The 56,384-nt window shown below is 64.8% G+C and carries 54 protein-coding genes (2 of these 54 running past the window's edge); 36 read left to right on the forward strand and 18 right to left on the reverse strand.

Features of this window, described 5'->3' with window-relative positions:
- The 4 genes in view from OC450_RS19375 to OC450_RS19390 are tightly spaced (at most 9 nt apart) and all read left to right on the forward strand, a layout consistent with a single transcriptional unit that may run on beyond the window.
- Positions 1-246, forward strand: partial view of a Fe2+-dependent dioxygenase gene (locus OC450_RS19375; protein ID WP_262048479.1) — the 3' end only. The gene continues 444 nt to the left of window position 1, outside the view; 246 of the gene's 690 nt are visible here — the last part of the coding sequence; the start codon falls outside the window, past its left edge; its stop codon occupies positions 244-246.
- A complete protein-coding gene (gene exbB, locus OC450_RS19380) occupies positions 243-1,172 on the forward strand; it encodes a tonB-system energizer ExbB (RefSeq protein WP_211383420.1) in 930 nt (309 codons plus the stop codon). Before OC450_RS19375 ends, exbB begins: the two co-directional genes overlap by 4 nt.
- A 3-nt stretch (positions 1,173-1,175) precedes the next feature.
- Complete coding sequence (gene exbD, locus OC450_RS19385) at positions 1,176-1,631, forward strand: TonB system transport protein ExbD (RefSeq protein ID WP_211383421.1); 456 nt, start codon at positions 1,176-1,178, stop codon at positions 1,629-1,631.
- Between the two features lie 9 nt (positions 1,632-1,640).
- Positions 1,641-2,456 carry an energy transducer TonB gene (locus tag OC450_RS19390; protein WP_262048480.1) on the forward strand — a complete coding sequence of 272 codons (816 nt, stop codon included), beginning with the start codon at positions 1,641-1,643 and terminating at the stop codon, positions 2,454-2,456.
- Here OC450_RS19390 and OC450_RS19395 read toward each other — a convergent pair.
- The 8 genes from OC450_RS19395 to OC450_RS19430 all read right to left on the reverse strand — a co-directional run bounded on the left by OC450_RS19395 (position 2,444) and on the right by OC450_RS19430 (position 10,035).
- Complete coding sequence (locus tag OC450_RS19395; protein WP_211383561.1) at positions 2,444-2,866, reverse strand: hypothetical protein; 423 nt, start codon at positions 2,864-2,866, stop codon at positions 2,444-2,446. The two genes, OC450_RS19390 and OC450_RS19395, sit on opposite strands and share 13 nt — an antisense overlap.
- A gap of 63 nt (positions 2,867-2,929) precedes the next feature.
- Positions 2,930-3,610: a site-2 protease family protein gene (locus tag OC450_RS19400; protein WP_211383423.1), complete on the reverse strand. Its 681-nt coding sequence runs from the start codon at positions 3,608-3,610 to the stop codon at positions 2,930-2,932.
- A gap of 149 nt (positions 3,611-3,759) precedes the next feature.
- Positions 3,760-4,152, reverse strand: coding sequence for a GFA family protein (locus tag OC450_RS19405; RefSeq protein WP_211383424.1), 393 nt, complete (start codon positions 4,150-4,152; stop codon positions 3,760-3,762).
- Complete coding sequence (locus OC450_RS19410) at positions 4,149-5,306, reverse strand: serine hydrolase domain-containing protein (protein ID WP_256806780.1); 1,158 nt, start codon at positions 5,304-5,306, stop codon at positions 4,149-4,151. The genes OC450_RS19405 and OC450_RS19410 overlap by 4 nt, the downstream gene beginning before the upstream one ends.
- A 26-nt stretch (positions 5,307-5,332) precedes the next feature.
- Positions 5,333-6,079, reverse strand: coding sequence for an SDR family NAD(P)-dependent oxidoreductase (locus OC450_RS19415; RefSeq protein WP_211383426.1), 747 nt, complete (start codon positions 6,077-6,079; stop codon positions 5,333-5,335).
- 18 nt (positions 6,080-6,097) lie between these two features.
- A complete protein-coding gene (locus OC450_RS19420; RefSeq protein WP_256806779.1) occupies positions 6,098-6,829 on the reverse strand; it encodes an SDR family oxidoreductase in 732 nt (243 codons plus the stop codon).
- A 138-nt stretch (positions 6,830-6,967) separates the two neighbouring features.
- On the reverse strand, positions 6,968-8,797 hold the full coding sequence (locus OC450_RS19425) for an IlvD/Edd family dehydratase (protein WP_211383428.1): 1,830 nt from the start codon (positions 8,795-8,797) through the stop codon (positions 6,968-6,970).
- A 137-nt stretch (positions 8,798-8,934) separates the two neighbouring features.
- A complete protein-coding gene (locus OC450_RS19430; protein WP_211383429.1) occupies positions 8,935-10,035 on the reverse strand; it encodes a LacI family DNA-binding transcriptional regulator in 1,101 nt (366 codons plus the stop codon).
- Positions 10,036-10,237: 202 nt separating this feature from the next.
- Here OC450_RS19430 and OC450_RS19435 point away from each other — a divergent pair, with 202 nt between their 5' ends.
- From OC450_RS19435 to OC450_RS19490, 12 genes are all read left to right on the forward strand, one after another.
- On the forward strand, positions 10,238-11,299 hold the full coding sequence (locus OC450_RS19435) for an ABC transporter ATP-binding protein (protein WP_211383430.1): 1,062 nt from the start codon (positions 10,238-10,240) through the stop codon (positions 11,297-11,299).
- Between the two features lie 60 nt (positions 11,300-11,359).
- Positions 11,360-12,673, forward strand: a complete 1,314-nt coding sequence (locus OC450_RS19440; protein WP_211383431.1) for an ABC transporter substrate-binding protein — start codon at positions 11,360-11,362, stop codon at positions 12,671-12,673.
- A gap of 67 nt (positions 12,674-12,740) precedes the next feature.
- Positions 12,741-13,688, forward strand: a complete 948-nt coding sequence (locus tag OC450_RS19445; protein WP_211383432.1) for a carbohydrate ABC transporter permease — start codon at positions 12,741-12,743, stop codon at positions 13,686-13,688.
- A gap of 2 nt (positions 13,689-13,690) precedes the next feature.
- The gene (locus OC450_RS19450; RefSeq protein ID WP_211383433.1) at positions 13,691-14,566 is read left to right on the forward strand and encodes a carbohydrate ABC transporter permease; all 876 of its coding nucleotides are present in this window, start codon (positions 13,691-13,693) and stop codon (positions 14,564-14,566) included.
- A gap of 79 nt (positions 14,567-14,645) precedes the next feature.
- Positions 14,646-15,632, forward strand: a complete 987-nt coding sequence (gene denD, locus OC450_RS19455; RefSeq protein WP_211383434.1) for a D-erythronate dehydrogenase — start codon at positions 14,646-14,648, stop codon at positions 15,630-15,632.
- Between the two features lie 23 nt (positions 15,633-15,655).
- Positions 15,656-16,642: a sugar kinase gene (locus tag OC450_RS19460; protein ID WP_211383435.1), complete on the forward strand. Its 987-nt coding sequence runs from the start codon at positions 15,656-15,658 to the stop codon at positions 16,640-16,642.
- 13 nt (positions 16,643-16,655) lie between these two features.
- Complete coding sequence (gene eda / locus OC450_RS19465) at positions 16,656-17,306, forward strand: bifunctional 4-hydroxy-2-oxoglutarate aldolase/2-dehydro-3-deoxy-phosphogluconate aldolase (protein ID WP_262048481.1); 651 nt, start codon at positions 16,656-16,658, stop codon at positions 17,304-17,306.
- Positions 17,307-17,379: 73 nt separating this feature from the next.
- Complete coding sequence (locus OC450_RS19470; RefSeq protein WP_211383437.1) at positions 17,380-18,549, forward strand: acetyl-CoA acetyltransferase; 1,170 nt, start codon at positions 17,380-17,382, stop codon at positions 18,547-18,549.
- A 123-nt stretch (positions 18,550-18,672) separates the two neighbouring features.
- Positions 18,673-18,879, forward strand: a complete 207-nt coding sequence (locus OC450_RS19475; RefSeq protein WP_211383438.1) for a hypothetical protein — start codon at positions 18,673-18,675, stop codon at positions 18,877-18,879.
- A 119-nt stretch (positions 18,880-18,998) separates the two neighbouring features.
- The gene (locus OC450_RS19480) at positions 18,999-20,222 is read left to right on the forward strand and encodes a CaiB/BaiF CoA transferase family protein (protein WP_211383439.1); all 1,224 of its coding nucleotides are present in this window, start codon (positions 18,999-19,001) and stop codon (positions 20,220-20,222) included.
- Positions 20,219-21,355 carry a thiolase family protein gene (locus OC450_RS19485; protein ID WP_262048482.1) on the forward strand — a complete coding sequence of 379 codons (1,137 nt, stop codon included), beginning with the start codon at positions 20,219-20,221 and terminating at the stop codon, positions 21,353-21,355. The genes OC450_RS19480 and OC450_RS19485 overlap by 4 nt, the downstream gene beginning before the upstream one ends.
- Positions 21,352-21,711, forward strand: coding sequence for a Zn-ribbon domain-containing OB-fold protein (locus OC450_RS19490; protein ID WP_211383441.1), 360 nt, complete (start codon positions 21,352-21,354; stop codon positions 21,709-21,711). The genes OC450_RS19485 and OC450_RS19490 overlap by 4 nt, the downstream gene beginning before the upstream one ends.
- A 255-nt stretch (positions 21,712-21,966) precedes the next feature.
- On the opposite strand, the gene OC450_RS19495 is transcribed toward OC450_RS19490, so the two are convergent.
- On the reverse strand, positions 21,967-22,197 hold the full coding sequence (locus tag OC450_RS19495; protein WP_211383442.1) for a hypothetical protein: 231 nt from the start codon (positions 22,195-22,197) through the stop codon (positions 21,967-21,969).
- Between OC450_RS19495 and OC450_RS19500 the strand changes: the two genes are divergently transcribed.
- Together OC450_RS19500 and OC450_RS19505 are read left to right on the forward strand one after the other, a co-directional pair.
- Positions 22,196-22,723 (forward strand): carboxymuconolactone decarboxylase family protein, encoded by a 528-nt coding sequence (locus tag OC450_RS19500; protein ID WP_211383443.1) that lies wholly within the window; start codon positions 22,196-22,198, stop codon positions 22,721-22,723. The genes OC450_RS19495 and OC450_RS19500 overlap by 2 nt on opposite strands.
- Positions 22,724-22,748: 25 nt before the next feature.
- Complete coding sequence (locus tag OC450_RS19505; RefSeq protein ID WP_211383444.1) at positions 22,749-23,051, forward strand: nucleoside triphosphate pyrophosphohydrolase family protein; 303 nt, start codon at positions 22,749-22,751, stop codon at positions 23,049-23,051.
- A gap of 162 nt (positions 23,052-23,213) precedes the next feature.
- Here the strand turns inward: OC450_RS19505 and glsA are convergent, their stop codons facing one another.
- From glsA to OC450_RS19525, 4 genes are all read right to left on the reverse strand, one after another.
- The gene (glsA, locus tag OC450_RS19510; RefSeq protein WP_262048483.1) at positions 23,214-25,061 is read right to left on the reverse strand and encodes a glutaminase A; all 1,848 of its coding nucleotides are present in this window, start codon (positions 25,059-25,061) and stop codon (positions 23,214-23,216) included.
- A 22-nt stretch (positions 25,062-25,083) separates the two neighbouring features.
- Positions 25,084-27,159, reverse strand: coding sequence for a TRAP transporter permease (locus tag OC450_RS19515; RefSeq protein WP_262048484.1), 2,076 nt, complete (start codon positions 27,157-27,159; stop codon positions 25,084-25,086).
- A 34-nt stretch (positions 27,160-27,193) separates the two neighbouring features.
- Complete coding sequence (locus OC450_RS19520; protein WP_262048485.1) at positions 27,194-28,360, reverse strand: TAXI family TRAP transporter solute-binding subunit; 1,167 nt, start codon at positions 28,358-28,360, stop codon at positions 27,194-27,196.
- A gap of 166 nt (positions 28,361-28,526) precedes the next feature.
- Positions 28,527-28,748: an acetyl-CoA carboxylase biotin carboxyl carrier protein subunit gene (locus OC450_RS19525; RefSeq protein ID WP_028181345.1), complete on the reverse strand. Its 222-nt coding sequence runs from the start codon at positions 28,746-28,748 to the stop codon at positions 28,527-28,529.
- A gap of 94 nt (positions 28,749-28,842) precedes the next feature.
- Here OC450_RS19525 and OC450_RS19530 point away from each other — a divergent pair, with 94 nt between their 5' ends.
- The 8 genes from OC450_RS19530 to OC450_RS19565 all read left to right on the forward strand — a co-directional run bounded on the left by OC450_RS19530 (position 28,843) and on the right by OC450_RS19565 (position 39,614).
- Positions 28,843-29,817, forward strand: coding sequence for an IclR family transcriptional regulator (locus OC450_RS19530; RefSeq protein WP_211383448.1), 975 nt, complete (start codon positions 28,843-28,845; stop codon positions 29,815-29,817).
- Entirely contained in the window at positions 29,747-31,306 is a 1,560-nt protein-coding gene (locus OC450_RS19535; RefSeq protein ID WP_211383449.1) for an acyl-CoA carboxylase subunit beta, read from the forward strand. Before OC450_RS19530 ends, OC450_RS19535 begins: the two co-directional genes overlap by 71 nt.
- 379 nt (positions 31,307-31,685) lie before the next feature.
- Positions 31,686-33,113, forward strand: coding sequence for a TadE/TadG family type IV pilus assembly protein (locus OC450_RS19540; RefSeq protein ID WP_211383450.1), 1,428 nt, complete (start codon positions 31,686-31,688; stop codon positions 33,111-33,113).
- A 10-nt stretch (positions 33,114-33,123) separates the two neighbouring features.
- Positions 33,124-33,684 (forward strand): TadE/TadG family type IV pilus assembly protein, encoded by a 561-nt coding sequence (locus OC450_RS19545; RefSeq protein ID WP_211383451.1) that lies wholly within the window; start codon positions 33,124-33,126, stop codon positions 33,682-33,684.
- Positions 33,684-34,346, forward strand: coding sequence for a TadE/TadG family type IV pilus assembly protein (locus tag OC450_RS19550; RefSeq protein ID WP_262048486.1), 663 nt, complete (start codon positions 33,684-33,686; stop codon positions 34,344-34,346). Before OC450_RS19545 ends, OC450_RS19550 begins: the two co-directional genes overlap by 1 nt.
- 116 nt (positions 34,347-34,462) lie before the next feature.
- A complete protein-coding gene (locus OC450_RS19555; RefSeq protein ID WP_262048487.1) occupies positions 34,463-36,160 on the forward strand; it encodes a GMC family oxidoreductase in 1,698 nt (565 codons plus the stop codon).
- Between the two features lie 236 nt (positions 36,161-36,396).
- Positions 36,397-37,911 carry an ATPase domain-containing protein gene (locus tag OC450_RS19560; protein ID WP_211383454.1) on the forward strand — a complete coding sequence of 505 codons (1,515 nt, stop codon included), beginning with the start codon at positions 36,397-36,399 and terminating at the stop codon, positions 37,909-37,911.
- Positions 37,908-39,614 carry a response regulator gene (locus OC450_RS19565; RefSeq protein ID WP_256806774.1) on the forward strand — a complete coding sequence of 569 codons (1,707 nt, stop codon included), beginning with the start codon at positions 37,908-37,910 and terminating at the stop codon, positions 39,612-39,614. The genes OC450_RS19560 and OC450_RS19565 overlap by 4 nt, the downstream gene beginning before the upstream one ends.
- 420 nt (positions 39,615-40,034) lie before the next feature.
- On the opposite strand, the gene OC450_RS19570 is transcribed toward OC450_RS19565, so the two are convergent.
- The 3 genes from OC450_RS19570 to OC450_RS19580 form a co-directional block, all read right to left on the reverse strand.
- Positions 40,035-41,330, reverse strand: a complete 1,296-nt coding sequence (locus tag OC450_RS19570) for an MFS transporter (RefSeq protein ID WP_256806773.1) — start codon at positions 41,328-41,330, stop codon at positions 40,035-40,037.
- A 109-nt stretch (positions 41,331-41,439) separates the two neighbouring features.
- The gene (locus OC450_RS19575) at positions 41,440-42,636 is read right to left on the reverse strand and encodes an acetyl-CoA C-acyltransferase (RefSeq protein WP_211383457.1); all 1,197 of its coding nucleotides are present in this window, start codon (positions 42,634-42,636) and stop codon (positions 41,440-41,442) included.
- A 130-nt stretch (positions 42,637-42,766) separates the two neighbouring features.
- Positions 42,767-43,537: an enoyl-CoA hydratase gene (locus OC450_RS19580; RefSeq protein WP_211383458.1), complete on the reverse strand. Its 771-nt coding sequence runs from the start codon at positions 43,535-43,537 to the stop codon at positions 42,767-42,769.
- 153 nt (positions 43,538-43,690) lie between these two features.
- On the opposite strand from OC450_RS19580, the gene OC450_RS19585 reads away from it, so the two are divergent.
- The gene (locus OC450_RS19585) at positions 43,691-44,230 is read left to right on the forward strand and encodes a PaaI family thioesterase (protein WP_211383459.1); all 540 of its coding nucleotides are present in this window, start codon (positions 43,691-43,693) and stop codon (positions 44,228-44,230) included.
- 59 nt (positions 44,231-44,289) lie between these two features.
- The gene (locus OC450_RS19590) at positions 44,290-44,910 is read left to right on the forward strand and encodes a TetR/AcrR family transcriptional regulator (RefSeq protein WP_211383460.1); all 621 of its coding nucleotides are present in this window, start codon (positions 44,290-44,292) and stop codon (positions 44,908-44,910) included.
- A gap of 3 nt (positions 44,911-44,913) precedes the next feature.
- On the opposite strand, the gene OC450_RS19595 is transcribed toward OC450_RS19590, so the two are convergent.
- Positions 44,914-45,822 carry a LysR family transcriptional regulator gene (locus OC450_RS19595; RefSeq protein ID WP_211383461.1) on the reverse strand — a complete coding sequence of 303 codons (909 nt, stop codon included), beginning with the start codon at positions 45,820-45,822 and terminating at the stop codon, positions 44,914-44,916.
- A 101-nt stretch (positions 45,823-45,923) separates the two neighbouring features.
- Between OC450_RS19595 and OC450_RS19600 the strand changes: the two genes are divergently transcribed.
- The 8 genes from OC450_RS19600 to OC450_RS19635 all read left to right on the forward strand — a co-directional run bounded on the left by OC450_RS19600 (position 45,924) and on the right by OC450_RS19635 (position 55,202).
- A complete protein-coding gene (locus OC450_RS19600) occupies positions 45,924-47,420 on the forward strand; it encodes a CoA-acylating methylmalonate-semialdehyde dehydrogenase (protein WP_038946438.1) in 1,497 nt (498 codons plus the stop codon).
- Between the two features lie 117 nt (positions 47,421-47,537).
- Entirely contained in the window at positions 47,538-48,683 is a 1,146-nt protein-coding gene (locus OC450_RS19605; RefSeq protein ID WP_262048488.1) for an isobutyryl-CoA dehydrogenase, read from the forward strand.
- Positions 48,680-49,747: an enoyl-CoA hydratase/isomerase family protein gene (locus OC450_RS19610; protein WP_262048489.1), complete on the forward strand. Its 1,068-nt coding sequence runs from the start codon at positions 48,680-48,682 to the stop codon at positions 49,745-49,747. Before OC450_RS19605 ends, OC450_RS19610 begins: the two co-directional genes overlap by 4 nt.
- A 26-nt stretch (positions 49,748-49,773) precedes the next feature.
- Positions 49,774-50,664 (forward strand): 3-hydroxyisobutyrate dehydrogenase, encoded by an 891-nt coding sequence (gene mmsB / locus OC450_RS19615; RefSeq protein WP_211383464.1) that lies wholly within the window; start codon positions 49,774-49,776, stop codon positions 50,662-50,664.
- A complete protein-coding gene (locus OC450_RS19620; protein ID WP_262048490.1) occupies positions 50,664-52,382 on the forward strand; it encodes an AMP-binding protein in 1,719 nt (572 codons plus the stop codon). Before mmsB ends, OC450_RS19620 begins: the two co-directional genes overlap by 1 nt.
- Positions 52,383-52,862 carry a MaoC family dehydratase gene (locus tag OC450_RS19625; RefSeq protein ID WP_211383466.1) on the forward strand — a complete coding sequence of 160 codons (480 nt, stop codon included), beginning with the start codon at positions 52,383-52,385 and terminating at the stop codon, positions 52,860-52,862. It abuts the gene before it with no gap.
- A gap of 208 nt (positions 52,863-53,070) precedes the next feature.
- Positions 53,071-53,988 carry an SDR family NAD(P)-dependent oxidoreductase gene (locus OC450_RS19630; RefSeq protein WP_262048491.1) on the forward strand — a complete coding sequence of 306 codons (918 nt, stop codon included), beginning with the start codon at positions 53,071-53,073 and terminating at the stop codon, positions 53,986-53,988.
- Positions 53,985-55,202, forward strand: coding sequence for an NAD(P)/FAD-dependent oxidoreductase (locus OC450_RS19635; protein WP_262048525.1), 1,218 nt, complete (start codon positions 53,985-53,987; stop codon positions 55,200-55,202). Before OC450_RS19630 ends, OC450_RS19635 begins: the two co-directional genes overlap by 4 nt.
- Before the next feature lie 106 nt (positions 55,203-55,308).
- Here the strand turns inward: OC450_RS19635 and OC450_RS19640 are convergent, their stop codons facing one another.
- Positions 55,309-56,384, reverse strand: partial view of a D-TA family PLP-dependent enzyme gene (locus tag OC450_RS19640; protein ID WP_262048492.1) — the 3' portion only. The gene runs 4 nt beyond the window's last position; the window shows 1,076 of its 1,080 coding nt (coding positions 5-1,080); its start codon lies beyond the right edge, outside the window; the stop codon is at positions 55,309-55,311.

The raw sequence follows: 56,384 nt of genomic DNA on the forward strand, positions 1-56,384 counted from the left end.
GCCGGGGACTGCGTGCTCTATCCCTCGACCAGTCTGCATCTGGTCACCCCGGTGACGAGGGGAACGCGGGTCGCGTCTTTCTTCTGGCTTCAGAGCATGATACGGGACGATCAAGCCCGGAGCATGATCTTTGACCTCGACACCGCGATTCAGGCGCTGGTGGAACGGCTCGGGCGTGACGATCCCGAAACGGTCAAATTGACGGGTATCTATCACAACCTCATTCGCTACTGGGCCGAAGTATGAAGATCATGTCCTTCCAAGCAAGCCTTGCCGCAGCTCTGATGCTGGCGGCCGCCTGGCTCGCATCCCCCGTTTCTGCCCAGACACAAACAGCGCCCGCGGCACCCGTCCAATCGACGGCTCAGCCGTCTGCGGTCAGCCCGGCCCCGGTTGCCGCTCCAGCCGCGGCGCCTGCGGTTTCCTCGGTCACCGCACCGGCGGCGGCAAAGTCCGATACGGCGGCCGGCGTTGCGCCGGCCATGAAGGAATTGTCGCCCTGGGTGATGTTCCAGTCGGCGGACGTCATCGTGAAGGCGGTGATGATCGGGCTCGCCTTTGCATCGCTGATGACTTGGACGGTGCTGATAGCCAAGTCGATCGAGCTGTCGGTCGCCTCGACCAGGCTTCGTTCGGCGCTGAAGAAGATCGCGGAAGCGCGCTCGCTCGCGGAAGCGCAGATGGCGCTCGGCGCCAAGGAGGGCATCCTGCCGTCCTTTCTGGCGGCGGCGCTGCGCGAGGCGCGGATGTCGGCCGGCCTGTCCAGCGATGCCGGCATCAAGGAGCGCGCCGCTTCGAGCTTTTCCGAGATCGTGCGCGCGGAGGCGCGGCGCATCCGCGTCGGCATGGGCGTGCTCGCGACCATCGGCTCGACCTCGCCCTTCGTCGGCCTGTTCGGCACGGTGTGGGGCATCATGAACAGCTTCATCGGCATCTCGAAGTCGCAGACCACGAACCTCGCCGTCGTCGCGCCCGGTATCGCCGAGGCGCTGCTCGCCACCGCGATCGGTCTGGTCGCCGCCATTCCCGCCGTCATCATCTACAACCACTTCTCGCGGGTGACGAAGAGCTATCTCGAGCTCGTCAGCCGTGCCTCGGGTGCGGCGGGGCGGCTACTCTCGCGCGATCTCGACCGCAGCCACGGCAGCGTGCATTCGCGCGCGGCGGAGTGAACCATGGCCGTTTCGCTCGCAGACAACGACGACGACGACGATTTCTCGGAAACGCATGACATCAACGTCACGCCGTTCATCGACGTCATCCTGGTGCTGCTGATCATCTTCATGGTCGCAGCTCCGCTTTCGACCGTCGATCTGCCGATCGATCTGCCGACATCGAGCGCGACGCCGCAGAAGAAGCCGGACAAGCCGACTTATCTCAGCATCAAGCCCGATTTGACGCTCGCGATCGGGGAAAACCCGGTCCACCGGGCCGAGCTGCTCGGCACCCTCGACGGCCTGTCCGACATGAGCAAGGACAAGTATGTCTTCCTGCGCGCCGACAAGTCGGTGCCGTATGGGGAGTTGATGGGCGTCATGGAGCTGCTGCGCTCGGGCGGCTATACGCGGGTCAAGCTGGTCGCGCTGGAAGGCGCGCCGGGGGCGCCTGCGGCAGGCGCCGCTCAGCCGTAGAGGCCCGCCATGTCTGACGAATCCAGACCATCCCGGAAGCTTTGGATTTTGGCAGCGGTGGCAGCGCTCGCGCTCCATCTGGGCGGTGCCGCGCTCGCGCTGGCGCACCTGAAGACCGATGACGTCGACGATGGCCTGGGCGCGGCCGGCGCGGAGTTCGCCGTCGAGATGGCGTCGCCGAAGGCGCCTGACGCCGACCTTCCGCCGGGACCGGACAGCGAAGCGATGCAGGAGCAGCAGGCGCTTCCCGAGCAGAAGGCCGAGACCAAGGAAACCGAGCTGCCAAAGGATCAGTCGCAGCAGGTCGACGATCCCGATCGGGTCGTCACCGAAAATATCTCGAAGAAGCCGCAGGACGAGGATCCGAAGATCGCGGCGGTCGAAACTCCCGCTGCGGAGGCTTCGCCGCAGTCGGTTGCGACCGCACGGCAGACACTCGATGAGGACGCGCGCGAAGCCGAGAAGGCCCTGGCGCCCGTGCTGGGCATCGGCAAGGACATCTTGAAGATAACGGCCGACTGGAACCGCAAGATCAGCGCGCACCTGGCGGCCCACAAGGTCAATCCGGAAGGCAAGGAGCCCAACAATCAGAAGGTGAAGGTAAGCTTCGCGATCAACCGGCGGGGCAACGTCCTTTCGGTCGACGTCGTGGAATCGTCCGGAGACGCAGCTTACGATGCTGCCGCGGTCTCGATCGTCCGCAAGTCCGATCCGATCCCGCAGCCGCCTGCCGGGCTGACCGAAGATCGGTTCGAGCGCACCGTCGACATCATCTTCACGCCGCCGGACGCAAAGAAAAAGAAGAAGACGGCTCAGCGCCAGTAGAGCCGGATCCCGACATAGACCACGACAAGGCAGGCGAAGATCAGCGCCACCGGGAGCGGCCGTTTCTGGGTTCCACCGGATGCCGTCGCGGCGAAGAAGGCAGCCTTCTTCGGCTTCGGAGCTGGCCGGCGGAAGGCGGTAACATTGTCCGCTGCCGGCTCGGCCGCGCGAATGCGGACGTCGGGCGGGGTTCCGGCGCCGCCCATCTCGGCATAATAGGCCTTGTAGATCGCGCCGATGGTGGCCTCGGTGGCATCACCCTCGTCCATCTGTGCCAGCAGGTTCTTGTAGCTGACGAGAAACTCCTGCGCCTCCGGAGGCAGCGCGGAAGACCCGTTGAGCTTGGCCATCATCCTCCAGGTGGCAAAATCCGCGCGGGCGCGGGTATCGGCGCGTCGCGCGATCAGCATATCGGCAGCTTTGACCAAGTCGGCCTCGGGCCCTTCGGCTTGTGTTCGGGTGGCGCTGTTCAACTACGCATTGCCGGTCAGGAAGAGAACAGCCTGAATCACATAACCGGTCAACGTTCGCAGTATTGCTGAAATAACATCAAGATTTAGACCGAACTGGGAGCCCGCCAGCGGCAGCAGTATCAGGAGACCGATCAGGATCAGCATCCCGAACGGCTCGAGCCGGGCCAGCGGCAAGGCGAGCGGACGAGGCAGCAGCCCGACCGCGACCCGCCCGCCGTCGAGCGGCGGGATTGGCATCATGTTGAACACCGCCAGCACCGCGTTGATCAGCAGCGCGTTCTTGAGGTTGTCGAAAATCCACTGCGCCGAGCCGGCGGGTGCAAAGGGCAGGGCGTGCAGGGCCAGAGCCGCGACGAGCGCCAGCAGGATGTTGGTAACCGGCCCGGCCAGCGCCACCCAGACCATGTCGAGCTTGGGGTTGTTGAGGTTGCGGAAGTTGACCGGCACCGGTTTGGCATAGCCGAACAGGAACGGCGAATGCGCGAACAGCAGCATCGCCGGCAGGATCAGGGTGCCGAACGGGTCGATGTGGCGCAGCGGATTGAAGCTGACGCGGCCGAGCTGCCGGGCCGTGTTGTCACCAAGGCGGTTCGCGACGAAAGCGTGCGCGGCCTCGTGGAAGGTGATGGCGAGCACCAGCGGCAGCACCCACACCGACAGGTCATAAAAAGAGATGTTCACGGCTCGTCCGTCCCGGTTTGCCCGCGGCCTTGTTAGCCGTCCCAGCCAAACCGGTGGTGCAGCAACGCTTCACCTCAAGATAGGGCGGCCAGGTCCGAAATGCCACGCTGCAGATGATCGGTCGGGCCTGCCGATCCCGCCGGGGCGAGCTATGTCGGGATCGTCCCCGGGTATTGCGTCAGGCCGTCGTCGAGCTTCAGCCAGGCGAGCTTTTCCGAGACCCAGATGTGCTCGGTCGGCGCAAAGGCGTTGCGGTCGTCGAAGGTCGTGAGCGCAACGCCCGCCAGCGTGCCGTTGCGCCGCCAGGAGAACAGGCGCGTGCCGCAGCGCTTGCAGAACACGCGGTCGATGTTCTCGGACGACGCATAGCGCCCGGTATCGCCCTCGACCGTCAGCGCGCGCTGGTCGAACTGCGCGCGGGCGAAATAGGGCGATCCCATCGCCTTCTGGCACATGCGGCAATGGCAGATGCGGACGTTGAGCGGCTCGCCCTCCGCTTTGAACCGCACCGCGCCGCACAGGCATCCACCTTCCCGGATCATGCGACCCGCCACTCGGCGACCTGACGCGCCATGCTCCAGTTGAGGTTGTCGAGATCGCCATCCATGTTGGAATTCCCGCGCCTTGTGTTGGTGAGGGCGGCCCAGCAGAAGCCGCCATGGGTGCGCACGGCAATCGTGCTCGTGCCCGGCAGGCTGCCATTGTGCCACCAATTGCCGAATTTGTTGACGCAAAAACCCTTGGCATAGTCCGGGCTGTAGCTGGGCGCGGTGGTCATGACCTCTATGGTGCGCGGCCGCAGGATGTTCGACGGCCGAGAATAGCCGTCCACATGCATCAGGAACTGCACGAGGTCGGTCGGCGTCGCCATCCAGCCGCCATGGGAATCCATCCGCCGGACGTTCATGCCGTAGGGATTTTCGCCCTGACCGTAATAGACGACTTCGCCGGCCTGGCGCTGGTCGCGGGTGTTGCCCGCAATCGTCATGTCGGTGACGCCGCAGCGTGCAAGCACGTCGGTGCGGACATGCTCGGCATAGGGCTGGCCGGTGAGCTTCTCGATCACGCGGCCGAGCACGCAGTAGCCGAAATTGGAATAGGCGTAATGCTGGCCCGGCGTCCGCTCCAGCGGCCGGTTGGCGAGCGTCCAGGCGATCAGCTCGGCATGGTCCATCCGCGGATGGGTGAACATGGGATCACGGTTGTCGTTGCTCCAGCCGCCGGCGGTGTGGGTCAAGAGATGCTCGAGCGTGATCTGGTCGATGCCGGCGGAGTAGGGCGGCTGTCCGCAATCGGTGCCGAGCAGCGCGCCCGGGCCGAACACGCGATCCGTCAGCTTGAGGCGGTTCTCCTCGATCAGGCGGAAGATCGTGACCGAGGTGATCATCTTGCTGACGCTGGCGATCCGGAACAGCTGCCGCGGCGTCACGGCCTCGTTCCGCTCGGTATCTGCAAGACCGAAGGCGTCCTCATGGACAACAGTGCCGGCATAGCCGATCGCAACGGACAGCGCCGGCACGCCGTATCTGTCCATGAAGCTGTGCGCGAGCCGAGCCATGGCGCCGCGCTCGGCCGGCGAGGGCGGACGGATGCTCGGCGGGGTGGGCGTCAGTTGCGCGAGCGTCGTCGACGACAGCAGCGGCAGCGCGGCTGCGCCCGCTGCGAGCTTCACGAAATCCCGACGCTCAAGCCGCATGGTCCGCCCCTGCGGGCGGTACTGCCTCAGTACGTCGCCCGTCCCCCGGAAATATCAAACACCGCGCCGGTGGAGAAGGCACAATCTTCGGATGCGAGCCAGGCCGCCATCGCGGCGAGCTCTTCCACCAGAACAAAGCGGCCTTTGGGAATCTTCGACAGCATGAAGTCGATGTGCTGCTGCGTCATCTGGTCGAAGATCGCGGTCTTTGCCGCCGCCGGCGTCACCGCATTCACCAGAATGTCATGTGCAGCGAGCTCCTTGCCGAGCGATTTCGTCAGCGCGATCAGGCCGGCCTTGGACGCCGAATAGTGCGAGGCGTTCGGATTGCCCTCCTTGCCGGCGATCGAGGCGATGTTCACGATGCGCCCGTATTTCTGCTTGAGCATTGTGGGCACGATCGCCTTGCAGCAGATGAAGGGGCCGTCGAGGTTGATGCGCAGGACTTTCCGCCACTCCTCGAGATCGGTCTCCCAGACCGGCTTGTTGACGCCGGCGATGCCGGCATTGTTGACCAGTATGTCGATCTTGCCGAAGGCGGCCAGCGTCGCATCGCGGGCCTGCTCGACGGCTGCGGTGTCGGTGACGTCGACCTTGAAGACGCGGACATTGTCGCCGATCTCCTTGGCGGTCTTCTCGGCGAGAGCAGAGTCGAAGTCCCAGATCGCGACCTTGGCGCCTGAGGCGACGAAGCGCTGGGTGATGGCGCGACCAAAGCCCTGCGCGCCGCCGGTGACGATGGCGACGCGGCCGTCGAGATCGATCTTGTTCATGCGATGAGCCCTTGACCGTCAGAGCATGTAGCCGCCGTCGACGACGAGGTCGACGCCGGTGGTGAAGGCGCTTTCGTCACTGCCGAGATAGACCGCCATGGACGCGATCTCGTCGGCGGTGCCGAGCCGGCCCATCTTCTGGCGGGAGACGAACATCTCCTTGCCTTGCGGCCCCTGCGCGGCGGCGCGGTCGAGCATCGAGGGCGTCTCGACGGTGCCCGGGCAGATGCTGTTGCAGCGGATGCCCTTGGTGATGAAGTCGAGCGCGACCGCGCGCGTCAGCAGTGACACCGCGGCCTTGGACGCGCTGTAGACGTAACGGTTGGCCGGCGGCCGCAGCGCGGCGCAGGACGAGATGTTGACGATGCTGCCGCCGCCGCCCGCGAGCATGTCCGGCAGGAATGCCCGGATGGTCCGGTGCATCGACTTGACGTTGAGGTCGAACGAGAAATCAAAATCCTCTTCCGAGCACTCCAGGATCGTGCCGTGATGCACGAAGCCTGCCGCGTTGAGCAGGATGTCGACCTTGCCGATGCGCTTGGCGAAGGCGTTGACGTCGGCGGTGTTGCGGACGTCGAGTTTTGCCGTCTCGGCGATGCCTTCCCTGGCAAGGCTCGCGATGCCGCTCTCGTTGATGTCGGTGGCGATGACGGTGGCGCCTTCACGCGCGAATGCGATCGCGCATGCGCGCCCGATGCCGGCGGCTGCAGCCGTGACGACGGCGCGTTTTCCCTTGAGGCGGTCTGCCATTTTGTTTTTCTCCTCTGAATTTCTTGCCGTCAATCCGGGGCGCGCCTCTTGGCGCGAGCCCGGAATCCATTATGCGACGGATTCGATGGCTAGATGGATTCCGGGCTCGCGACTTCGTCGCGCCCCGGAATGACAGTGCTAGTGATTATCCCGCGCCACGCCAAACGTGCCGGCGACGTTCTGGTAGCGCGTGGCGAGCTCCATGCAGGCGCCGGTCGACTGCTGGCCGACGGTGTTGCGATAAAGCTCCTGCCACGGCGTCTGATTCGGCGGATGCTTGAAGCCGCCACTGGCCTTGAGCTCGGCGTGGCGCTTCTTCACCTCGTCGTCGGAGATGAGAATGTTGGCGCTGCCCTTGTTGAGGTCGATGCGCACCTTGTCGCCGTTCCTGAGGATCGCAAGCCCGCCATTGGCGGCGGCTTCCGGCGAAGCGTTCAGGATTGAGGGCGAACCGGAAGTGCCGGACTGGCGTCCGTCGCCGATGCAGGGCAGGGACAGGATGCCGCGTTTGATCAGCGCCGCCGGCGGCTGCATGTTCACGACCTCGGCGCCGCCGGGATAGCCGATCGGCCCGGTGCCGCGGATGAACAGCACGCAGCGCTCGTCGATCTCGAGCGCGGGATCGTCGATCCGCTCGTGGTAATCCTCGGGACCCTCGAACACGACGGCGCGGCCTTCGAAGGCGTTGAGGTCCTTCGGGTTGTTGAGATAGCGGTCGCGGAATTCCTTGGAGATCACGCTGGTCTTCATGATCGCGGAATCGAACAGATTGCCCTTCAGCACCAGGAAGCCGGCGTCTTTCACCAGCGGCTTGTCGTAAGCCCAGATCACGTCGTTGTCGGGCTTCGGCGCATCGGCGCAGTTCTCGCCGATGCCGCGGCCGTTGACGGTGACCGCGTCCTCATGGATGCGCTTGTGCTTCATCAACTCGCGCACCACCGCCGGCACGCCGCCGGCGCGGTGGAATTCCTCGCCGAGATAGAAGCCGGCCGGCTGCATGTTGACCAGCAGCGGCACGTCGTGGCCGAATTTCTGCCAGTCGTCGATCGACAGCTCGACACCGATGTGGCGGGCCAGCGCATTGATGTGGATCGGCGCATTGGTCGAGCCGCCGATCGCCGAGTTGATGACGATGCAGTTCTCGAACGCCTTGCGGGTCAGGATGTCCGACGGCTTGAGGTCTTCCCAGACCATCTCGACGGCGCGCTTGCCGGTCTCATAGGCGATCTGGCCGCGTTCGCGGTAGGGCGCGGGGATCGCCGCGCAGCCCGGCAGCGAAAAGCCGAGCGCTTCGGCAAGCCCGTTCATGGTCGAGGCGGTGCCCATGGTGTTGCAATGGCCGACCGAGGGCGCCGAAGACGCGACGATCTCCATGAACTCTTCGTAGTCGATCTCGCCGGCGGCGAGGCGCTCGCGCGACTTCCAGACGATGGTGCCCGAGCCGGTGCGCTCGCCATTGTGCCAGCCGTTCAGCATCGGGCCGCCCGACAGCACGATCGCGGGCAGGTTGACGGTGGCCGCCGCCATCATGCAGGCCGGCGTGGTCTTGTCGCAGCCGGTGGTCAGCACGACGCCGTCGAGCGGATAGCCGTAGAGGATCTCGACCAGGCCGAGATAGGCGAGATTGCGGTCGAGCGCCGCGGTCGGGCGCTTGCCGGTCTCCTGGATCGGATGGGTCGGGAATTCCATCGCGATGCCGCCGGCCTCGCGGATGCCTTCGCGGACGCGGTGCGCCAGCTCGATATGGTGGCGGTTGCAGGGGGAGAGGTCGTTGCCGGTCTGGGCGATGCCGATGATCGGCTTGCCGGACTGGAGCTCGGTTCGGGTCAGGCCGTAGTTCAGATAGCGCTCCATATAGAGCGCGGTCATGCCCGGATTATGCGGGTTGTTGAACCATTCCTGCGAGCGAAGGTGGCGGCGAGCGCCGTTGCCGGCGGGGGCATGCCCATTGGTTGGCTTTTTTGTCATTGGTTTCTCCTGCAATGCAAACGCACTGACGTCCGTTTTACTGACGTCCGTTTTATGGTGTCGGCTTGTGCGATGCCCAACGGCGCGAGCGATGGTCTGCCTGCCCGGTGGCGGGTCGATTCCTCACAAATCCGATACTAGTCATGGCTACTTGGTAACGCTACCATTTTGTTCGCCGCACCCGTTCCGGACGCGGCCGGCTTGCTGTCCGCGCGCCGTGATGACGAGCTTTGCCGTTCGATCACCTTGAAGCCGAGGTCGAGCACCGGCTGCTCGGGACGCCGTCCCTCGATCGCATCGATCAGCATGGTGGCGGACGTTCTGCCCATCTCGTAGCGGTTGGTGCGTACGCTGGTGAGGGTCGGGACGGCGGATGCCATGAATTCCAGATCGTTGAAGCCGACGATCGCGATCTGTTCGGGCACCGCTATGTCCCGGCGCCTGCATTCGAACAGCACACCGAGCGCAAGGTCGTCATTGGCGCAGAACACCGCGTCGATGCCGGGCGCCCGCGCCAAGAGATCGGTGAACAGGGCGCCGCCGAGCGTCACCGAGGTCGGTGTCGAAGTCGTGACGACGAGGCGCTGTTCGAACAGTCCCGCGTCCTTCATGGCCGCGACATATCCGTCCAGCCGCCGCTGCACCCGCGGATCCATCCGCGCGCCGACGAAGCCGATCTTGCGGTGGCCTTGCGCGAACAAATGCGCAATCGCCGCGCGCGCTGCATCGTAGTGTGAAAAGCCGATCATCATGTCGACCGGATCAGGCCCGATCTCCATGATCTGCACGATCGGGCAATCGGCGGCCTCCAGCATCGCGCGGGATTCCGCGGTCTGGTCGATGCCGGTGACGATCAGCCCGGCCGGCTTCTGCGCAAGAAACAGGCGCAGCAGCTTTTCTTCCTGGAGAATGCTGTAACGTGTGTTGGACAGCTGGATCGAGTACGGGCTGCCTTCGGAAGCGTCATAGATGCCGCGCAGCACGTCGGAAAACACGTTGTTGGTCAGTGACGGAATCAAGACACCGATCACCTCGGTGCGTTGCGAGGCCAGCGCGCGTGCCGCCAGGTTCGGCACATAGCCGAGCTCCTTGGCCGCGCTCTCGACCCGCGTCCGCTTGGCGACCGACAGCGCCTCGGGATTGCGGAAGAAACGGGACGCCGTGATCGGGCTGACGCCGGCAAGCTCGGCGACTTCCGCCAGCCGGATTTTGCCTGACTTGGTGCGCTTTCGACCCATTTGTTGCTCATAACACACTCACTCCCGCAAACAAAGGAACGTTGACAGCGCTACCAGCACAGACTAACCAAAGACAAATTGCCAAAACCGCACAAACTGCCGACAATGTCGCCCGCTAAGATCGGGCTTCGATCGGTGAAGTCTGAAAAAACAAGACGGTCGCGGCGCGAAAGGCGTCGTGGACTTTCGAGGAGGGAGCTAGATGTCGTCTGTGCAAATCCGCGACGTGCGGAAATCGTTCGGCAATTTTGAAGTCCTGCACGGCGTCTCGATTCCGATCGAGGACGGCCAGTTCGTCGTCCTGGTTGGCCCCTCCGGCTGCGGCAAGTCGACGCTTCTGCGCATGCTCGCAGGCCTCGAGAACATCACCTCCGGCACGATCTCGATCGGCGACCGCGTCGTCAACAATATCCAGCCCAAGGAGCGGGATATTGCGATGGTGTTCCAGAACTACGCGCTCTATCCGCACATGACCGTCGGCGAGAACATGGGTTTCTCGCTGAAGCTGCGCAACGCGGGCTCCGACGAGATCAACAAGCGCGTCAAGCGCGCCGCCGAGATCCTAGCGCTGTCGCCGCTGCTCGAGCGCTATCCGCGCCAGCTTTCCGGCGGCCAGCGCCAGCGCGTCGCGATGGGCCGCGCCATCGTGCGCGATCCGCAGGTGTTCTTGTTCGACGAGCCGCTGTCGAACCTCGACGCCAAGCTGCGCGTCGCGATGCGCACCGAGATCAAGGAGCTGCACCAGCGGCTGAAGACCACGACGGTCTACGTCACCCACGACCAGATCGAGGCCATGACCATGGCCGACAAGATCGTCGTCATGCATGACGGCATCGTCGAGCAGATGGGCACCCCGCTCGAGCTCTACGACAAGCCCGAGAACCAGTTCGTCGCCGGCTTCATCGGTTCGCCCGCGATGAACTTCCTCAAGGGTCATGTGCGCGTCAACGGCGTTGCGACTTTCGAGGGTCCGAACGGCGTCAAGCTGCCGCTCCTGAACGCGCCGGCGGCGTCCGACGGTCGCCCTGTCGTCTATGGCGTGCGGCCCGAGCATTTCACCATCGCCGACGACGGCGCCGATGCCGAGATCATCGTGGTCGAGCCGACGGGCTCCGAGACGCAGGTGTTCGCCAAGGTGGGCGGCGAGCAGGTCGTCGCGGTGTTCCGCGAGCGTCACCAGTTCAATCCGGGCGACAAGGTCAAGCTGAAGCCCGACCCGTCGCTGGTTCACCTGTTCGACGAGACGACAGGCAAGCGCATGTAGCGACGTGTAGCGACTTAAAAGAACGACCAAATACAAACATAAAAATTCAGGGAGAGAACGATGAGCAATTTCGACAGGAGAAGTGTGCTTAAAGCCGGCCTGGGCGGCGCAGCCTTGCTCGCCGGCCCGGGCATCGTCCCGGTCCGCGCTGCGGAGTGGACCAACACGCCGGAGCCGAATGCCTCCATTCGCGTGCTGCGCTGGAAGCAGTTCATCCAGGCCGAGTACGACAAGTTCGCCGAGCAGACCAAGAAGTTCTCCGAGAAGACCGGCGTCAAGGTGAAGCTTGAAGCCGAGAGCTGGGATGACATCCGGCCGAAGGCCGCGGTTGCCGCCAATGTCGGCGCTGGTCCCGATCTGATCATCGGCACGCTCGACGATCCCTTCAAGTTCCCGGAAAAGCTGATCGAGATGACTGACGTCGCCGACTATCTCGGCGCCAAATATGGCGGCTGGTATCCGGTTGCCGAGCGTTACGGCAAGAAGGGCAACAGCTGGATCGCCATTCCCCAGGGCGCGACCGGCGGCTGCCTGAACTACCGCATCAGCCACATGAAGGCTGCAGGCTTCGAGCAATTCCCGAAGGATACCGACGGCTTCCTCAAGCTCTGCCAGGCGTTGAAGAAGAACAACACGCCGGCCGGCTTCGCGCTCGGCCATGCCACCGGCGATGCCAACGGCTGGTGCCAGTGGGCGCTATGGGCGTTCGGCGGCAAGGTCGTCAACGACAAGAACGAGGTCGTGATCGACTCGCCGGAGACCATTGCGGCGCTCGAATACGTCAAGCAGCTCTATGCGACGTTTATCCCGGGTGTGCTGTCATGGAACGACTCGAATAACAACAAGGCGTTCCTCAACGGCGAACTCAGTCTGACCCTGAACGGCATCTCGATCTGGACGGTCGGCAAGAACTCCCCCGATCCGAAGCAGCAAGAGATCGCCAAGGACATGGACCACGCGCCGATGCCGATCGGGCCGGTGGGCGTGCCGACCGAGCAGCAGAACGTGCTCGTCTACTACGGCTACAAGCACTCGAAGTATCCGAAGGCGGTCAAGGAATTCATCAAGTTCATGATGGACAAGGAGAACTACGACGCTTGGGAAGTCGCCTCCAACGGCTATGTCTCGCCGCCGCTGCCGGCCTACAACGACAATCCGGTCTGGACCTCCGATCCCAAGATCACGCCGTATCGCGACTGCCTGAAGCGTTGCCGCGACAACGGCTATGCCGGCGATCTCGGCTACGCCTCGGCCGCCGTCATGGGCGACTTCGTCGTGGTTGATATGTTCGCTGAAGCGGCGACCGGTTCGGTCACGCCGAAGGAAGCTGCGGCGCGGGCCGCCGAGCGAGCCAAGCGCTACTACCAGGTCTGATCAGCCACAGACGGCGGCGTCCAGTTCGCTGGACGCCGCCGTCTTCGTTCGGTGAGAGGAGTCCGAGATGGCAGTTATGGCCGAGCATGGCGTCGCCCAAGTCAAGCGCAGCAGCCTGTGGACCAGAGCATTCGAGAGCCGGAACTTTCTCGGCGCGATGTTCATGGTGCCGGCTATCGCTATCCTCGTGCTGTTTCTGGCTTACCCGCTGGCGCTGGGGCTCTGGCTCGGCATGACCGATACCAAGATCGGCGGGGTCGGGCGCTTCATCGGCTTCGGAAACTTCGTCTCGCTGGCCAAGGACTCCGTGTTCTGGCTGTCGGTGTTCAACACCATCTTCTACACGGTGGCCGCCAGCATCGTGAAATTCGCCATCGGACTTTACCTGGCGCTGCTGCTCAACGAGCGGCTGCCTTTCAAGTCGATCGTCAGGGCAATCGTGCTGCTGCCCTTCGTGGTACCGACGGTGCTCTCGGCGATCGCGTTCTGGTGGATCTACGACAGCCAGTTCTCGATCATCTCCTGGGTGCTGATCAAGGCGGGCCTGATCACGCATTACATCGACTTCCTCGGAGATCCCTGGAATGCGCGCTGGTCGGTGGTTGTCGCCAACATCTGGCGCGGCGTACCCTTCGTCGCGATCACGCTGCTTGCCGGGCTCCAGACCATCTCGCCCTCGCTTTATGAGGCCGCCAATCTCGACGGCGCCACCAATTTGCAGCGCTTCCGCCACATCACGCTGCCGATGCTGTCGCCGATCATCGCGGTGGTGATGACGTTCTCGGTGCTGATGACCTTCACCGACTTCCAGCTCATCTACACCATCACGCGCGGCGGGCCGATCAATGCCACGCATCTGATGGCGACGCTGTCGTTCCAGCGCGCGATCACCGGCGGCAATCTCGGCGAGGGGGCGGCGATCTCGAATGCGATGATCCCGTTCCTGGTGGCGGCGATCCTGTTGAGCTTCTTCGGACTTCAGCGCTCCCGCTGGCAGCAGGGCGGAAGGGACTGATCATGAGCACCGCAGACGACCAAACGGTCGGAATGTCCTATTTGGAAAGCCTGCCGCGGAGGTTTCTCCGCGTCTATCTTCCGCTCGGCCTGATCATGGTTTTCCTGCTGTTCCCGTTCTATTGGATGGCGATCGCGACGTTCAAGCCGGACGCGGAGATGTACGACTACGAGAAGTACAATCCTTTCTGGATCGTGCATCCGACGCTTGAGCACATCAAGAAGCTGTTCATCGAAACCGACTATCCGCAATGGATGTGGAACACCGTGATCGTCTCGGTGTCCTCGACCTGCATCTCGCTGTTCGCCAGCGTCTGCGCGGCCTATGCGATCGAGCGGCTGCGCTACAAGGGGTCGCGCTACGTCGGTCTGGCGATCTTCCTCGGTTACCTGGTGCCGCCGTCGATCCTGTTCATTCCGCTGGCGACGATCGTATTCCAGGTCGGCCTGTTCGACGGCAATCTGGCGCTGATCCTGACCTATCCGACCTTCCTGATCCCGTTCTGCACCTGGCTGCTGATGGGCTATTTCCGCACCATCCCCTATGAGCTGGAGGAGTGTGCGCTGATCGACGGGGCGACGCGGCTCCAGATCCTGACCAAGATCACGCTGCCCCTGTCGCTGCCGGGGGTGATCTCGGCGGGCATCTTCGCCTTTACGTTGTCATGGAACGAGTTCATCTACGCGCTGACCTTCATCTCCTCGTCCGAGAACAAGACCATCCCCGTCGGCGCGATCACCGAGCTCGTCAATGGCGACGTCTACCATTGGGGCGCGCTGATGGCCGCGGCCCTGACCGGCTCGGTCCCCGTAGTTATCCTTTATTCCTTCTTCGTAGAGTACTATGTGTCGGCGATGACCGGCGCCGTGAAGGAATGATCGCGGGGCCTGCCTTGAGAGCACGCCAGGACGAACTGCCAAGGGCGGCGCGCTCCGGCCAATAAGAAGGAGTAGGCTCTTGCACATTCTGGTTCTGGGCGCCGCCGGCATGGTCGGCCGCAAACTCTGTGAACGGCTGCTGCGCGACGGCCGGCTCGGCAAGAGCGAGATCACCAAGCTGACCATGCATGACGTGGTCGAGCCGAAGAAGCCGGAAAAGGCTGGCTTTGCCGTCGAGACCGTGTCGGGCGATTTCGCCGTCCCCGGCGCCGCCGAAAAGTTGATCGCCGGCCGTCCCGACGTGATCTTTCATCTGGCTGCCATCGTCTCCGGCGAAGCCGAACTCGACTTCGACAAAGGCTACCGTATCAATCTCGATGGCACGCGGATGCTGCTCGATGCCGTCAGGCTCGCCGGCGGCGGTTACAAGCCGCGCGTGGTGTTCACGTCCTCGATCGCGGTGTTCGGCGCGCCGTTCCCGGACGCCATCGGCGACGAGTTCTTCCACACGCCACTGCTCAGCTACGGCACCCAGAAGGCGATTGGCGAATTGCTGCTCGCCGACTATTCGCGCCGCGGCTTCCTCGACGGCATCGGCATCCGCCTGCCGACCATCTGCATCCGGCCCGGCCTGCCCAACAAGGCGGCATCGGGCTTCTTCTCCAACATCCTGCGCGAGCCGCTGGCCGGCAAGGAGGTCGTGCTGCCGGTCTCCGAGGACGTCCGCCACTGGCACGCCACGCCGCGCTCCGCCGTCGGCTTCCTGCTCCATGCCGGCACCATGGATCTTGCCACGGTCGGCCCGCGCCGCAACCTGACCATGCCGGGCCTGTCGGCCACGGTCGGTGAGCAGATCGCGGCGCTGAAACGGGTCGCCGGCGACAAGGTCGCTGCCCGCATCAAGCGCGAGCCGGATCCGTTCATCGTCGGCATCGTCGGCGGCTGGCCGCGCAATTTCAATGCAAAGCGGTCGCTCGAGCTCGGCTTCACCACCGCCGAGAAAACCTTCGACGACATCATCCGCATTCACATCGAAGACGAGCTCGGCGGCAATTTCGTCGCCTGATCTCCGGCTGAGCGGGTAAAGTGATGGCGAGCGTTGCTTGCATCGGCGAATGCATGGTCGAGCTCCGGCAGGCCCAGGGAGGACATTCCGCCGGCCAGTCCGGCGGGCAGGGGCAGGGCGGCGGGCTGTATTCGCGCGGCTTCGGGGGCGATACCCTCAACACCGCGGTCTATCTGGCGCGGCTCGAGGTCAAGGTCGATTATCTCACCGCCCTCGGCGATGACGCCTTGAGCGATGAGATGATCGCGGCCTGGACCGCCGAGGGCGTCGGCACCCGCCGCGTCGTGCGGTTGCCGGGCAAGCTGCCCGGCCTCTACATGATACAGCTCGATGCAAAGGGCGAGCGCCAGTTCTTCCACTGGCGCGACAGCGCGGCGGCGCGCCTTCTGATGAACCTGCCGGAGACCGACGAGCTCCTCAACTCGCTGATGAGCTACGACATCACCTATCTCTCCGCGATCACGCTCTCGATCTACGACGCGGCCGGGCGCGAGCGCCTGTTCGCGGCGATCAAGCGCGCACGCCTGCTCGGCACGCGCTTCGTGTTCGACACCAATTTCCGCGCGCGCGGCTGGCCCGATCGCGATGTCGCGCGCGAGGTGTTTGCCGCGGCCTTCGCGGCTGCCGACATCGTGCTGACCTCGACGGAAGACCTGCTCGCGCTCTATCCCGGCGAGAGCCCCGAGCAACTTATGGCGCGCATCCCGACGCCCGAGCTGGTGTTCCGCCTCGCCGAGCCCGTCAGCCTGCTGCGCTTCCCCGGCGGCACGAGCGAGGTGCACGCCGAGCCCATGACGAGGCCCGTGGCCGACACCACGGCGGCCGGCGACAGCTTTGCCGCGGCCTATATCGCCGCCCGGCTCGCCGGTTCCGATCCGGTCGAGGCGGCCCAGGCCGGCCATCGCCTCGCCAGCCTCGTGATCTGCTATCCCGGCGCCATCATTCCGGGCTATGCCATGCCGCCGAAGAAACGGCACCGGCCGGCACCCACGCGTCAGGCGACCAAGTGAAGAAGTGATAGCGATGACCACGACTGCCCAACAGAACCACCTCGTCGCACTGTTCAAGGCCGCGACCGTTATTCCTGTCCTCACCATCGAACGGATCCAGGATGCCGTGCCGCTGGCGAAAGCGCTGGTTGCCGGCGGCGTCCGCACGCTGGAGGTGACCATGCGCACCCCTGTTGCGATCGAGGCCGCGAGGGCGATGATGGCCGAGGTGCCCGAGGCGGTCGTCGGCATTGGCACGATTCTCAATCCGGCCGACTTCACCCGTGTCGAGAAGCTCGGCGTCGCGTTCGGCATCAGCCCGGGCCTGACCCCCGATCTCCTCAAGGCCGCGGCCGACAGCTCCTTGCCGTTTGCCCCGGGCATTGCCACGGCGTCCGAACTGATGATGGCGCTTTCCTACGGCCTCGACGTCGCAAAATTCTTCCCTGCCGAGCAGGCCGGCGGCATCAACGGCCTGCGTGCCCTCGGCGGCCCGTTCCCGAACGTGCGGTTCTGTCCGACCGGCGGGGTGGGCGAGGCCAATGCGGGGAGCTGGCTGGCCGAGCCCAACGTGGTGGCGGTCGGCGGTTCCTGGCTGTGCCCGGCGGCGGAGGTGAAGGCCGGGAACTGGGCCGGCATAACTGCCATCTGCCAGCGCACCCTCGAGGCGCTGAAAGCCGCGTGAAGTCTTGCCATCCCTGGGCTAAGACTTAGCTCAGGCAAGATTTGAGATCAGACGACCCCAGGGAGAGAAGACCATGTCAGCCAGCATCGTCGGATGGGCGCATACGCCGTTCGGCAAGTTCGACACCGAGACCGTGGAAAGCCTCGTGGTGAAGGTCGCCAACGAGGCGCTGGCCGATGCCGGCATCTCGGCCGGTGACGTCGACGAGATCGTGCTCGGTCACTTCAACGCCGGCTTCTCGCCGCAGGATTTCACCGCCTCGCTGGTGCTTCAGGCCGATCCGAAGCTGCGCTTCAAGCCGGCCACCCGCGTCGAGAACGCCTGCGCCACGGGATCCGCTGCCGTGCACCAGGGTCTGCGCGCGATCGCTGCGGGGGCCGCGAAAATCGTGCTGGTCGTCGGCGTCGAGCAGATGACGCGCACGCCGGGTCCGGAGATCGGCAAGAACCTCTTGAAGGCGTCCTATCTGCCCGAGGACGGCGACACCGTCGGCGGCTTCGCCGGCGTGTTCGGCAAGATCGCCAGCGGCTACTTCCAGAAATACGGCGACCAGTCCGATGCGCTGGCGCTGATCGCGGCCAAGAACCACAAGAACGGCGTCGCCAATCCCTACGCCCAGATGCGCAAGGATTTCGGCTTCGATTTCTGCCGTTCCGAGAGCGAGAAGAACCCCTACGTCGCCGGCCCCCTGAAGCGCACCGACTGTTCGCTCGTCTCCGACGGTGCCGCTGCGCTGATCTTGGCCGATGCCGAGACCGCCAAGACCATGAGCAAGTCGATCGGGTTCCGCGCCACCGCGCACGCCCAGGACTTCCTGCCGATGTCCAAGCGCGACATCCTTCAGTTCGAGGGCTGCACGGTCGCCTGGCAGCGCGCGCTGGAAAAGGCGGGCGTTACGCTTTCCGATCTCTCCTTCGTCGAGACTCACGACTGCTTCACGGTCGCCGAGCTGATCGAATACGAAGCGATGGGCCTGACGCCGAAGGGGCAGGGCGCCCGTGCCATCAAGGAGGGCTGGACCCTCAAGGACGGCAAGCTGCCGGTCAATCCGTCCGGCGGTCTGAAGTCCAAGGGCCATCCGATCGGCGCCACCGGCGTCTCCATGCACGTGATGACCGCGATGCAGCTTGCCGGCCAGGCGCCCGAGGGTATGCAGCTCAAGAACGCCAAGCTTGGCGGCATCTTCAACATGGGCGGTGCGGCGGTTGCCAACTACGTCTCCGTGCTGGAGCCGCTGAAGTAAGCCCTCGCAGGGTGGGCAAAGGCGCGAAAGCGCCGTGCCCACCGTTTTCCTTGCGTTAAATCATGGTGGGCACGCTTCGCTTGGCCCACCCTGCGGCTCCTGATTGATTTGCGGAAAAGCATCATGAGCAATGACTACGAAGACTCGCTGTCGATGGACGCACTCAACGACCGCATCGCGATCCTCGAGGACAATATCCGCCAGCTCATCGAGCAGGCCGCGGCTGCTTCCGGCGAGCAGAGCGAGTCGCGCATCGCCGACCGCATCAACCAGCAGAATGAGGAGCTCGACCGCCTCCTCAAGGTTCGCGAATCCCGTCAGAAGAAATAGCGGCCGCATCGCTGCGCATGCGGCCATACGCCGGCTGCCCTTGCGCGCCCGGCGTCGCTGCCGTTAGCTGGACCGAAATCGCGGGGCCCATGTGAGCCCGCGCAATCGGGAGTGAACGAATGGGGCCGCTCAAGGGCATCAAGGTCGTCGACATGACCACCGTGCTGATGGGGCCCTATGCGACCCAGATGCTCGGCGATTACGGTGCCGACGTGATCAAGGTGGAGTCGCTCGACGGCGACGTCACCCGCCTGATCGGTCCGATGCGCCATGCCGGCATGGGCCCGGTGTTCCTCAACACCAACCGCAGCAAGCGCTCGATCTGCCTCGATCTGAAGAAGCCTGCGGGGCGCGAGGCCGTGCTGCGGCTGCTCAAGGACGCCGACGTTCTCGTCTACAACGTCCGCCCGCAGGCGATGGCGCGGCTTCAGCTCGGCTATGACGTCGTCTCCGAAATCAATCCGCGGCTGGTCTATGCCGGCGTATTCGGCTTCGGCCAGGACGGGCCTTATGCCGCCAAACCCGCCTATGACGATCTGATCCAGGGCGCCACGGCGCTCCCCGCCTTGATGGCGCAAACCGGCGACGGCGTGCCGCGCTACGTGCCGAACGCGCTGGTCGACCGCATCGTCGGCCTGACCGCGGTCGGCGCGATCTGCGCCAGTCTCGTGCACCGCGACCGCACCGGCCGCGGCCAGCGCGTCGACATCCCGATGTTCGAGACCATGGCGGGCTTCGTCATGGGCGACCACATGGGCGGTCTCACCTACGAGCCGCCGCTCGACAAGGGCGGCTATGCCCGCCACCTCTCGCGCGACCGCCGGCCGTACAAGACCTCGGACGGCTATCTCAGCGTCATCGTCTACAACGACAAGCAGTGGGAAAATTTCTTCAAGGCAACCGGCCGCGACGATCTGCGCGCCGATCCCAAATTCGCGACCTTCGCGGGCCGCGCCGCCAACATCGACGTCGTCTATGCCGAGCTCGCGCGCATCTTCGAGACGCGCGCCACGGCGGAATGGATCGACCTGCTGACCAGGGCCGATGTACCGGTGATGCCGATGCACGACCTCGCCTCGATGCTGCACGACGAGCATCTGGAGGCCACCAACTTCTTCCCGGTTGTGAACCATCCGACCGAAGGCCCGATCCGCAGCATGAAGGTGACCGCCACGTGGTCGGAGACCGGGGCCGAGCCGGTGCGGCTCGCACCGCAGCTCAACGAGCACGGCGCGGAGATTCTGCGCGAGATCGGCTATTCCGCGGACGAGATCGCCGCCATGGTCCGCGACGGCGTCACCCGTTCGCCGCCTCGCAATGACGATGCACAGGTGCGCCCATGAGCTTCGTCACCGGCGTCGGCCTCACGTCCTTCGGCAAGCATGAAGGCTCGTCCTCGCTCGACCTGATGAGCAGGGCCGCGCAGGCCGCGCTCGACGACGCCGGGCTGAAGCGTCCTGATATCGACGGCATCCTGTGCGGCTATTCCACCGTCTCGCCGCACATCATGCTGGCGACCGTCTTCGCCGAGCATTTCGGCATCCGCCCGTCCTACGCCCACGCCGTGCAGGTCGGCGGCGCCACCGGGCCCGCGATGACCATGCTTGCCCATCACCTCGTCGGGGCAGGCGTTGCCCGCAACGTCCTCGTCGTCGCCGGCGAGAACCGCCTGACCGGGCAGAGCCGCGACGCTTCGATCCAAGCGCTGGCGCAGGTCGGCCATCCCGACTACGAGGTGCCGCTCGGCCCGACCATTCCCGCCTATTACGGCCTGGTCGCCACTCGTTACATGCACGAATACGGCGTGACCGAAGAAGACCTCGCCGAGTTCGCCGTGCTGATGCGCGCGCACGCCTGCACCCATCCCGGCGCGCAATTCCACGATCCCATCACCATCGCCGATGTCATGGCCTCGAAACCGGTGGCGATGCCGTTGAAGTTGCTGGACTGCTGTCCGGTGTCCGATGGTGGTGCGGCGTTCGTTATCGGCCGCGAGAGCACCGGCGAGGCCGGCGTGCGTATTCGCGGCTGTGCCCAGGCCCACACCCATCAGCACGTCACGGTCGCACCCGGCTTAAGCGAGCTCGGCGCCGAGATTTCCATCGCCCGCGCCAGGGAGGCCACGGGGCTGGCGATCTCCGACGTGCGCTACGCCGCGATCTACGACAGTTTCACGATCACCCTCGCCATGTTGCTGGAAGACCTCGGCCTTGCGGGCCGGGGCGAGGCGGCGGCACGCGTGCGATCAGGTCATTTCAGCCGCGACGGCGCGATGCCGCTCAACACCCATGGCGGCCTGCTCAGCTACGGCCATTGCGGCGTCGGCGGAGCCATGGCGCACCTGGTCGAGGCGCATTTGCAGATGACCGGGCGGGCGGCGAATCGCCAGGTGCGCGACGCCTCGATCGCGCTCCTGCACGGCGACGGCGGCGTGTTGTCCTCCCATGTCAGCATGTTCCTGGAGCGGGTGCGATGAGCGAACGTCTGGCGGATTGGACCAGGGGCGAAGAAGCCATCATCTACCAGGCCTGCGCTTCATGCGGCCATGTGCAATATTTCCATCGCGGCTTCTGCGCGGCCTGCGGCGCATCCGATCCGCGCGAGGCGCGTGCCAGCGGCAAGGGCAGGGTCTACGCGACCTCGCTGGTCTGCCGCGCCGCGACCCCAGAGACGCGCGCGCACGTGCCCTACAACATTCTGCTGGTCGATTGCGCCGAGGGTTTTCGCATGATGGCGCATGGCGAGAATGGTCTCGCCATCGGCGACGAAGTGATCGCGGGCTTCAGGCCCTTTGCCGGAAAACTGGTGCCGTTCTTCTCGAAGGGGAAATAGCGGGATTCGTCATTCGGGGGCGGTCCTGAGAGACCGAGCCTGGAACGAGTATTCTGGGCCTGGCCTGTGCGAGAGCCACCCCGGAATGACGAAAACTCGTAAAGCGCTTAGTAGCGCCCGTAGAACAAGATGCTGGCGATGACGAGCATCGCCGTCACCGCCAGCATATGCGCGAGCGCTCCCGAGGCCGCCCCCTTGGTGGCTTCCTTCATGCCATTTTCTCCCTAGACTTGGGCGTGACTCATCGTTGCGCGGCTAGCGCACCCGACGGCCAATTGTTTTTACTCGGAACACCCCTTGCGAGTACTCACCGCGATTTGTCCCCACGCGGCGAATATCGACTGTGCCAAGGTCGATCAGCAATGCGGCGGCATTTTGACTCGATGTTGTTGCTCCTGCGGACGCGCAAGAATAGAGTTTCCTGGAACTTTCGCCGCTAACGACAAAAAGCATCAAAGGCTCAGGGAAAATCTTCAGGAAAATCATGGCCCGCATCAACTACAGCGACCCGTCCAGGGCATCCGACCGCACCCGCGAAATCCTCGACAAGAATCGCAATGCCAACATTTTCCGCATGATGTCGCATTCGCCGAGCTATTTTGAGCAATACTGCCGCCTCGGCGGCGCCATCCGCCACAAGGGCGAGCTTGACCCCATCGTGCGCGAGCTCGCCATCACCCGCACCGGCATTTTGTGCGAGGCGCCGTATGAGATCGTCGCGCACAAGCGCATCGGCAAGAATGTCGGTGTGACCGACGAGCAGAACGAGGCGCTCGAGAACTGGCAGGCCGCCAAGTGCTTCGACGAAACCCAGCGTGCCGCGCTCGCCTTCACCGACGAGATCGTGAAATTGAACAAGCCGACCGAGGCGACCTTCAAGGCGATCGCATCGAAGCTGACGCCCGCCGCACTGGTCGAGCTGCAGCTTTCGGTCGGCTTCTACATCATGACGTCAAAGTTCCTGGAGACGTTCGAGATCGATCTTCAGCCGGTCACGGAAGTGGTGGGCTGATCCATAGCTGCGGCGAGGGATGCCGATGACGATCGATGAATATGCGGCCTGGGCCGCCAGCGTTGCGAAAGTCGATGAGCATCCGTCCAACGAGCGGCTGTCCTATCTCGGGCTCGGCCTCGCCGGCGAATCCGGCGAGGTCGCCGAGCACATCAAGAAGCTGCTGCGCGATGACTGGCTCGACAAGGCTGGTCTCGTCGAAGAGCTCGGCGACGTCATCTATTACTGGGCCTGCCTGTGCGCCGCGACCGGCCAGCAGCCATCCGAATTGCTCAAGGCCAGCGCCGCCAAGATCAGGCGGCGGATCAGCGAGGCGGCAAGCCGCTAGAGGGAACGATTTTCCTTGTGGCCATCCTTCGAGACGCCCGCCGCAGCCGGGCCCTCAGGATGAGGACCGAGCGCGCGGCGGTGGTTTCAACGAGTGCTGATGCCGCTTAGGCTCATCCTGAGGAGACCGCGAAGCGGTCGTCTCGAAGGACGAGGCGCGCGCTCAAGCCGACGTCAGAATATCCACCTTGGCGTTGGCGACAATCAGGCGATCGGCGAGGAGCTGCGCCAAATTGCGCATGATGCGCTCCGAGGCCCGCGGGTGCTGCTCGCGGAAGCGCTCGAAGTCCTTCAGGGGCGCCTCGAACGCGGTCGCCGCCATGTCCGCGAACACGTCGGCGGAGCGGGTGGTCTCGATCAGGGCCATTTCGCCGAAGGCCATGCCGGCGGTGAGCGTCGCCAGCCGCACGCCGTCGGGAAGCGTGACATGCACCGCGCCGCTGCGCAGGAAGAACAGAGCATCGGCGGGATCGCCCGTGGTGAGGATCTTTGCACCGGACTGATAGGTGCGGATCGTGCAGATCGAGGCGAGGTCGGTCAGCTCTTCCGCGCTGAGCCCTTCGAGCAGCGGCTGCTCGGCAAGCTCGGTGGTCTCGTGAAAATCGATCGAGCCGCCGTAGCGGTAGACGATCTGGTCTTCGGCCCATTCGATCGCGGTGTCGAGCAGATAGAAGTCGCGGACATTCTTCAGCTCCGCGGTCCATTCCCGCAACGTATTCCACTCTTTCGAGGCGCGCCTGACGCCTGACAGCACCACCGTGACATTGAGCGCGGCGAGTTCCGCGAACGCCTCGGCCACGAGCCGTGCGCCGGCCCGTGTCGTGGAGGTGACGCGGTGCAGATCGAAGATCACGAATTGCGGCCGCGGCCGGCCCGCAAGCCGGCGCGAGACGTAGTCGACCGCCGACAGTGACAGCGTGCCGACCAGCTCGATGATCCTTACCTCCTGCTCATGCGTCGCGAGAATGTCGCGCTCCTGAGGCCGGCGGACACGGCGCGACGGGCTCTTGCCGATGTCGTAGTCGGCGATGACGGCGTTGCGCGCATCGTCGCTGCGGTTGAGCATGTGCAGGTCGTAGTGCGAGGACAAGGCTTCGCACACCTTGATGCCGCGCACGCTGTTGCCGTGCTTGTCGAGCCTTGGCGAATAGCTGCCGAGCCCGAGGCGGGCAGGCAGCGCGGCCAGAATGCCGCCGCCGACTCCGCTCTTGGCGGGAATGCCGATCCGGTAGATCCATTCGCCGGCATAGTCGTACATGCCCGACGACGTCATCACCGACAGCGTGCGCGAGATCGCGTAGGCGCTCAGCACCTGTTCGCCCGTGACGGGATTGACGCCGCGATTGGCGAGCGTTGCCGCCATCACCGCGATGTCGCGCGCGCTGACCAGCACCGCGCATTGCCGGAAATAGACGTCGAGCACGGCTGCGACGTTGTCCGAGATCACCGCATTCGTCTTCAGGAGATAGCCGATGGCCCGGTTGCGGTCGCCGGTCTGGCTCTCCGAGGCATAGACCGCCTCGTCCACGGTGAGATCGCGGCCCGCAAAGCGGCTGAGCGCGAGGCGGATCTGCTCGAACGCGTCAGGGCCCTTGCTGTCGTAGATCAGCCCGGTGCAGGCGATCGCGCCGGCATTGACCATCGGGTTGAACGGATGATTCTCCGAGTTGAGGCGGATCGAGTTGAAGGGATCGCCCGAGGGCTCGACGCCGATCGCACTCTCGACCCTGTTTGCGCCGAGCAGATCCAGCGCCAGCGCGAACACGAACGGTTTCGACATCGACTGGATGGTGAAGGGCACCCGGCTGTCGCCGACTTCATAGACATGCCCGTCCAGCGTCGCGAGGCTGATGCCAAAATAGGCAGGATCGGCTTTGCTGAGTTCGGGAATGTAGTCGGCCACGCTGCCTGCGGTCTCGGCCGAGAATTCGTTGAGACAATTGTCCAGAAACCGCAGCAAGGGCGGCTTCGAGCGGGTCCAGGCGGAGGCGAGCGGCGAAAGCGGTTCCATCGCCTCTCTTTGTGCAACGCAATCAGGGCACGCGCAACCCGTTCGGCACCATGGTCTGCCGACGGACCAGCAGCAGGGCGAGCAACACGGTGGGGCCGAGGATGGCGAGGCCGAGCAGCGTCACCTGCATCTGCGACAGCGGCATGATGCCGCCGCCCGGGGTCGCCACCACAAAGCCGCCGATCACCAGCAGCACGCGGATCGGCCATTCCAGTGCGCCGGCGCCGCGCAGGTCGCCGACGAAGGGCTGATAGCCCTGGATGCCGCCGCAGATGAAGAGGGTGCCGAACGCCGCCAGCCCCATCAGGCCGAGAGCGGCGAGATAGGGGCTGGGTCCCTGCAGCACCAGCGCCGGATTGAGCACGAAGAAGAACGGGATGAAGTAGATGATGCTGCCGACCCACATCGATTCCCAGCCCGTCTTCATCGCCGGCGAGCCGGCGATGCCGGCCGCCGCAAAGGACGCGATCGCGACCGGCGGGGTGATCGACGACAGCATGCCCCAGTAGAAGATGAACATGTGCACGGCCATCCTGTTCAGCCCGAGCTTCTCCAGCGCGGGCGCCACCAGGATGGCGAGGAAGATGTAGCAGGCCGTCGTCGTCAGCCCGAGGCCGAGAATGAGGCTGGTGAGGGCGCACATGCCGAGCAGCAGGAACGGATTGTCGCCGGCGATGTGCAGCAGATCGTTGGCAAGGCTCGACACCACGCCGGTCATCGAGAACGCCCCGATCAAAAGGCCGCAGCCGGCGAGAATTCCGACCAGTTCGACGAAGGTGCGGCCGTTGACCTCGAGGAATTTGCCGATGGTCGCCATCGTCCAGCGCGTGTCCCTGGAAAAGAGCTGGTTGAGAACCAGCAGCAGCGCGGTGGCATAGAACGGCGCGTGGCTCTCGCGCTTGAAGTAGAGCAGCATGACGATCAGCAGCGCGATGACGAAGACGTAGTACCAGCCGTCCTTGATCGTATCCAAGACACGCGGCAGCTCGGCGCGCGGAATGCCCTTCAGCCCGTGCCGCGCGGCGTAGGAATCGACCTGCATGAACAGGCCGATGTAATAGAGCGCGGCCGGAATAACCGCGGCGAGCGCGACGTCGGCGTAGCTGACATTGAGGAACTGCGCGATGACGAAGGCGGTCGCCCCCATCACCGGCGGCGCCAGCACCGCGCCTGTCGAGGCGCAGGCCTCGATCGCGCCGGCATAGGAGGCGCGGAACCCGCTCTTCTTCATGACAGGAATGGTCATGGTGCCGGCCGTTAGCACGTTGGAGATGATCGAGCCCGACATCATGCCGAGCAGGCCGCTGGCGAAGATGCAGACCTTGGCCGCGCCGCCGCGAAAGGTGCCGCACAGCGCGAAGGCGAGATTGATGAAGAATTTTCCGGCACCCGTCATCATCAGCGCGGTGCCGAACACCAGGAAGCCGATCACGGTGTCGGCGAAGGCCTGGATGGGAATGCCGAGCAGGCTCTCGCCCGACAGAACGTGATAGGCGGTCGCCTGTTCCAGCGTCGATTGCGTGCCGCGGAACGGCCCGAGCCAGCCGGACTCCGCGAACAGCGGATAGACCGTGAAGGGGAAGACACTCAGCAGCAGGCTCCAGCCGCCGGTGCGGCGCAGCGCCTCCATCAGCATCACCCACATCACGAGACCCGCGGCGATCACGGTATTCGGCGCGCCGCCGAATTCCCAGCCGGCCTCCGCCGCCTTGCGCACGTTCGACATCAGCAGCAGCGCGGCGGCAAAAGTCACAAGGAAGAAGACGAGGTCGTACCAGGGAATGCGGTCGAGCGGCGCGCGCTCGGTGCCCGGGAAGATCACGAATGTGAAGGGCAGCATCAGGGCGATCAGGAGATAAAAGTACTCCGTGTTGAGCTGGGTGTAGCCGACGAAGAAGCGCAGCGAGAATTGCTGATTGACGCAAAGAAGAATCGTCGCCGCGGTCGCGATGACGAGCGTCCAGCGCCAGGCACCGCGCAAGCTGCGGACGCGCGTGACCTCGGCTTCCTGCATGTTGGCGGCGGCGCCGTGCGGATCGTCGAACACGACCCGCTTGGCCACGTCCTGCGGGGCGGTGGAGACGGAAGCAGACGACATGATCGACCCCGCGTGGGCAATTGACCGCTGACGATTATTCGTCGAAGCCGTTCGGCATGTCGGCCTTGGCGAGCGCAGCGGCGCGCGCCTTCATCCAGCCGTCGAGAAAGGCCTTGTCATCCGCAGGCGGGCTGGTCTTGCCGTAATCGGCCCATGCCGCGCCGAGCACCTCCTGGCGCTTGATCAGCTTGTTGTTGTAGGCGTCCTGCGCCTCGCTCCATTGCCCGGCTTCCTTCAGCGCCTTCACCGCCCCGGGATGCACCGGCACCACCCAGTTCTTGGTCTGCCGGTCGGCGGCAAGCCCACCGGCGCCGGGCGCGGAATCCTTGTAGGAATCGTAGTTCACGATCATCGCCTTGGTGATCGCATAGACCTGGTCGGCCGGCTGCGAGGCGTAGGCGACGAAGATAGGGTAGGGGTAGTTGCCGAGTTCGATCGGCTTGTCCGGCGTGATACCCGCGCCGCAGGTTGCAAGTTGCGGGAAGAAGAACGAGCCGACCTTCTGCATCCGCGCCCAGCCTTCCTTATCCTTGGCCGGCAGCGGCGGCCAGACCAGGCCGCGCGGCGAGGTTTCGGCTTCCTTGGCCGGGCCCGTGATGGTGGTGCCAAAGGCGGCGTCGGTGTCGTTGTTGATCAGGCCCTTCCACATCGCGCCGTAGCTTGCGAACTCGACGATCTTGACGTCCTTCTGCGTCAGCCCTGCGAAGGCGAGCACCGCGAGCGAGTTCTGGTTCAGCGCCGGCGAGCCGACGACAAAGCCGACGCGCTTGCCCTTGAGGTCCTTCAAGTCCTTCACGCCGGTATCGGCGGCAACGCCGAGCGTGCCGCAATTGCAGTCGACCGACGAGAGCAGGATCTGGAGCGGCTGCGGACCCCATTCCCTGGAGCCGAATTCGAACACGCCTTCCTGTGCGAAATAGCTGCCCGACCCCATTGCCGCGGAGGCCGCGCGCTTGGCGCGCAGCGGTGCGAGGCGCGCGACGTCGTTGCCGGCCGGCAGCACGCGCACGTCGGTCGAGTATTTGTCCTTCATCATCTTGCCGACGCCGACCGCGATGTTGAATCCGGCGGTGCCGGTGTCATAGGCGGTGAACGTCAATGTCGCCGGCAGCTTGATGTCATCGGCCATTGCATAGCGTGTAGACGCAAAAGAAACGCCCGCAACCAAGGCAGGCGCGAGCAACATCAGCCCACGAGACATATTTCCCTCCCATCGTCTTCGCTTTCGCCACGAAGATTTCGTTCTTTGTTTGAAACATATTTTTGTTTGAAACAGATCATGTCACCGCGATCAGGCGATGGCAACGCTGTACCGCGCGCGGAGGAACGAGGCTGACAGATTGTCGCGGAAGCCTCGAGATAAGCAGTCAGTTCGCGACGATCGCGATCGCCTGTCCTTCGGCCACGACGTCGTCGAGCTTCACCAGCAACGATGTGATCGTGCCGCTCGCGGGCGAGGGCACCGGTATCTCCATCTTCATCGCCTCGACCACCACAACGTCGTCGCCATCCGCAACGGTTCCTCCAACTTGCACGGGAGTTGCGCAGACGCGTCCGGCGATCTCCGTGACGATCTTAATTTCTGGCATGCCATCGCCTTTTTGTTGTCGCCGCAAAATGCCTGAGGTAGCGTCGTCTGCAAGTGGAATTTAATTCCGCACAGCGGAACAAGCGGTAGGGAACATGGGACGACGTTCAGAGCGGTTGAGTAGGCAAGGAGCACTCGCTGGCGACGCCGGTGAGGGTGATGTCATCCAGGTGGTGTCGCGCGCGTTCGACGTGTTGCGATGCTTCGAGGGCCACGAGGCCAGGCTCGGCAATCTCGAGATATCAAATCGCTGCGGACTGCCGCGCTCGACGGTGTCGCGGCTCACGCACACGCTGACGCGGATGGGCCAACTCGTCTATCTGCCGCGCGACCAGAAATATCGCATCGGCCCGAGCGCGGTCGCGATGAGCGCCTCGATGATGAAGGGCGCGCAACTGCGCAGCATGATCCGCCAGCGCCTGCAGGAAGTGGCCGAGCAACTGCCGGGCACCGTCGGCTTCGTCGTGCCCGATCGCTTCCATCTGGTCTATCTCCAGTTCGCGCGCTCGGCCTCTGCGCTCGGCCTGCACGAGGGCACCGGCAGTCGCATCTCGATGGCCTCGACCGCTGCGGGCGCGGCCTACACCGCGGCGCTGGCGCCCGAGCTCGGTGATGCCTTCATCGCGGACATGGAGCGGGAAGCTCCCGAGGCTGTAAAAATCCTGCGGCCCCGCATCGAGGCCAACCGGCAGTCGCTGCGCGAGCGCGGTTACGTCACGGCCTGCGGCCTGTGGAGCCCGCACATCAACGGCCTCGCGGTGCCGATCTGGTCGCCGCAGTACCAGACCTTCGTGGTGATCACGATCGGTCTTCTGTCCGCGATGTATGACGAGCAGCGTCTGCATGCCGAAGTCGCGCCGCTGATGGTCGCGCTCGGCCGCTCGCTCGGCAGCCTGCTCGAAGGCGCGGAAGGCGACGTCTTCAACGCTCGTATCTCGCGCAAACCGGTCGCGATGGCCGTGCACAACAATAACAAGCCGATCAATTCGGAGGGAGTGGATGAACTGGAAGCCGGAACTCGACGAGCTCGCCCGGCGCGAAGCCTTCGCGCGGGAGATGGGCGGCGTTGACAAGGTCAAGCGTCAGCATGACCAGGGCCGGCTGACTGTTCGGGAGCGCATCGACGGACTGATCGACAAGGGCAGCTTTCACGAGATCGGTGCCGTCTCCGGCATCGGTGAATATGATTCCGGCGGCGAGCTGAAGAAGCTGACGCCGGCGAACTGCGTGTTCGGCCGCGGGCGCATCGACGGCCGCACAGTGGTCGTCGTCGGCGACGACTTTACCGTGCGCGGCGGTTCGGCCGATGCGTCCATTTCCGCAAAGCCCCTGATGGCGGAGGAGATGGCGCACGACTTCCGTCTGCCCATCGTCCGCATCATCGAAGGCTCCGGCGGCGGCGGCTCGGTCAAGACCATCGAGACCAAGGGGGCCGCGAATTTGCCTGGCGGCATCGGCGGCACCCGCTGGTATCGCTTCACGACCGAAAATCTGTCGCGTGTGCCGGTGGTCGCGCTCGGCCTCGGCTCGGTTGCGGGCTTGGGTGCGGCGCGGCTGGCCGCCAGCCACTATTCCATCATGACCCGGAAGTCAGCGATGTTCGTCGCCGGGCCGCCGGTGGTGAAGGCGCTGGGGCAGGACCTCTCGAAGGAGGAGCTCGGCGGCGCGGACATCCAGACCCGCGCCGGCGCGGTCGATCATGCCGTCGACACGGAGGAAGAGGCTTTCGCCTGCACGCGGCGCTTTCTGTCTTATCTGCCGTCATCGGTTCATGAGCTGCCGCCGACCTTGCCCTGCACCGATAATCCGGAGCGCACCGAGGAAGCCCTGATGAATGCGGTGCCGCGAAACCGCAAGCAGGTCTACAAGATGCGCCCGATCATCGAGTCCGTCGTCGACAAGGGCTCGTTCTTCGAGGTCGCAAAGAATTTCGGCAAGCCTGTCATCGTCGGGTTGGCGCGACTCGAGGGCAGGGCGGTGCTGCTCCTTGCGAGCGACAGCTTTCACTATGGCGGCTCCTGGACGGCGGATGCCTGTCAGAAGGTGGTGCGCTGGGTCGACTTCGCGGAAACCTTCCATCTGCCGATCGTCTATCTCATGGACTGCCCCGGCTTCATGATCGGCCTCGATGCCGAGAAGGCGGCGACCATCCGCCACGGCGTCCGCGCCATGGCGGCGGTCAACCAAACCACCGTGCCCTGGTGCACCGTGATCCTGCGCAACGCGTTCGGCGTCGCCGGCGTTGTGCATCAGCCGGCCGACCGGTTCTCGATCCGCTATGCCTGGCCGTCGGCCTATTGGGGCTCGCTCCCGCTCGAAGGCGGAATCGAAGCCGCCTACCGCGCCGACATCGACGCGGCCGAGGACAAGGCGGCCAAGCTCAAGGAGATCGAGGAGCGTCTCAACAAGCTCCGCTCGCCGTTCCGCTCGGCCGAGAAATTCTGGGTCGAGGAGATCATCGATCCCAGGAAGACGAGATCGTTGCTGTGCGAGTTTGCAAGGCTGGCCGAGCCGCTGCGCAAGGCCGGACCGCCGGAGAACATGACGATCAGGCCGTAGCGCGCCACGGAGGCGGGCATCCGAAAGTCCCGAATCGGTCCGAAAGGCCGATTTGCCATGGGTGGGGCGGGAGTCCGCCGCTTCCGATCTGCCCGGGAGACGGCGCGCCTGTCCTGGGGCGGCAATGGGCCGGCCGGCCCCGTTGCCGTATACCGCCCGGACTCTGCGATCGCGTTTAACCCACGTTAATGATGCCTTCTCAATATGATACATCCAACCTGTTGCAGCCCATGTTGCGGATGGCTCGTAAGTCTTGATTAAGACAGCCCTCCGCATATTCCGCCCATGACAACGATTGCCGGGATCGAAACCCGGCAGTCTTTTCGTTGATTTCAGGGGAAGGGCCGCTGCCGTAGCGACGGCAGCCAGGATGAAACTCATGCTCCGCCGCGCAATGCTTCGTTTCGTGAGAGACCGGAAGGCCAACGTCGCCATCATCTTCGCGCTGGTGATGATCCCCACCATCTTTCTTCTCGGCATGGCGCTCGACTACACGCAGGCGCTGCGCAAGCGGGAGCAATTGAACGCGGCGGCTGATGCGGCCGCGATCGCGGCCGTGAGGCCGGCGATGCTGACGCAGACCGACAACGCCGTCGTCAAGGCGACGGCGGAAGCCGTCTTCGCGGCGAAGGCGAATCTTCCCGGGCTGTCCGCGACCCCGACACCGACGGTCACCGTCACCGATTCCGGGCTCGCGCGGACCATCACGGTTGCCTACACAGCCCAGTCCATCAACAATTTCCCGGGCGTTCTCGGCAAGCAGACCTGGCAGGTCAACGGCTCCGCGACGGCGAAGGCCTCCAGCGCGCCCAACATGAACTTCTATCTGCTGCTGGACGACTCGCCGTCGATGGCGATCGCGGCGACCCAGACCGATATCAACAACATGATCACCGCCACGAAGAACCAGCCTGGCGGCTCGAAGAACTGCGCGTTCGCCTGCCACGAGACGAACCCCCAGAAGGACAGCGGTGCGTCCTCCTCGACGAAGGACAACCTCACGATCGCCCGCGCCAACAACATCACGCTGCGCATCGATCTTGTGAGCAATGCCGTCACGCAATTGCTGGTCGGCCCCTGGACGTGCCCGCAGTCGGGTGTGTCGGGCGGCGTGATGCAGTGCATGTCGGCGCTCAACAACACGACCTACAAGGCCGCCATCTACACCTTCGACTACGGCCTGAACACGATCCAGACGCTGACCACCCCGACCACCGCCGGCACGAAGATCGCCAACATTCAGCTGATGACGGTCGATCACCAGAACTGCATCATTGTCGACAGCAAGGGCGCCTGCGTCTACTCCACCGACTACGGCACGGATATCTCGGGCGGACTCACGGGCGTCAACAACGTGATGCCTGCGCCGGGCACCGGCACCAACCAGTCGGGCGATACGCCGCAGGAGGTGGTCTTCCTCGTCACCGACGGCGTCGAAGACAAGCTGATGCCGAAGCCCGGGACCTGTGACGCAGCCGCCACCTATCCGCTCCCGACGGGCAGCAGCTCGACCGTGCGCTGCCAGCAGGCGCTCGACACGACGGTCTGCACGACGATCAAGAATCGCGGCATTCGCATCGCGGTCCTCTACACCGAGTATCTGCAACTGACGACCGACAGCTGGTACAACAGCCGCATCGCGCAGTTCAACAATCCATCCTCGTCCACGGGCATGATCGCACAGCGGCTGCAGTCGTGCGCATCGCCGGGGCTGTATGCGAGCGTGCAGACCGGCGGCGACATTTCCGCGGCGCTGACGAACCTCTTCCTCAAGGTTGCGTCAAGCACCGCCAGCCTCGTGCAATAGAGAGCGTACCATGACCGTACGGGACGCCACGACAACGAAGACACGTCGCAATCGCTGCGCCGCTTTCGCTGCCGACAGCAAGGGGGCCACGGCCGTCGAATTCGCGCTCGTTGCCGCGCCGTTCCTCGCCCTCGTCATCGCGCTCATTCAGACCTTTCTCGTGTTCTTTGCCCAGCAATTGCTCGAAACCGTGGTGCAGCAATCGGCGCGTCTCGTCATGACGGGACAGGTTCAGTCCGCGCAGCTGACAAAGGATGTGTTCAAGCAAAAGGTCTGCGATCAGATCGTGATCCTGTTCAACTGCAGCGACCTGATGGTCGATCTGCAGGTCGCAAATACGTGGTCTTCCGCCAATACAGGCATGCCGAGCTTGACCTTCGATGCCACGGGTGCGGTCAAGAACGCCTGGCAGTACGATCCAGGCGATGCCGGCGATATCGTCGTGCTCCGGGTGATGTACCAATGGCCGGTGTTCCTCGGGCCACTCGGCTTCAACCTCTCGAATCTTTCGAACGGCAACCGGCTGATCATGTCGTCGGCCGCGTTCCAGAACGAGCCAGGAGCTACCTGATGATTGCCGCCCTGTCGTCTCGCGCCTGGCACCTGTGCACCGATGTTCGCGCCGTTGCGGCGACGGAATTCGCCATCGTCGCGCCCTTCATGCTGCTGCTCTATGTCGGCGGCGTCGAGCTCGGAAACGGGCTGGCGATGAACGTCAAGGTCAGCGCGACCGCGCATAGTGTCGCCGACATGATCACGCAGAACACGCAGGTCACCTCGACCCAGATGGACAGCATCCTCGGGGCTGCGAGCGCCATCATGGCGCCCTATGCCGTCAAGAACAGCAGCGGCGCCTCCATCATGACGATCACGGTCTCCGAAGTCTCGACCGACAGCAACGGCAACGCGACGGTCCAATGGAGCAAGTCGACCAGCTCGTCGGGGGCGAGAACCGTGGGTCAGCAGATGACCCTGTCCCAGTTCACCGCGACCAATCCGAGCAATCCCAACAACGCCAACATCTCGCTCATCCTGAGCGAGGTGTCCTACGACTATACGCCCAACCTCGGCTACACCATCAGCGGCACGGTCAAGCTGACCGACAGCTACTACCTGTTCCCGCGCTGCTCGACGAACAGCCCGACGACGTCGACCTTCCCATACTACGACGTGAAATATCCGGCGACGACGACATGCACGTGCGTTCAGCATCTGCAGCAGAAGACCTGCTAGCGCCCCAGACGGCGCCGATCAACGCAAGCTGCGAAGGCGACGTCGACGCGGCGGCGTGACCCCGGAAGAATATCGCGCTACCCTCTCTGGACAAGAACAAGAGGGAAACGCCAATCGTGTACGACTTCATTATCGTGGGCGGCGGCTCGGCGGGGTCCGTGCTGGCCCACCGGCTCTCCGCCAGGAGCGCCAACAAGGTCCTGTTGTGCGAGGCCGGACAGGACACGCCGCCCGGCAACGAGCCGGCCGAGATCAGGGACAGCTATCCGGGCACGGCTTATTTCGATCCGCGCTTCCACTGGACCGAGCTCAAGGTCACGACCCAGATCGTCAGCCACAACAATCCGAACGAGGGCCGCCCGCCTTTGCGCAAATACGAGCAGGCGCGGGTGCTTGGCGGCGGCTCGTCGATCAACGGCCAGATGGCCAACCGCGGCGCGCCGACCGACTACGACGAATGGGACGCGCGGGGCGCCGCGGGGTGGCGCTGGAACGACGTGCTGCCCTTCTTCAAGAAGGTCGAGCGCGACCTCGATTTCGACGGACCGTACCACGGCAAGGATGGCCGGATTCCGGTCCGCCGGATCCCCAGGGAGCACTGGACGCGGCACTCGCAGGCATTCGCCGAGGCCTTCCAGCAGGCCGGCCATCGATTCGTAGCCGACCAGAACGGCGAGTTCGTCGACGGCTATTTCCCGGTGACGCACTCCAACCAGGCCGAGCAACGCGTCTCGGCCGCGATGGGCTATCTCGATCGCGACACGCGCAAGCGCACCAACCTGACGATCTCGACCAATACGCAAGTCAGGGAGTTGCTGTTCGAGGGCACGCGGTGCGTCGGCGTGAAGGCCGTGGTCGACGGCCGCGCGCAGGAATTCCGCGCCCGCGAGATCATCCTCTCCAGCGGCGCCATCCATTCGCCGGCGCATCTGCTCCGCGCCGGCATCGGCCCGGTCGGTCATCTCAAGGATCTCGGGATTCCCGTGCTGATGAGCCTGCAAGGCGTCGGCCAGCGCCTGATGGATCATCCGTCGATCTCGCTGTCGTCCTTTGTCCGCCGCGGCGCGCGCATGAACGAGCACACCAGGCGCCACATGCAGCTTGGCCTGCGTTATTCGTCCGGGCTCGCAGGCGTGCCGAAGGGCGACATGTTCGTCGTCGTGCTCAGCAAGTCGGCCTGGCACGCCGTTGGCGCCCAGATCGGATCGCTGCTGACGTTCGTCAACAAGACCTATTCCGAGACCGGACAGGTCAAGCTTGCCTCGCGCGATCCGGAAGCCGAGCCGATCGTCGAGTTCAACCTGTTGTCCGACCGGCGCGACCTCGATCGCCTGATGAGCGGTTTCCGCAAGATGGCGGCCGTGCAGATGAGCGACGCCGTGAGGGCGGTGACGGACAAGCCGTTTCCGGCGTCCTACACCGATCGCGTGCGCAAGATCGGCGTGGTTAACACCAAGAACAGGATGCTGACGAAAATCGCCGCGGCGCTGATGGACGGGCCGGCGGCGCTGCGCCACTACATGATCGACAAATTCGTGGTCGAAGGCTTCACCTTCGACGACGTCATCAACGACGACGAGGCGCTGGAAGCCTTCGTGCGCAAGGCGACCATCGGCGTGTGGCACGCCTCTTGTTCATGCCGCATGGGCCGCGCCGACGATCCGATGGCGGTGGTCGATCCGGAGGGCCGGGTCAAGGGCGTGCAGGGCCTGCGCGTCGTCGACGCCTCGATCTTCCCGGTGGTGCCCTGCGCCAACACCAACTTCCCGGTCCTGATGTCGGCGGAGAAGATCGCGGCGGCAATGATGCCGTAGGCTGCAGCGGTTTTCTTTCGCCGTAGCGGGCCGCCGTCTCGACACGCAAATCCCTCGGTGGGCGAGAGCCGGAACTGTCCATAGATGACAATCCGGGCATGCGCCGTGACACGGAACCCGGAACCCGCCTTCGGCGTTCTTTTCCAAATCTCGCCTTTCGGCTTGAAACGGGTCGTCAGCCTGCGCGACCAGCGACGGGCCGGAGCGCGCCTTGTAGAGATGGAACAGGGGGTTCAATGATCGATCCATCGAGCGGGGCCCAGGCCAGCGACGCCGGTGATCTGCCCAGGATCTCGACCGGCAGCGACGGCCTCGACAATATCCTCTATGGCGGGCTCGATCCCAATCGCATGTACCTCTACGAGGGTCGGCCCGGCTCGGGCAAGACCACCATGGCGCTTCAATTCCTCCTCGAGGGCGCCCGTTGTGGTGAACGCGTGCTCTATGTCTCCCTGTCGGAAACCAAGCGTGAGCTGATGCTGGTGGCGCGGCGCCACGGCTGGTCGCTGCAAGGCGTCGACATCTTCGAGCTGGTGCCGCCGGAAACGACACTCGATCCGGATCGCGAGCTCACCGTGTTCCATCCCGCCGAAATGGAGCTGAGCGAAACCACCGGCCTGATCTTCAAGGAGGTCGAGCGGATCAATCCCACGCGCGTGGTGCTGGACAGCCTGTCCGAGCTGCGCCTCCTCGCGCAGAACCCGCTCCGGTACCGGCGCCAGGTTCTGGCCTTGAAGCACTTTTTCACCAACCGCAATTGCACGGTCATCCTCCTCGACGACCTCTCGTCCTCCCAGGACGATTTGCAACTCCATTCGATCGCCCATGGCGTCGTGATGCTCGAACAGCTCGCCATCGACTATGGCGCGGAGCGCCGGCGCCTTCGCGTGATCAAGATGCGCGGCATCCGGTTTCGCGGCGGCTTCCACGATTTCACGATCGAAGCGGGCGGCGTGCGGATATTCCCGCGTCTGGTGGCGGCGGAACATCACGCCTCGTTTGTCGGCGAATTCACGCCCAGCGGCAATGCGCAGCTCGACCAGCTCCTGGGAGGAGGGCTCGAGCGCGGCACCAGCGCGCTTCTCTTGGGCGCCGCCGGTGTCGGCAAATCGTCTCTCGCGCTGACCTATGCGATCGCGGCGGCAAACCGCGGTGAGCATGCCGTGTTCTTTGCCTTCGATGAAGGTCGTGGGACCGTGGAAGCACGGGCTCGAACGCTTGGGCTCCCTCTTGAAGGCTATCTGCAGTCGGGGCTCATCCGATTTCAACAGATCGATCCCGCCGAGCTCTCCCCCGGGGAGTTCGCCGCCAACGTGCGCAAGAGCGTCGAAAGGGACAACGCCAGAATTGTCATCATCGATAGTCTGAACGGCTATCTGAACGCGATGCCGGACGAGCGGTTTCTCATCCTGCAGATGCACGAGCTTCTGAGCTATCTTGCACAACAAGGCGTGCTGACGATCCTGATCCTCGCTCAGCACGGGCTGGTCGGTCCGATGGAGACGGCTCTCGATATCAGCTATTTGAGCGATGCCGTGCTCATGCTGCGCTATTTCGAGGTCAGCGGAACGGTGCGGCGTGCCCTCTCGGTCGTGAAGAAGCGCAGCGGAAATCATGAAAATTCCATCCGCGAGTTTCGTCTCGGCGGCGCCGGCATCACGCTCGGTCCTCCGCTGAGAGGGTTCAGCGGCATCTTCTCCGGCAATCCGCGATACACGGGCACGGAGATACCGGAAGGGCCGGCGGAATGAGCGCTAACCGCGATCATTGCGTCCTCGTGTTTGCTCCTATCGGCCGCGATGGACCGGCATCGGTCGAGCTGTTCCGCAATTCGGCACTTGAAGCGATCAATTGTCGAAGCCTGCCTGAACTGGTCGGCGAGATGTCCGCCGGCGTGGGCGCGGTCTTTCTGGCCGAGGAGGGCTTGTTCGGGAAGGATACCCAGCCGCTGGCACAGTGGATCGAGAGGCAGCCGCCCTGGTCCGACCTGCCGTTCGTCATCCTCACCAGCCATCGCGAGCAGCCGGCGGTGGTGGCCTGGCGCCGCAGCATCGTGGAGACGCTCCGCAACGTCTCGCTGCTCGAGCGCCCGGTTCAGCCGATCACGCTGACCAGCGCGGTTCAGTCCGCTATGCGGGCGCGCCGGCGGCAATATGAGATTCGAACCTTGCTGCAGGCGCGCGAGCGGACGGCTCAGCAGCTCGAGAAGCTCGTGGTCGAGCGCACCGGCGCGCTCGAGGAGGCCAACAAGCATCTGCGGACCGAAATGGAAGAGCGCGCCCGCGTCGAGGAGACCCTTCGTCAGGCCCAGAAGATCGAAGCCATTGGACAGTTGACCGGCGGAGTGGCTCACGACTTCAACAATCTGCTGATGGTGATCTCCGGCGGCCTGGATATGCTGGACCGGCAGACCGATCCTGACCGGAGGCGTCGACTGTTGGAAGGCATGGTTCAGGCGGCGCAGCGTGGTGCCGGCCTCACCAGGCAGCTTCTGGCTTTCTCGCGGCGGCAGAAGCTCCGGCCCGAGGCCGTCGACATCGCGGCGCAGATCGGCGGAATGCGCGAATTGCTCGACCGCAGCCTGCGCGGCGACGTTCACGTCGAGTTCGATTTTCCGGATGGCCTTTGGCCGGTGGAGGTCGATCCGGGAGAGCTCGAGCTGGTCGTCCTCAACCTGGCGGTCAACGCCCGCGATGCGATGCCTAACGGCGGCACGATCCTTGTTTGCGGCGAGAACCTGGCCGGCCTGAACGAGGGTGAGATCGCGGGCGATTACGTTCGTCTGTCGGTGGTCGATACCGGCGTTGGCATGAGCCCCGAAACCCTGGCCCGGGTCTTCGAACCGTTCTTCACGACCAAGGATGTCGGCAAGGGTTCGGGCCTGGGGCTTGCCCAGGTCCATGGATTTGCGACGCAGTCGCGCGGGATGGTTCGCATAAAATCGACGGTCGACGAGGGCACTAGCATCGAGCTCTATCTGCCGCGATCCAACAATATTCCTTCCGGTGAACGCCATCTCATCGACCTGAACAGGGCCCGGCCCAAGAAGGCCAATCATGGCCAGATTCTCCTCGTCGAGGACGACGACGAGGTCGCCGCGCTGGTCAGCGAGATGCTTGAGCAGCTCGGCTACGACGTCACGCGCGCGGCCAGCGCCGCGGCGGCTCTCGGTGCTCTGGCGGACGGCCGCTCCGTCGATCTCGTGTTTTCCGACGTCATGATGCCGGGCGGCATGAACGGCGTCGAGCTTGCGCGGGAGATCAAGAGAAGGCGAAGCGACATCCCGGTCCTGCTGACCAGCGGATACGCCGAGGCCGCGGTTCGCGACGCCGAAATGGCCGGCGTCCAGATCCTGCCGAAGCCCTACCACATCGACGAACTCGCCGCGGCACTCGGCACCGCCAGCTCGAACTTTCGAATTGCCGCGGAAACCAAACGCTCGGGTGCGTCGTGATCGAACCGAGCATAGCCGCCGGGCCTCGTGGGACCATCGGCAGCTTTGCCGGCGGAGGACGAGTTCGCTGCCGAGGAGTACCTGGATCAAATTGATCTAACACAATACCACCCGTCCAATTGTCTGCGACTGTCTCGTTGGAAACCCGGGAGAGACGTCATGACAAACGCGTCAAACGCGATGCTTTGGACGGTCATATTTTTCTGTCTGTCTTTCGCTGCAATTTTTGCGGTTTGGTGTGCCGAGCGGTTGCGCAGGTACACCTCGACGAAGCCATAACGCATCTAGGTTGGCGCCAGAGGATCTGCCGACCGGACGGCGCATGCGCGCCAGAAGATGATGCATTGGCTGGGCTTCGCAGAGATATTTCCATTTGTCCGGCGGACCGAGCCGGCGCGCCGGCCCGGTGGGTGTGGTCGCTCAGGCCATTGCCGGCTTCGGCTCGGGCTTTGGCTGTCGCGACAGCGTCAGCACGATCAGCGAGGCGAAGACGCAGAGCGCGCCGGCGATGAAGAACGCGGGCAGGTAGCTCTGATAGACCGTCCGCGAGAAACCGGCGCCGAAGGCGGCGGTGCCGGCGCCAAGCTGGTGGCCGGCAAAGATCCAGCCGAACACCAGATTGGCACGCTCGGGCCCGAACTTCTGCGCGGTGAGCCGTACCGTGGGCGGCACGGTGGCGATCCAGTCGAGCCCGTAGAACATCGCGAAGATCGACAGGCCGTAGAACGAGAAGTCGCTGAACGGCAGGAAGATCAGCGAGAGCCCGCGCAGGCCGTAATACCAGAACAAGAGGTAGCGGTTGTCGTAGCGGTCCGACAGCCAGCCCGACATGATGGTGCCGAAGAAGTCGAAGATGCCCATCGCCGCCAGCAGGCCCGCGGCCTGCACCTGCGGGATGCCGAAATCCAGACACATCGGGATCAGATGCACCTGCACGAGACCGTTGGTGGACGCACCGCAGACGAAGAACGTCGCGAACAGAACCCAGAACGCGCTCGACTTCGAGGCGTCGCGCAGCGTGCCGAGCGCCACGCCCGTGATCGAGCCGTGGCTGGCCGGCGGCGCGGGCAGGGGTGCGGTGCCCTCGTCGCCGAACGGGCGCAGGCCGACGTCGCTCGGCCTATCGCGCATCGCGAGCAGGACCGCGAGGGCGGAAACGCCAAGCGCGATGCAGACGAAGCCGAGCGCAAGCCGCCAGCCGAAACGTTCGGTCAGGCTTGCGAGCAGCGGCAGGAACACCAGCTGGCCGGTCGCGACGCTCGCGGTCATGATGCCGACGACCAAGCCGCGCCGCGCCGCGAACCATCGCGTCGCGATGGTCGCGCCAAGCACCAGCGCGGTCATGCCGGTGCCGATGCCGATCACCACGCCCCACAGCGCGACGAGCTGCCAGACCTGGGTCATGCCGAGCGAGAGCACCAGCGCCGAGACCACGATGAGCTGCGCGGTGAGCGTCACGTTGCGCAGGCCGTAGCGGTTCAAGAGCGCTGCGGCGAACGGCGCCATCAGTCCGAACAGGATGAATCGGATCGACAGCGCGGAGGAGATCTCCGCCGTGCTCCAGCCGAACTCCTGCTGGAGCGGAACGATGAACACGCCGGGCGCGCCGACCGTGCCAGCGCTGATCAGCGCGGTGAGGAAGGTGACGCCGACCATCACCCAGCCGTAGTGGATATTGCGGCGGCCGAGTGCTGCCGCGAGCCAGTTCGAGATCATCGGGCCTCAACGTTGATTGGCGGGCTTCGAAACACCCGCGTGAGGTTGCAGAATGGCACGGGAGTCGTCTGTCGGAAATGACAGAGTTCCCTCATTTTCAGACTTTACGTCAGTGCGGCAAACGCTCCACCGCGATCGCGGTGGCTTCGCCGCCGCCGATGCAGAGCGCCGCGACGCCGCGCTTGAGGTTTTGCGCCTCGAGCGCGTGCAGCAGCGTCACGATCAGCCGCGCGCCGGTGGCGCCGATGGGGTGGCCGAGCGCGCAGGCGCCGCCGTTGACGTTGAGCTTGTCGCGGGGGATGCCGAGGTCGCGTTGTGCCGCCATCGCCACTACGGCGAAGGCTTCGTTGATCTCGAACAGATCGACGTCACCGGCACTCCAGCCGATCTTGTCGAGCAGCTTGCGGATCGCCGGGATCGGCGCCGTGGTGAACCATTGCGGCTCCTGGCTGTGGGTGGCATGGCCCTTGATCTCGGCCAGAGCCGGCAGGCCGCTGCGATCCGCAAGCGAGCGTTTCGCCAGCACCAGCGCGGCGGCGCCGTCGGCATTGGCAGAAGAAGCCGCTGGCGTGATGGTGCCATTGGCGCGGAACGCCGGCTTCAGCCCGGGGATCTTTGCAGGATCGACCTTCAGTGGATGCTCGTCATTGGCGATGATGCGAGGACCTGCTTTCTCGCTCAGCGTGATCGGCGCGATCTCCGCCTTGAACGCACCGCCCTCGACCGCCTTGCGCGCGCGGCTCAGCGTCTCCATCGCGTAGGCGTCCTGGTCCTTGCGGGTAAACTGATAGGCCTCTGCAGTGGCCTCGCCGAAATCGCCCATAGAGCGGCCGGTCTCGTAGGCGTCCTCCAGCCCGTCCATCATCATGTGGTCGATGATGCGGTCGTGGCCGGCGCGATAGCCGCCACGCGCCTTCGCAAGGAGATATGGTGCGTTGCTCATGCTCTCCATGCCGCCGGAGACGACGATCTCCGCCGAGCCGGCGCGGATGATGTCGTGCGCCAGCATGGTCGCCTTCATGCCGGAGCCGCAGACCTTGTTGACGGTGGTCGCGCCGGTGGCGTCGGGCAGGCCGGCCGCGCGGGCAGCCTGGCGCGCCGGGGCCTGACCCTGACCGGCGGGAAGAACGCAGCCCATGAAGACCTCGTCGACTTTTTCCGGCGAAAGCCTGGCGCGTTCGAGCGCGGCGCCGATCACATGCGATCCGAGCTTGTGGGCGGCCAGCGGCGACAATTCGCCCATGAAGCGGCCGAGCGGGGTGCGGGCGGCGGAGACGATGACGACGGGATCGGCAGCTTCGGCCATGACGAAATTCCCTGCGATGATGTTGGATTATGATCATCATATGATGCGACGCAAAAAATGCAACTGCGCCCGGCATGAGAAATTGTCGTGGTTCGGATGAGAATTGCTCGTTCGAACGGAGGAGGCGGCCCTACCGCTTCCGGTTCACAAATGCCTGCATCAGCCGCGTCGGCTCGTCCGTCAGGAACGACTCGCCGAACACCTTGACGCTGAGGTTCACCGACTCGGTCAGCGGCAGTTCCTCCCACTGCCGCAGCAGTGCCTTCTGCGAGCGTAGCGCCTCGGGGCCGCATTCGAGCAACGCATTTACGAGGTGCTCGACCTCGGCATCGAGCCCGCCCTCCGGCGCGACCTTGTCGACCAGTCCCCAGGCCAGCGCCGTCGGCGCGTCGATGTTTTCCGCCGTCATCACCAGCCAGCGCGCGCGGGCCCAGCCGATCAGGCGCGGCAGCAGCGCGGCGTGGATCACAGAGGGAATACCGACGCGCACCTCCGGCATGCCGAAATGCGCATCATGCGCCGCGATCCGGAAGTCGCAGGCGGCCGCGACCTCGAGCCCGCCGCCGAGGCACCAGCCGGGCATGCGTGCGATCATGGGGGCCGGGAAGGCGCGCACGGCCTCGCAGAGGTCGCGCAGGCGGCTGATGAAGGTCTCGGCGGACTTCTGGTCGAGCCTAGCCATCTCCTTGATGTCGGCGCCGCCGATCATGCTCTTCTCGCTCTGGCCGCGCAGCACCACAACCCGGATGCTGCGATCGGAAGAGAGCTGCTGCAAGCCTTCGCGAAGCGCATCGGTGACGGGCGAGCCCAAAATGTTCAGCGAACCGGCGTTGCAGATCGCGACATGAATGACGCCGCGCGCATCGCGCGTCACGCCGCAGTGGTTGTTGAGCATTTCCATCGTGGCATCTCGAAAGTTTCGTGGACCAGCGCGAGGCGCACCCGTCGGGATCACTTCCGGGCCGAAACGCCCGGCTTGTCAAGCGGACGAGACGGGAGTTGCCAGTGCGAAGTCCGCAGCATAGTATGACGTCAATCATACAAAGAGGCCGCCATGACCCCTAACGATCAACTCGACCTGTTTTCGCCTGCGGGCCGGCGTGAGCGGGTGGTGGACTGGCAGGTGCCTGCGCCTGTTGCGAAAGTGGCGATGGGCCTGTCGGGCATGGACGCGATGCGGGGCATCCGCGACGGCCGGCTGCCGCCGCCACCCTTTGCGAAGCTGATCGGCTTCGTCATGGCCGTGGTCGAGCCGGGCCGAATCGTCATGGAACTGGAGCCGCGCGAGGATCTCGAGAACACCATCGGCCTCCTGCACGGGGCCACAGCCGCCGCGCTCGTCGATACCGCCATGGGTTGTGCGATCTCGACCAGGCTGGAGTCCGGGCAGGGGTCCGTCACCCTCGACCTGAAAATGACCTTCCTGCGCCCGCTCTCGGTCCGGTCCGGGCTGATCTCCGCCGAAGGCAACGTGATCAAGCTGGGACGCCAGACCAGTTACACCGAGGGCTTCGTCCGCGACGGTAAGGGGGCACTTGCGGTGCACGCAACGGCGACCTTTTCCATGATCGGCAACAATTTTACCGGGAATTAATGCGCCGTCTGGCCGATATCCATGTTATTAGATGACCTCCGACATTCAATGAGAGCCGCATGCGCTACTCCCGGGAACACAAGCAGGAAACTCACGATCGCATCGTGAAGAAGGCCTCCGTGCGGCTGCGCGAAAAGGGCGCTCACGGCATCGGCGTCGCCGACCTCATGAAGGAGGCGGGTCTGACCCATGGCGGCTTCTACGCCCATTTCGATTCCCGCGAGGCGCTGGTGATCGAGGCTTTCGCCTACGCCATGGATCGCTCCATGGACCATTGGCGCAAGCTCACCGGCGAGGCCGCTCCCGACAAGCGGTTGGCGCTGATCGCGGAGAGCTATCTCTCCGCGCTGCACCGCGACAATCCCGGCCATGGCTGCTCGATCCCCTCGCTCGGCGCCGAGATCGCCCGCGAGAGCCCGAAGACGCGCAAGGCTTTTGCCGGCAAGCTCGACGAGATGATCGAGATGATGACCGATTTCATCCCCAATCTGCCGCGGAAGGCCGCACGCAAGCAGGCGATCGCGACCCTGGCGACGATGGCCGGCACCATGCTGCTCGCGCGAATCGCCGGATCGAGCGAACTGTCGGACGAGGTGCTGAAGACGGGCAAGGACAGTGCGCTTGACGGCGCGCGGCGTGAGACGAAGGTGACGACTGCCAGGAAGGCGAAGCAGAACTAGGCTTCATCGTCCCGCAAACAACGCCCGGTCGCGCTCCACGATCTCGCCGATGTAATCCGCCACCGCTCTGATCCGCGCCAGATCCTTGCTGTCGGCGTGCATCAGCATCCAGAACGTCCGCGTGATCGAGACCTCGTCCGCCAGCACCGGCACGAGCTGAGGATAGTCGCCCGCCATGAAGTGCGGCAGCACCGCGATGCCGAAGCCGGCGAGCGTGGCATTGAGCTGCGCGATCAGATTCGCGCTGCGCAAGCGCGCGGAAATCCGCGGCGAGACCTGCGGCAGATAATCGAGCTCCGGCGTGAACAGGAGTTCCTCGATATAGCCGACGAAGCGGTGCTGCGGCAGCGCCTCGCGCAAGGTGATTTTCGGGAAGCGATCGAGATAGGCCGGCGCGGCATAGAGCCCGAGGCGGTAGTCGAGCAGCTTGCGGCCGACGATGCGGCCTTCCTTCGGCATGGTCAGGCTGATGGCGATATCGGCCTCGCGCTTGGAGAGGCTGAACAGCCGGGCGGTGGCCACAAGTTGCAGGTCGAGGTCCGGGTAACGGTCGGCGAAGGGCGCCAGCCGCGGCGCCAGGAACGCGGTGCCGAAGCCGTCGGGCGCGCCGATCCGCACCGTGCCGGTCAGCCGCGCCACCGAGCCGCCGACCTGCTCCTGGTTGGCGACGATGGTCGATTCCATCGCTTCCGCGCTGTCGGCGACGCGCTGGCCGGCTTCGGTCAGCAGATAGCCGGTCTTCCGCCGGTCAAACAGCTTGGCCGAGAGGTGCTTTTCCAGCCGGTCGACGCGGCGGATCACGGTGGCATGGTCGACGCCGAGCTGTTTTGCCGCAGCCGACACCGAGCCGCCCCGCACGATGGCCAGCACGAAGCGGAAGTCGTCCCAATCGATAGCGCCTTGATCCAGCATTTTCGCACATCTATGGTGCATTATCTCAGACTTGAATCCTATAAAATGCAGGTCGATAGGATTTGTCAAAGCGTTCAAGCTCGCCTCAAGGAGATCATTCCATGCGTTCAGTCGGACATTTCATCGGTGGCAAGGAGGTCAAGGGCACCTCGGGCCGCACCGCCGACGTTTTCGAGCCGATGACCGGTGACGTCCAGGCCAAGGTGGCGCTGGCGTCCAAGGCCGAGGTCCGCGCCGCGGTCGAGAATGCCCGTGCCGCCCAGCCGGAATGGGCTGCGACCAATCCGCAGCGCCGCGCCCGCGTCATGATGAAATTCGTCGAGTTGGTCCAGCGCGACTACGACAAGCTCGCCGAGCTGTTGGCCCGCGAGCACGGCAAGACCGTTCCCGACGCCAAGGGCGACATCCAGCGCGGCCTCGAGGTCGCCGAGTTCGCCTGCGGCATCCCGCATCTGATGAAGGGTGAGTACACCGAAGGCGCCGGGCCCGGCATCGACATCTATTCCATGCGTCAGGCGCTCGGCGTCGTCGCCGGCATCACCCCGTTCAATTTCCCGGCGATGATCCCGATGTGGAAGTTCGCCCCGGCGATTGCCTGCGGCAACGCCTTCATCCTGAAGCCCTCGGAGCGCGATCCCGGCGTGCCGATGCTGCTGGCCGAACTGATGATCGAGGCAGGTCTGCCGGCCGGCATCCTCAACGTCGTCAACGGTGACAAGGAAGCGGTCGACGCGATCCTCGACGATCCCGATATCAAGGCCGTCGGCTTCGTCGGTTCGACGCCGATCGCGCAGTACATCTACGAGCGCGCCGCCCAGACCGGCAAGCGCTGCCAGTGTTTTGGCGGCGCCAAGAACCACGCCATCATCATGCCGGACGCCGACATGGACCAGGCCGTCGACGCGCTGATCGGTGCGGGCTACGGCTCCGCCGGCGAACGCTGCATGGCCGTGTCCGTCGCGGTCCCCGTCGGCAAGTCCACCGCCGACCGCCTGATGGAAAAGCTGATCCCGCGCGTCGAGTCGCTCAAGATCGGCACCTCGATCGATCCGTCGGCCGACTACGGCCCGCTGGTGACGCGCGAGGCGGTCGAGAAGGTCAAGGGCTACATCGATATCGGCATCAAGGAAGGCGCCACGCTTGCCGTCGATGGCCGTGGCTTCAAGATGCAGGGCTACGAGAACGGCTTCTATCTCGGCGGCTCGCTGTTCGACAACGTCACCAAGGACATGCGGATCTACAAGGAAGAGATCTTCGGCCCGGTGCTCTCGGTCGTGCGCGCGCACGACTACAAGGAAGCGCTGGCGCTGCCATCTGAACATGACTACGGCAACGGCGTTGCCATCTTCACCCGCGACGGCGACGCCGCGCGCGACTTCGCGGCCAAGGTCAATGTCGGCATGGTCGGCATCAACGTGCCGATCCCGGTGCCGATCGCCTATTACACCTTCGGCGGCTGGAAGAAGTCGGGCTTTGGCGATCTCAATCAGCACGGTCCCGACTCGGTCCGCTTCTACACCAAGACCAAGACGGTGACCTCGCGCTGGCCGTCCGGCGTCAAGGAAGGTGCGGAGTTCTCGATCCCGCTGATGAAGTGATCCCCTCGGCCGTCATTGCGAGGATCGTAGCGACGAAGCAATCCAGCGTCTTTCCGCGGAGGAAGTCTGGATTGCTTCGCGTCGCTCGCAATGACGAGAAAATATGAGCAGCCCAGCATGCAGTTCGCTCTGAACGAGGATCAGGTCGCGGTTCGTGACATGGCGCTGGCGTTTGCGGCGGAAAAGATCGCGCCGCACGCGCTGCGCTGGGACGAGGAGAAGCATTTCCCCGTCGACGTGATGCGCGAGGCCGCAACCCTCGGCATGGGCGGCATCTACATCCGCGACGACGTCGGCGGCTCCGCCATGACCCGGTTCGACGCGGCGCTGATTTTCGAGGCGCTGGCGACAGGCTGTCCGACCACCTCGGCCTTCATCTCCATCCACAACATGGCGTCCTGGATGATCGATGCTTATGGCAGCGACACCCAGCGCCACACATGGCTGCCAAAGCTCTGCACCATGGAGCTGATCGCGAGCTACTGCCTGACCGAGCCGGGCGCGGGCTCGGACGCGGCGGCGCTGCGCACCCGCGCGGTGCGCGAGGGCGATCACTACGTCCTCAACGGTCAGAAGCAGTTCATCTCCGGCGCCGGCGGCACCGACCTTTTGGTCGCGATGGTCCGCACCGGCGGCGACGGCCCCGGCGGCATCTCGACCCTCGTCATCGACGGCAACACGCCGGGCGTGTCGTTCGGCGCCAACGAGCGCAAGATGGGCTGGAATTCGCAGCCAACCCGCGCCGTTCTCTTCGAGAACGCCCGCGTGCCGGTGGCCAATCGGTTGAGCGAGGAGGGCGTCGGTTTCAAGATCGCGATGGCCGGCCTCGACGGCGGTCGCCTCAACATCACGGCTTGCTCGCTTGGTGGCGCGCAGACCGCGCTCGACAAGGCGCGCGCCTACATGAAGGAGCGCAAGGCGTTCGGAAAACGTCTCGACGAATTCCAGGCGCTCCAATTCAAGCTCGCCGACATGGCAATCGAGCTCGAGGCCGCCCGCACCTTCCTGTGGCGTGCCGCGGCGGCGCTGGATCGCAAGGACCCCGACGCCACCATGCTCTGCGCGATGGCCAAGCGGTTCGGCACCGATGCCGGTTTCGAGGTGGCCAACCAGGCGCTGCAGCTTCACGGCGGCTACGGTTACCTCAGCGAATACGGCATCGAGAAGATCGTGCGCGATCTGCGCGTGCACCAGATCCTCGAAGGCACCAATGAAATCATGCGGCTCATCGTGGCGCGCAAACTGATCGAGGGGGCGCGATGACGGCGGTGGAGGAGGGCGACCTCATCGTTCGCCGCGAGGGCGCGGCGGGCGTGATCCGGCTCAACCGGCCCAAGGCGCTCAACGCCATGACGCTGGAGATGTCCATCGGCATCGACGCGGCGCTCGATCGGTTCGAGACCGATCCAGAAGTCGCGGTGATCGTGCTGGAAGGCGCGGGCGAGCGCGGCCTCTGCGCCGGCGGTGACATCCGCGGGCTCTGGGAGAGCTCGCGCGAAGGTGGCGACCTCGGCGCGCGGTTCTGGCGCCAGGAATACGTCATGAATGCGCGGATCGCGAGATTTCCGAAGCCCTATGTCGCGTTCATGGAGGGCCTCGTGATGGGCGGCGGCGTCGGCCTCTCCGGCCATGCCAGCCACCGAATCGTCACCGATCGCACCAGGCTCGCGATGCCCGAGGTCGGGCTGGGCTTCTTCCCGGACGTTGGCGGCACCTGGCTGCTGTCGCGCTCGCCCGGCGAGATCGGCACCTATTTTGGCCTGACCGGCCAGACCATGAATGGGCCAGACGCGATCCACGCCAGGTTCGCCGACGCCGTGGTGCCGGCGGCCAAGTGGCCGGTGCTGCGTGAGGCGCTGACCAGGGTTCGAACGGGTGCAACAGCGGCCGAAGTCACCAAGCTCATCAACGGTTTTGCGACCGGCGAGACTGCAGGGCCGGTCGCTGCCAAGGAGCCGGCGATCGACGCATTGTTCGGTTTCGACCGCATGGAGGACATCTTCGCTGCGCTCAAACGCGACGGGTCGGAGTTCGCGCAGGTCACGCTGAAGACGTTGAACGAGAAATCGCCGCGCGGCATGGTGGTGACGCTGAAGCTGCTGCGGCTGGCGCGCGCCGCCTCGAGCCTGGAGGAATGTCTGGTGCGTGAATATCGCGCCGCACTGGAGGTCTTCCGCAGCGACGATTTTCGCGAGGGCGTCCGTGCCGCCGTGATCGACAAGGACCGCAATCCGACCTGGTCGCCGCCGCGCATCGAGGATGTGACGCCCGGGATGCTTGCGCCGTATCTTGCCGAGATCGGCGCCGACGAACTCAAGTTCAATTAACAACAGTCTCAAGCGGAGGAACGACAATGGCCACGATCGCATTCATCGGTCTCGGCAACATGGGTGGCCCGATGGCCGCTAATCTGGTCAAGGCCGGCCACAAGGTGGTGGCGTTCGACCTCGTCGAAGCCTCGCGCGCGCAAGCCAAGGCCGACGGCGCCGGCATCGCCGACAGCGCTGCGGGCGCGGTAAAGGGTGCCGACGTCGTCGTCACCATGCTGCCGGCCGGCAAGCACGTGCTCGGCGTCTGGAACGAGGTCTTGCCCGCCATGGCGAAGGGCGCGCTGATCATCGACTCATCCACCATCGACGTCGAGAGCGCCCGGCAGGCGCATGCGCTCGCCGGCAAGCACGGCGTGCTCTCGGTCGACGCGCCGGTGTCCGGCGGCACCGGCGGCGCCAAGGGCGCGACGCTCACCTTCATGTGCGGTGGCGAGGAGGGCGCGTTCGCGGCGGCCAAGCCGGTGCTGGAGAAGATGGGCAAGAAGATCGTGCATTGCGGCGGCGCCGGCGCGGGCCAGGCGGCAAAGATCTGCAACAACATGATCCTCGGCATTTCCATGATCGCGGTGAGCGAGGCGTTCGCGCTCGGTGAAAAGCTCGGGCTCTCGCATCAGGCCTTGTTCGACGTCGCATCGACCTCGTCGGGCCAGTGCTGGTCGCTGACGACCTATTGCCCGGTCCCGGGCCCGGTGCCGACTTCGCCCGCCAACAACGACTACAAGCCGGGCTTTGCCTCGGCGCTGATGGTAAAGGATCTGACGCTGGCGCAGGACGCCGCCAAGGCCGCGGGCGCTGCAACGCCGCTCGGCCAGCATGCGCAGGAAATCTACCAGGCCTTCGACAAGGCTGGCCAAGGCGGGGTGGATTTTTCCGGAATTATCAAGCACGTTAGGGGGCTAGCCGGGAAAGCTTGATGACGACATTTCAGGAAGCACGCGCGTTTCTGCTTCATAACCGCACGGATTACGAAACAGCGGTCAGGGGCTTCCGCTGGCCCGATCCGGTTCCCTTCAACTGGGCGCTCGACTGGTTCGATGCCGAGCTGGCGGCGAACGCGGAGAGCAAGGATCGGCCCGCGCTCTGGATCGTCGATGCCGCGCAGGACAAGCAGACAAAACTGACCTTCGCGGCGCTTTCGAAGCGCTCAAACCAGGTCGCGAATTTCCTCCGCGCGCACGGCCTCAAGCGCGGTGATCATCTGCTGCTGCTGCTCGGCAATGTGGTTCCGCTGTGGGAGACGATGCTGGCGGCGATGAAGCTCGGCGTCGTCGTAATCCCGGCCACGACGCTGCTCACCGCCGATGAACTCCGCGACCGGCTCGATCGCGGCAAGGCGAAAGCGGTCGTGGCCGCCGAAGATCAGGTCGCGAAATTCGCAAGCCTTGGCGTGGAGAATGTCGTCCGCGTCGTGGTCGGCGCGTCGTCCGATGGCTGGCTTGCCTACGATGACGCCGCAAAAGCGTCGGAGAGTTTTGCGCCGGATGGCCCAACCAACGCCGACGATCCGATGCTGCTCTATTTCACCTCGGGCACCACTGCTAAACCAAAGCTCGTGCGGCACAGCCAGCGCAGCTATCCGGTCGGGCATCTCTCGACCATGTACTGGATCGGGTTGAAGCCCGGCGACGTCCACCTCAACATCTCCTCGCCCGGCTGGGCCAAGCACGCCTGGAGCTGCTTCTTCGCACCGTGGAATGCGGGCGCCACCGTGTTCGTGGTCAACCAGCCGCGTTTCGACGCCAAGGGCCTGCTCGCCACCATCGGCCGCTGCGGCGTCACCACGCTGTGCGCGCCGCCGACCGTGTGGCGGTTGTTCATCCAGGAGAATCTCGCTGCGTTCAAGGTGAGCTTGCGCGAGGTCTGCGGCGCGGGCGAGCCGCTCAATCCCGAAGTGATCGACCAGGTGCAGGCCGCCTGGGGTCTCACCATCCGCGACGGCTATGGCCAGACGGAAACCACTGCGCTCGCTGGTAACTCGCCGGGCCAGACGATCAAGGTCGGTTCGATGGGCCGGCCGCTGCCGGGCTATCGCGTGCAGGTGAGCGATGCCGACGGCCATCCGGCCAAGGAGGGCGAGGTGGCTCTGGTGCTCGGCGCGAACCGCCCCGCCGGCCTGATGCAGGGGTATCAGGGCGACGACGGCAAGCTTTCCGGCGCGGAAGGCGATCTCTATCGTAGCGGCGATGTCGTCTTTGCGGACGACGACGGCTATCTCACCTTTGTCGGCCGTTCCGACGACGTGTTCAAGTCATCGGACTACCGCATCAGCCCGTTCGAGCTGGAGAGCGTGCTGCTGGAGCACGAGCTCGTTGCGGAAGCCGCCGTGGTGCCGAGCCCGGACCCGATCCGGCTCGCGATCCCCAAAGCCTTCGTGCTGCTGATTTCGGGCGCCGAGCGCTCGCCGGCGACGGCGCTGTCGATCTTCCAACATTTGCATACGCGCCTTGCGCCGTTCAAGCGCATCCGCCGCCTCGAAATCGTCACCGAGCTGCCGAAAACGATCTCGGGGAAGATCCGCCGCGTTCAGCTCCGGCGGCTAGAGCGCGAGGACGACCGCAGCGATCCCCTGCGCGGCCGGGAATTCCGCGAAGAGGACTTTCCGGAGCTGCCGAAGACACGGAGTGAGACCTAAGTGAACGAAGTCTGGAAGAAGCCGCCGATTACGCTGGATGCCTATCAGGGCATGGTCGGCACGGAGATCGGCGTATCGTCGTGGCACCTGATCGACCAGCCCCGCATCGACACCTATGCCGACGTGATCGAGGATCACCAGTTCATTCACGTCGACCCTGAGCGAGCCGGGAAGGAGACCGCCTTCGGCACCACCATCGCGCACGGCTTCCTCACGATGTCGCTGCTGTCGATAATGTCCTATGAGGTGATGCCCGTGATCGCCGGCACCACGATGGGCGTCAATTACGGTTTCGACAAGCTGCGCTTCATCTCTCCGGTGCGTTCGGGCAAGCGCGTCCGCGGCCGTTTCGTTCTGACGGAAGGCAAGCTCCGCAAGCCGAACGAATTGCAGTCCCGCACCAACGTGACGGTGGAGATCGAGGGCGAGGACAAGCCCGCGCTGGTCGCAGACTGGCTCGGGTTGATCTATTTTGCCTGACCTGAGGCGTCGTTGCCGGGCTTGACCCGGCAACCCATCGCTGCTCAAAAGCTGTCCAAATTGGTGCGCTCGTACCCTCTCGGGGAACGCGAGGCGGGTGAGGGGTCTCTCTCCGCGAGCACATCTTTGGAGAGAGACCCCTCATCCGGCGCTTCGCGCCACCTTCTCCCACACGGGGAGAAGGAAAGGGAAGAACAGGACTTTACTCATGGCAATCAGGTTCGACGGACGCGTCGCCATCGTCACCGGCGCGGGCAATGGCCTGGGACGCGCGCATGCGCTGGGATTGGCCAGCCGCGGCGCCAAGGTGGTTGTGAATGATTTCGGCGGCGCGCGTGACGGCAGCGGCGGCTCGCTGTCGCCAGCGGAGACCGTGGTCGAGGAGATCCGTAAAACCGGCGGCACCGCGATGGCCGACGGCGCCGACGTCTCCAATTTCGAGCAGGTCACGGCCATGGTCGAGCGCGCCACCAGGGAGTGGGGCAGCGTCGATCTGATGTGCGCCAACGCCGGCATCCTGCGCGACAAGTCGTTCGGCAAGATGGAAGCCGCCGACTTCCAGAAGGTGCTCGATGTGCACCTCGTCGGCACTTTCTACTGCTGCAAGGCGGTTTGGGCCGGCATGCGCGACCGCAACTACGGCCGCATCGTGCTGACGACGTCGTCCTCCGGCCTCTACGGCAATTTCGGCCAGGCCAATTACGGCGCGGCCAAGTCCGGCATGGTCGGCCTGATGAACGTGCTGGCGGAAGAAGGCCGCAAGACCAACATCCGAGTCAACATCATCTCGCCGACGGCGGCGACCCGCATGACCGAGGAACTGCTGCCGCCGCAGGCACTGCAATTGATGAAGCCGAACGCGATCACGCCCGCGGTCGAGTACATGCTCAGCGAGGACGCGCCGACCCGCACCATCATGGGCGCCGGTGCCGGCTCCTTCGCCGTGATCAAGATATTGGAGAGCGAAGGTATCAACCTGCCCGAGGCCGAGTGGACGCCGGATGCGATCGCGGCGCATTTTGCCGAGATCAGCGACATGTCGAAGGCGAGGGCGCTGCAAGGGGCGTTCGAGCAGACGCAGAAATATGTGGCGCAGGCTGCAGCGCGAGCCGGGGTAAAGCTCTGACGGCCGTCGCCGTCATCGGCGCCGGCCCCGCTGGCTTGATGGCGGCGGAGGTGCTGGCGCAAGGCGGCGCCCGCGTCACCGTGCACGATGCGATGCCGTCCGCGGGCCGCAAATTCCTGATGGCGGGCCGGGGCGGGCTCAACCTCACCCACAGCGAGCCGCTGCCGCAGTTCATGGCGCGCTACCGTGAGGCCGCGCCAAGGCTGCAAGCTGCGATCGACGCATTTTCACCGGATGCGCTGCGCGCCTGGAGCGAGGCCCTTGGCGAGCCGACTTTCGTCGGCAGCAGCGGGCGCGTGTTTCCGAAGGCTTTCAAGGCCTCGCCCTTGCTGCGGGCCTGGCTGCGGCGTCTCGATGCTGGCGGCGTAAGGTTTGCCTTTCGGCACCGCTGGACCGGATGGGATGATGAGGGGCGGCTACAGTTTCAAACGCCTGAGGGCGCGCTTGCCATCGCGGCCGATGCCGCCGTGTTCGCGCTCGGCGGCGCAAGCTGGCCGCGGCTCGGCTCGGACGGCAGCTGGGTCGGTGTCCTCGCAGCAAAAGGCATTGCCGTCTCAAAACTGCGGCCGGCGAATTCCGGCTTCACCGTCGCATGGTCCGAATTGTTCCGCGATCGTTTCGAGGGCCAGCCGCTCAAGGGCGTGGCGCTGACTGTTCGTGCACACGCGGTGCGCGGCGAAGCCATGATCACGCGCAACGGCATCGAAGGTGGCGCGATCTACGCGCTGTCGGCGGAGCTGCGTGAGGCGGTGCTGGGTCTCGGGCAGGCGACGCTGACGATCGCACTCCGGCCCGACCTCGACGCTGCCGCGCTGACCAAGCGACTGTCGGGCACGCGCGGCAAGCAATCGCTCGCGAACTTCCTGCGCAAGGCGGCGCAAGTGTCGCCGGTCGGCATCGGCCTGATGCAGGAGGCCGCCATTGCATCCGGCCGGCCGCTGGCATCGTTCTCGCCGGCCGATCTCGCCCATCTGATCAATGCAATTCCGGTTCAGCTCACCGGCGTTGCCCCGATCGATCGCGCGATCTCGACCGCAGGCGGGATTGCCTTCGATGAGCTCGACCAACGCTTCATGCTGCGCAAATTGCCAGGTGTATTCGCCGCCGGCGAGATGCTGGACTGGGAAGCGCCGACCGGCGGCTATCTGCTCCAGGCATCGTTCGCGACGGGAGCTGCCGCGGGCAGGGGCGTGCTGGAGTGGCTGAAGCGCTAACTGCCGTCATTGCGAGCGCAGCGCAGCAATCCAGAGTCTTTCCGCGGTGACAATCTGGATTGCTTCATCGCTTCGTTCCTCGCAATAACGATTGAGGAGGCCGCGCCTACCGCAATTTCCCGCGCGCCGCCACCGGCAGCGTGCCGATGATCTCTTCTCCGCGCACCATCACGACTTCGTCCATCATGTTGACGACGACGCAGACATGGTTGGGAACGATGCGGACGACGTCGCCGACATTGGGCCTGGTGTTGCTGCGGGAGAGGTCGAGAAAACCGTGCTCCTCGGCGAAGCGCGCGATCTTGGCTTCGGGATGCTCTAGGATCAGGCCGTGGCCGTCGAGCCCGCCGGTGTCGGATGTCAGCGTCTTGGAGCCGGCGTCGAGAATGCCGCGCTCGGGCGCGGCGCGGCTCACCACGGTTGAATAGATATGCAGCGCGCAGTCGTCCCAGGTGGCGACGCCGGCGGCGACCTGCATGCGGTCGTTATAGATATAGGTCCCGAAGCGATGCTCGGTGCCGCCATTGAGCTTGCCGAGATTCTTCAGGTTCGGCGTGCCTCCGGTGGAGACGATCTTGGCGTCCAGCCCGTGTGCGCGCACGCCGGCCAGCGCCTCGTCGTAGAACTTTTGGGCGTCGGCCCAGCCGGTCTCGGTCGGATAGAGCATGAATCCCGCGAAGTGCAGCCCCTTGGACGCAGCGATCTCGCGCGCCAGCGCAATCGCCTCCGTTGGGGTCTCTACGCCGGCGCGCTTGCGTCCCGTATCGCATTCGACCACGACCGAGAGCGGACGGCCCGACGCCGCCGCGGCCCTGGCCAAGCCGGCGACGACCGTCGAATTGTCCGCGGCCACCGTCATGTTGGCCCTGGCCTGCAGCGCGCCGAGCCGCGCCATCTTCTCTTCGCCGAGGAGATTGTAGCTGATCAGGATGTCGTCGATGCCGGCATTGGCCATGATCTCGGCCTCGCCGAGCTTCTGGCAGGTGATGCCCTTGGCGCCGGCCGCGACCTGCATCTTCGCGATCGTCGGATTCTTGTGCGTCTTGATGTGGGGTCGGCTCGCGACGCCGGCGTCGTCGCAGGCCTTCTGGATCCGCGCGATGTTGCGCTCGACCTTGTCCATGTCGATGACGGCGCAGGGCGTGCCGTATTCGCGGGCGATCTTTGCGGCGAGGGGAGTTG

It is taken from the genome of Bradyrhizobium sp. Bra78 (assembly GCF_024519855.1).
GTDB lineage: Bacteria > Pseudomonadota > Alphaproteobacteria > Rhizobiales > Xanthobacteraceae > Bradyrhizobium > Bradyrhizobium japonicum_G.

What these genes read in the sequence shown, in the direction of transcription:
- OC450_RS19395 (WP_211383561.1), bottom strand. Translation starts at nt 2,866, where the DNA reads ATGCTGATCGCGCGACGCGCCGATACCCGCGCCCGCGCGGATTTTGCC.
- OC450_RS19435 (WP_211383430.1), top strand. Translation starts at nt 10,238, where the DNA reads ATGTCGTCTGTGCAAATCCGCGACGTGCGGAAATCGTTCGGCAATTTT.
- OC450_RS19525 (WP_028181345.1), bottom strand. Translation starts at nt 28,748, where the DNA reads ATGCCAGAAATTAAGATCGTCACGGAGATCGCCGGACGCGTCTGCGCA.
- OC450_RS19580 (WP_211383458.1), bottom strand. Translation starts at nt 43,537, where the DNA reads ATGGAAATGCTCAACAACCACTGCGGCGTGACGCGCGATGCGCGCGGC.
- OC450_RS19470 (WP_211383437.1), top strand. Translation starts at nt 17,380, where the DNA reads ATGTCAGCCAGCATCGTCGGATGGGCGCATACGCCGTTCGGCAAGTTC.
- OC450_RS19460 (WP_211383435.1), top strand. Translation starts at nt 15,656, where the DNA reads ATGGCGAGCGTTGCTTGCATCGGCGAATGCATGGTCGAGCTCCGGCAG.
- mmsB (WP_211383464.1), top strand. Translation starts at nt 49,774, where the DNA reads ATGGCCACGATCGCATTCATCGGTCTCGGCAACATGGGTGGCCCGATG.
- OC450_RS19600 (WP_038946438.1), top strand. Translation starts at nt 45,924, where the DNA reads ATGCGTTCAGTCGGACATTTCATCGGTGGCAAGGAGGTCAAGGGCACC.
- OC450_RS19445 (WP_211383432.1), top strand. Translation starts at nt 12,741, where the DNA reads ATGGCAGTTATGGCCGAGCATGGCGTCGCCCAAGTCAAGCGCAGCAGC.
- OC450_RS19520 (WP_262048485.1), bottom strand. Translation starts at nt 28,360, where the DNA reads ATGTCTCGTGGGCTGATGTTGCTCGCGCCTGCCTTGGTTGCGGGCGTT.
- OC450_RS19605 (WP_262048488.1), top strand. Translation starts at nt 47,538, where the DNA reads ATGCAGTTCGCTCTGAACGAGGATCAGGTCGCGGTTCGTGACATGGCG.
- OC450_RS19590 (WP_211383460.1), top strand. Translation starts at nt 44,290, where the DNA reads ATGCGCTACTCCCGGGAACACAAGCAGGAAACTCACGATCGCATCGTG.
- OC450_RS19475 (WP_211383438.1), top strand. Translation starts at nt 18,673, where the DNA reads ATGAGCAATGACTACGAAGACTCGCTGTCGATGGACGCACTCAACGAC.
- OC450_RS19425 (WP_211383428.1), bottom strand. Translation starts at nt 8,797, where the DNA reads ATGACAAAAAAGCCAACCAATGGGCATGCCCCCGCCGGCAACGGCGCT.
- OC450_RS19415 (WP_211383426.1), bottom strand. Translation starts at nt 6,079, where the DNA reads ATGAACAAGATCGATCTCGACGGCCGCGTCGCCATCGTCACCGGCGGC.
- OC450_RS19505 (WP_211383444.1), top strand. Translation starts at nt 22,749, where the DNA reads ATGACGATCGATGAATATGCGGCCTGGGCCGCCAGCGTTGCGAAAGTC.
- OC450_RS19610 (WP_262048489.1), top strand. Translation starts at nt 48,680, where the DNA reads ATGACGGCGGTGGAGGAGGGCGACCTCATCGTTCGCCGCGAGGGCGCG.
- OC450_RS19620 (WP_262048490.1), top strand. Translation starts at nt 50,664, where the DNA reads ATGACGACATTTCAGGAAGCACGCGCGTTTCTGCTTCATAACCGCACG.
- eda (WP_262048481.1), top strand. Translation starts at nt 16,656, where the DNA reads ATGACCACGACTGCCCAACAGAACCACCTCGTCGCACTGTTCAAGGCC.
- OC450_RS19540 (WP_211383450.1), top strand. Translation starts at nt 31,686, where the DNA reads ATGCTCCGCCGCGCAATGCTTCGTTTCGTGAGAGACCGGAAGGCCAAC.
- OC450_RS19565 (WP_256806774.1), top strand. Translation starts at nt 37,908, where the DNA reads ATGAGCGCTAACCGCGATCATTGCGTCCTCGTGTTTGCTCCTATCGGC.
- OC450_RS19440 (WP_211383431.1), top strand. Translation starts at nt 11,360, where the DNA reads ATGAGCAATTTCGACAGGAGAAGTGTGCTTAAAGCCGGCCTGGGCGGC.
- OC450_RS19630 (WP_262048491.1), top strand. Translation starts at nt 53,071, where the DNA reads ATGGCAATCAGGTTCGACGGACGCGTCGCCATCGTCACCGGCGCGGGC.
- OC450_RS19530 (WP_211383448.1), top strand. Translation starts at nt 28,843, where the DNA reads ATGGGACGACGTTCAGAGCGGTTGAGTAGGCAAGGAGCACTCGCTGGC.
- OC450_RS19410 (WP_256806780.1), bottom strand. Translation starts at nt 5,306, where the DNA reads ATGCGGCTTGAGCGTCGGGATTTCGTGAAGCTCGCAGCGGGCGCAGCC.
- OC450_RS19450 (WP_211383433.1), top strand. Translation starts at nt 13,691, where the DNA reads ATGAGCACCGCAGACGACCAAACGGTCGGAATGTCCTATTTGGAAAGC.
- exbB (WP_211383420.1), top strand. Translation starts at nt 243, where the DNA reads ATGAAGATCATGTCCTTCCAAGCAAGCCTTGCCGCAGCTCTGATGCTG.
- OC450_RS19535 (WP_211383449.1), top strand. Translation starts at nt 29,747, where the DNA reads ATGAACTGGAAGCCGGAACTCGACGAGCTCGCCCGGCGCGAAGCCTTC.
- OC450_RS19495 (WP_211383442.1), bottom strand. Translation starts at nt 22,197, where the DNA reads ATGATTTTCCTGAAGATTTTCCCTGAGCCTTTGATGCTTTTTGTCGTT.
- OC450_RS19390 (WP_262048480.1), top strand. Translation starts at nt 1,641, where the DNA reads ATGTCTGACGAATCCAGACCATCCCGGAAGCTTTGGATTTTGGCAGCG.
- OC450_RS19575 (WP_211383457.1), bottom strand. Translation starts at nt 42,636, where the DNA reads ATGGCCGAAGCTGCCGATCCCGTCGTCATCGTCTCCGCCGCCCGCACC.
- OC450_RS19480 (WP_211383439.1), top strand. Translation starts at nt 18,999, where the DNA reads ATGGGGCCGCTCAAGGGCATCAAGGTCGTCGACATGACCACCGTGCTG.
- OC450_RS19490 (WP_211383441.1), top strand. Translation starts at nt 21,352, where the DNA reads ATGAGCGAACGTCTGGCGGATTGGACCAGGGGCGAAGAAGCCATCATC.
- OC450_RS19430 (WP_211383429.1), bottom strand. Translation starts at nt 10,035, where the DNA reads ATGGGTCGAAAGCGCACCAAGTCAGGCAAAATCCGGCTGGCGGAAGTC.
- OC450_RS19485 (WP_262048482.1), top strand. Translation starts at nt 20,219, where the DNA reads ATGAGCTTCGTCACCGGCGTCGGCCTCACGTCCTTCGGCAAGCATGAA.
- OC450_RS19585 (WP_211383459.1), top strand. Translation starts at nt 43,691, where the DNA reads ATGACCCCTAACGATCAACTCGACCTGTTTTCGCCTGCGGGCCGGCGT.
- OC450_RS19515 (WP_262048484.1), bottom strand. Translation starts at nt 27,159, where the DNA reads ATGTCGTCTGCTTCCGTCTCCACCGCCCCGCAGGACGTGGCCAAGCGG.
- OC450_RS19545 (WP_211383451.1), top strand. Translation starts at nt 33,124, where the DNA reads ATGACCGTACGGGACGCCACGACAACGAAGACACGTCGCAATCGCTGC.
- exbD (WP_211383421.1), top strand. Translation starts at nt 1,176, where the DNA reads ATGGCCGTTTCGCTCGCAGACAACGACGACGACGACGATTTCTCGGAA.
- OC450_RS19550 (WP_262048486.1), top strand. Translation starts at nt 33,684, where the DNA reads ATGATTGCCGCCCTGTCGTCTCGCGCCTGGCACCTGTGCACCGATGTT.
- OC450_RS19595 (WP_211383461.1), bottom strand. Translation starts at nt 45,822, where the DNA reads ATGCTGGATCAAGGCGCTATCGATTGGGACGACTTCCGCTTCGTGCTG.
- glsA (WP_262048483.1), bottom strand. Translation starts at nt 25,061, where the DNA reads ATGGAACCGCTTTCGCCGCTCGCCTCCGCCTGGACCCGCTCGAAGCCG.
- OC450_RS19405 (WP_211383424.1), bottom strand. Translation starts at nt 4,152, where the DNA reads ATGATCCGGGAAGGTGGATGCCTGTGCGGCGCGGTGCGGTTCAAAGCG.
- OC450_RS19500 (WP_211383443.1), top strand. Translation starts at nt 22,196, where the DNA reads ATGGCCCGCATCAACTACAGCGACCCGTCCAGGGCATCCGACCGCACC.
- OC450_RS19420 (WP_256806779.1), bottom strand. Translation starts at nt 6,829, where the DNA reads ATGGCAGACCGCCTCAAGGGAAAACGCGCCGTCGTCACGGCTGCAGCC.
- OC450_RS19560 (WP_211383454.1), top strand. Translation starts at nt 36,397, where the DNA reads ATGATCGATCCATCGAGCGGGGCCCAGGCCAGCGACGCCGGTGATCTG.
- OC450_RS19570 (WP_256806773.1), bottom strand. Translation starts at nt 41,330, where the DNA reads ATGATCTCGAACTGGCTCGCGGCAGCACTCGGCCGCCGCAATATCCAC.